Origin of the sequence: Winogradskyella sp., assembly GCF_013213835.1 — a bacterium.
Taxonomy (GTDB): domain Bacteria; phylum Bacteroidota; class Bacteroidia; order Flavobacteriales; family Flavobacteriaceae; genus Winogradskyella.
The window spans coordinates 1-51,523 of the sequence record NZ_JABSSU010000014.1; the positions used below are offsets into that span (position 1 = coordinate 1).

Below are 51,523 nucleotides of genomic sequence, written 5' to 3' on the forward strand. Positions count from 1 at the left end.
ACTGGCAATTTAGATAGTGCTAATGGTAATGAAGTTATGGATTTGCTTATAGATCTTAACGAAGCTGGCACTACAATAATTATGGTAACACACAGTGAACACGATGCTAAGTATAGTCATAGAATTATTAGAATGTTAGATGGTCAAAAAGTTACCGAAAACATTTTAGCATAAATAATATCATCAATCAAAATCAATCTGGTTAAAACACTTCAGATTTAATGCCAACCATGTCAATCAATCAACTTATCTGAAGTGTTGATAACCAAACAACTCACCTTCGATCAAGCTATGGTGAATCAATCAAAAAACGAACAGTCTATCTTTTAAAAATAGATAGGTTATAATCAAGAATATCATGCTTAAAAATTATTTCAAAATAGCTTTTAGAAATCTACTTAAAAATAAGGTGTATTCACTTATTAATATTTCTGGTTTAGCTATTGGTATGGCAGCTACTATACTTATAGGGTTATGGATTTATGATGAATTAAATTTTAATAGCCATTTTAAAAATAAAAATACTATAGCTCAGATTTATCAACACCAAACATGGAATGGTGTTACTGGCACTGGGCCGGCAATTCCTCGACCTTTAGAGTTTGCTTTGCGAGAAGAGTATAATGACAATTTTAAGCATATAATAATGGCGTCATGGGAGCAACCACGTTATTTAAAGTATGGTGAAACCAATATTTATATTACCGGAAACGCTATGCAAAAAGGTGCCCCTGAGATGTTAGAATTGGAAATGATTTCTGGTGTAAGAAATGGGTTAGAGGATATGAATTCTATTATGATATCAGAATCTACATCAGTTGCAATTTTTGGGTCTAAAAATCCCATTGGTAAAACTATAAAGGTAAATAATGCACATGATTTAATGATTTCAGGTGTTTACAAGGACATTCCAGAAGGTAATCATTTTGGTGATATGGAATATATCATGTCCTGGGATTTTTATGTCACCACTCAAGAATGGTTAGAGCAGACAAAGGATGTGTGGGATAATAATTCGTTTCAGTTATTCGTGCAGATCAATGAAAATACAACTATGGATGCAGTGACATCTAAAATTAAGAACATAAAAAAGACTAAAGCTCCTGATTTAGTAGAATACAATCCTGAGATGTTTTTATTTCCGATGGAAGATTGGTATCTGCGAAATGATTTTGAAAACGGAATCCAATCTGGTGGACGAATTGAAAATGTTTGGCTTTTTGGTATTATAGGTGCCTTCATTTTGATTTTAGCTTGTATTAATTTTATCAACTTAAGCACAGCACGTTCCGAAAAGCGGGCTACAGAAGTAGGTATTAGAAAGTCTATAGGTTCACAAAGAGGGCAACTTATTTTCCAATTTCTAACGGAGTCATTTTTAATAGTGGTTTTAGCTTATGTTTTTGCCACAGGTATAGTATTGTTGAGTCTAAATTCGTTTAATAACCTTGCTAGTAAATCAATCGTATTTCCATGGACAAATATTGGTTTTTGGTTGGGTTCTGTTGCTTTTATTTTTATCACTGCGTTTTTATCGGGTAGTTACCCTGCATTATATTTATCATCATTTAATCCGGTTGCGGTCTTAAAAGGCACATTTAAGGCAGGACGTTTTGCCTCTTTGCCGCGAAAAGTACTTGTAGTAACTCAGTTTACTGTTTCTATCGCATTAATTATTGGAACCTTGGTGGTTATGAATCAGATTCAGTTTAGCAAAGACCGACCAACAGGTTACGATAAAGAAGGACTTATTCAAATTCCAGTAATGAGTGCTGAATTTGAAGGCAAACAAGAAGTTATGCGAAATCAATTTTTAGCTTCTGGCGGAGCTATTCATATGACAACAACAAGTAGTCCTACCACAAGTGTTTGGTCTAATCGTAGTGGTTATACATGGGAAGGAAAACCCGAAGGACTTCAGGAGGATTTAGCTTACACTTCTGTTAATTATGATTTTGTAGAAACCTTGGGTCTTAAGATTATCGATGGTCGAGGATTTTCTAGAGAGTTTGCTTCAGACTCTAATGCGGTAATTCTCAATAAAACAGCTTTAAAGCACATGGGCTTGCAAGATCCTGTTGGTAAGATAATCAGGTCTTCTAATGGTGAAGGTGAATTTTTAGATTTGAAAATAATAGGTGTTATAGATGATATGGTAGTACAATCGCCATATGAACCAGTGAAACAAGCCATGTACGATTTTGATAGATGGGGAAACATTGCCTTTTATAATTTAAGACTAAATCCTAAAAAAAGTACTAGTGAAAACTTATCATTAATTGAAAGTGCCTTTAAACAAAATTTCCCAGGGACACCATTTGATTATCAATTTGTAGATGAAGAATATGGAATGAAATTTAGAGCAGAAGAGCGCCTTGCAAGTTTAGCAAGAGTATTTACCGCATTGGCCATTTTTATAAGCTGTTTAGGGTTGTTTGGTTTAGCATCGTTTGTGGCTGAGCAACGTACCAAAGAAATTGGAGTGCGCAAAGTATTGGGTGCTTCGGTAAGTCAACTATGGCTGTTATTGTCTAAAGATTTTATAACCTTAGTTACAATAGCTTTAGCAATTGCATCACCCTTAGCATATTATGTTATGAGCGGATGGCTTCAAAAGTTCACCTATCGTTCACCCTTAGGTTGGGATGTTTTTGTGATAGCATGTTTTGGTGCAATAGTAATTACATTAATTACAGTGAGTTTTCAAGCTATTAAGGCTGCAACCACAAATCCTGTTAAGTCATTAAGAACAGAGTAGCCAATCATCAATATGTTCTGAATGTATTTCAGAGCTAAAATCAAGTGTTATGTTTAAAAATTATTTAAAAATAGCGTTTAGAAACCTTATAAAAAACAACGTATATTCATTTATAAACATTTCTGGTCTAGCAATTGGAATGGCAGCAGCTATGTTAATAGCTTTATGGATTTATGACGAATTAAGCTATGATAGTTATTCTAGAGATAAAGCATATATAGCTCAAGTTTACCAGAGTGAAACCTATAACGGTATTGTAGATACTGGAGCTGCCATACCACGACCTTTAGAGTTTGCCTTGCGTGAGGATTATGCTGATAATTTTGAGCATATCATAATGTCTTCATGGAATGAAGCACTTAATCTAAGCTATGAAGATATTAATCTTACTTTCTCTGGTAATTTTATGCAATCTGGCGCTCCAGATTTATTGGAGCTAGAGTTTCTTGATGGTGATGAAAATAGCCTTGAAAAATTAAATGCGATAATGATTGCACAGTCTACAGCCAAAGCTTTGTTTGGAGACGAACCAGCGATCGGAAAGACAATTAGTATTAATAACTACTTTAATCTTAATGTCTCTGCAGTTTATAAAGATTTACCGAATAATTCATCTTTTAGTAGTGTAGAATTTATAATTCCATGGGAAGCACTAATTGCTGCAAGTGATTGGCATAAGCGTGTAAGAGATAATTGGGGCAATAATTCCTTTCAATTATATGTAAAAATTAATCCCAATACAACGATGGAAGCCGTTACTCAAAAGATCCTTAACGTCAAGAAAGATCGTTCTAAGGACGAAGCAGAATTTAATCCACAAATATTCTTATTCCCTATGGAAGATTGGTATTTAAGGAATAATTGGGATAACGGTGTGCAAACTGGCGGACGCATTGAGAACCTATGGATGTTTGGAATAATCGGTGTATTTATTTTATTATTAGCCTGTATTAATTTTGTGAATTTAAGTACAGCGCGATCTGCAAAAAGAGCAATTGAAGTTGGTATCCGTAAGTCTATAGGTTCTCAAAGAAGGCAACTTATTTTTCAGTTTTTATCTGAGTCTTTTGCAATTGTTGTTCTTTCCTTTGTCCTTGCTATTGGGATTGTGTTATTATTCTTGAATGGGTTTAATGCATTGGCAAGTAAAAGCATTGTATTTCCATGGAGTAATTTAACGTTTTGGTTAAGTGCCCTAGTTTTTATTGTAATTATGACAATACTGTCTGGTAGTTATCCAGCTATGTATTTGTCCTCTTTTAACCCAGTAAAAGTATTAAAAGGAGCTTTTAAAGTAGGGAAAAATTCTTCCTTACCTCGAAAAATTCTAGTGGTTACTCAGTTCAGTATTTCGGTGGCGTTAATCATTGGAACTTTAGTAGTAATTGATCAGATTCAATTTAGTAAAGATCGGCCAGTTGGGTATGACAAAGAAGGTCTCATAGAGGTATTCACTTTAAGTGACGAATTTGATGGTAAGCAAGATTTAATGCGAGAACAGTTTATAAACTCTGGAGGTGTCGTAAGTATGACCACTATGAGTAGTCCTACTACTGATGTTTTTTCCAATATTAGTGGTTATAATTGGGAAGGAAAACCAGAGGGCTTTCAGGAAGATTTTGCATTTATCTCTGTCCATTATGATTTCGTTAAAACCCTTGGCCTTAATGTAATTGATGGCAGGGCTTTTTCAAGAGGATTTGCTACAGATTCTTCTGGTGTGATACTTAATAAAACAGCAGTGGATTATATGAAAATACAAGATCCTATTGGTAAATACATTCGCCATAATAATCCTAGTACTAATGTAAAGCCCTACAAGATCATTGGTGTAATTGAAGATATGGTTGTAACCTCACCATATAGCAAGGTTAAGCAAGCCATGTATGTTTTTGATACCCAAAGTAGCATGAATTTCTATAGTCTCCGCTTAAATCCAAAAAATAGCATTTCGGAAAACCTTTTACTTATTGAAAGTACGTTTAAAAAGAATTTTCCTAATACACCTTTTAATTATCAATTTGCTGATGAGGAGTATGGAAAAAAATTCAGGGCTGAGGAGCGTATTGCAAGTTTAGCACAAGTATTTTCTGCATTAGCCATTTTTATTAGCTGTTTAGGGTTGTTTGGTTTAGCATCGTTTGTGGCTGAGCAACGTACCAAAGAAATTGGAGTGCGCAAAGTATTGGGTGCTTCCGTTGGTCAACTATGGCTCTTATTGTCTAAAGATTTTATAACCTTAGTAACCATAGCTTTAGCAATTGCATCACCCTTAGCATATTATGTTATGAGCAGATGGCTTCAAAAGTTCACCTATCGTTCACCCTTAGGTTGGGATGTTTTTGTTATAGCATGTTTTGGTGCAATAATAATTACATTAATTACAGTGAGTTTTCAAGCCATTAAAGCTGCAACCACAAATCCTGTTAAATCATTAAGAACAGAATAAATATTAATAATCAAAAATCATTATAAAAAGTAAACAATTATGCTTAGAAATTATTTCAAAATAGCTTGGAGAAATATCATGAAGCACAAGATGTTTTCCTTAATTAATATTATAGGTTTAACAATTGGTTTATGCACATCATTCATTATTGGGTTAATGATTTACTATGATTTTACTTTTGACAATTTTCATAAAGATACTGATAGAATATATAGAATAGTCACTGACTTTGATAGCTCAGAAGGTGAGTTTTATAATCCTGGTGTGTCAACAGCATTAGAAACCGCAATTGAGGATAATTCAAGTTTTGAAATCGTCAATGGGTTTTATATTCTGCGTCCTTTTAAGGTAGAAAACAAGGTTAATCAAACCGAATTTAAATGGCCGAGTTTTGTAATCTATGCTAATGCATCTTATTTTGACATGTTTAAATATAAGTTCTTAGCCGGCAATGAGAATACGATTCTATCAAATCCAAATGAGGTCATTCTAACTGAAAATAGAGCTAAGGAATATTTTCCAAACCTAAAACCTTCCGAAATAATTGGTAAAACATTGGTTTACAATGACTCTTTAAATATTAATGTTACTGGCGTTGTAGAGAATTTTAAAAGTAGAACAGATTTTGTTTTTGAGGAATTTATTTCTCATCCAACAATATTACAGACAAGACTTAGAGAAACTTTTATTGAAAGAAATTGGAACAGCACTAATTCTAACTCCCAATTGTTTGTGAAGGTTAAAGAAAATGATGATTTAAATAAAGTTAAAAAAGAACTACACGAATTAGCTGAAGCAAATACAGACGAAGATTCTAAAAAATATGGACAAACAAGAGAGTTTGTTCTGCAACCTTTACGCGACATTCATTTCAATGAGGATTATGGTATATATGATTGGGAAAAAGGAATGGCGAGTAAAGTACTATTAAGGAACTTAGTATTAGTTGCAATTTTTCTTTTATTACTTGGTTGTATCAACTTTATTAATCTAAATACAGCTCAAGCAACGCAACGTGCTAAGGAAATTGGTATTAGAAAAACATTGGGGAGTTCTAGAAAACAATTGATTTGGCAATTTATGGGTGAGACCTTTATTCTCGTGTTAATTTCAGCCATATTATCCGTAGTAATGACTAAATGGTTGATAAAAGTATTTTCAGATTTTGTACCGTCAGATTTAGAATTCAGTTTATTAGCAGAACCCCTAATTTTACTAGGTATTATTTTACTCTTAGTACTTGTTACGTTTTTATCTGGCTTTTATCCTGCATTAGTTTTGTCAAAATTTAATACTGTTTCAGTTCTTAAAAACCATTTAGGTATTGGAGATAAGAAAGTAGGTTTACGTAAGTTTTTAACTGTATTTCAGTTTACAATCGCTCAGATATTTATCATAGGCACCTTATTGGTAGGTAAGCAGATTAATTTTTTACTGAGTAAGGATATGGGTTTTAAAACAGAGGCTATAGTATCTGTTTTTAGTCCGAGGAGTGAGGGCGAACTATCAAAAAAGGAAATTTATGCTCAAAAACTCAAGTCCATACCTCAAATAAAAAGCATTAGTTTAGGTGGAATGCCACCTGCATCTTTTAATACCAATTCTTCAACGACCACATTAAACAATGGCAATTCAGAAGTACAGTCAGATTTACAATTTATTTTTGGAGACACGCAGTATCAAAAACTTTTTGAGCTTGAACTTTTAGCTGGAAGAGTATATAGAAATGACACTATTCAAGAATTAGTAATTAATGAGGCTGCTCTTAAAGCTTATGGTTTTAGTCAACCAAAAGAGGCTCTTGGCTCTATGGTAGATTTTGGTGATAGAAAGGTTCCAATTGTTGGTGTCATGGCAGATTTCCATCAACGTTCACTTCGTTCAGACATTAAACCAATGGCCTTGGTAGGAGATTGGTATCGTAAGGATTTTACTCAATTTAGAGCCGTGCATATTGCGTTTAATAATTCTAGTTCGGAAGAGCTAAAATCTACCTTAAATACAATTGAATCTTTATATAAACAAGTTTATACAGAAGTTGAGGATTATCGTATAGAATTCATGGACGAATCAATCGCAAAGTTTTATGATCGTGAGAAGAAGGTTTCTAAGTTGCTAAATTGGGCAACAGGTCTTTCTATTCTTATTAGTTGTCTTGGTTTATTAGGTTTAGTTATTTATACGACCAACAGACGTATCAAGGAAATTGGTGTTAGAAAAGTGCTTGGTGCTTCGATACTTCAAATAAACACGTTGTTGTGCAAAGAGTTTTTAGTACTTGTGGCTATAGCTTTTGTTATTGCAGCACCATTAGCATGGTATGGTATTAATGAATGGCTTCAAGATTTTGCCTTTAAAACAACTATGAGTTTCTGGGTTTTTCTTATAAGTGGTTTATCAATGATTGTCTTTGCCTTACTAGTAATTAGTATAAAAACCCTACGGGCAGCAAGTGTCAATCCTGTAAGTTCATTAAGATCTGAATAGTCCTTTTTGTCAATAATTCAATCAAATTTGACCGACTAAACTTTGGTCTTAAAAACGAATTTTATGTTTAAAAATTATTTAAAAATTGCATTTAGAAATTTCTTCAGAAACAAACTCAATAGTTTTATAAACCTGGTCGGTTTGTCTTTAGGTTTGGCAGCGTGTATTTTAATTACCATGTATGTTTCTCATGAGAAGAGTTATGATAAGTTTCATGAGGACTCAAATAAAATTTATACAACTGTTGGAGAATTTAAAGTAGGTGACGAAAAAATAAGAATGAAAAGAATGAGTCACGTTGTAGCAGGCCAGCTAAAAGAGAATGACTCAAATATTGATGAGGTATTAAGGTATTATAAGCATAATCAGGCTATGCGTGTTGCTACTATATTACCTAAGTCACAGCCAATCTCTGAAGACAATATTGCTGCAGTCGATGCAAATTTTTTCACGTTCTTCTCATTTAATTTATTGTACGGAAATGCTGAAAGTGTATTGAATCAACCATTTTCAATTGTATTAACTAAAACTGTATCTGAGAAATATTTTGGTTCGCAGAATCCAATAGGTAAACAACTTAGCTTAAATCAAGATAAGGCATATACATTTACTATAACTGGTATTATGGAAGACTTTCCATCAAACTCATCCATCACTTCAGATTTTTTGATTTCTATGAAAAGCTTATCGGCAATGGAAGAAACAAAAGAATTGATGAGTACTGATTATTTTCAAGGAGGAAGTTTTACAACGTATTTAAAATTGAAGGATGTTAAAAAGGCAAATGAAGTAGAGGCAACAGCAATGCGATTAGACCGTTTGACCAATGAAGAAGCAGATACAACTTTTGTTCTAGAAAAGTTTACTGAAACACATGATTTAAATGCAGATAATGGTAGATTTAATTATTTAAGTGTGTTTCCAATTGTAGCTTTGTTGATTTTAATACTTGCGCTAACAAATTATATGAGTCTTACGACAGCGCGGGCTGGCACACGAGCAAAAGAAGTTGGTGTTAGAAAGATAAGCGGTGCAGGTAGAAAGAGCATTGCGCTTCAGTTTTATATTGAGTCAGCAATTTTTGTTTGTATTTCATTCGTAGTAGGGCTTCTAATAAGTATTCTTTTTAAAGATCTTTTTTTAGAGTTGTTAAACATCAATGTTGATAATTCCTTCTATTTTAATGGTCTGTTTATCATGGTGTTAACTGGAGTGTTCCTTTTTGCTGTTGTAACTTCAGGAATTTATCCTGCTTTGGTCTTATCGTCTTTAAACCCAATTAAGAATTTCAAAAATAAACTTACAAAGCATACAGGTAGTGTTTCTGTAAGAAAGGTCTTTACAATATTTCAGTTTGCTATTGCCGTTTTACTCATTATATGTGGTATTGTTATGAGCGCACAATTGGACTTTATGCGAAATAAGGACACTGGTTTAATCAGAAGTAATATTATTATGATTCCTGTTGAAACTTCAATGATGACAAATGCGACTGCATTTAGAAATGAAGTTGATAAATTACCTGAAGTTGAACAAACAACTTTAGCTATGAATCAGATATATGGTGGTTATAGTGCCTATTTTGTTTCAAAAGAAAATAGCCAAGAAAGTTACACAGTATCTACATTTAATGTAGATGAACATTTTATAAAAACTTTAGGTGTTACATGGTATTTAAAACCTAAAGAAAGAACAGCTTTCTCAGAAAACAGTAAAGTGATTATTAATAAAAAAACAATCGAAGGTTTAGGGTTAAAACCAGATCCTAGAGGTGAGCAAATGAATTTTGGGAATAGATCTTTTGAGGTGGCGGGTGTTGTTAATGATTTTAATTATACATCGTTAGAAAACCCAATAAAACCTTTAGCATTCTTTGTGAGTTCAGAGACTAATGCCAATGAGAATATATTAGGTGTTTACAACTCTTATTTATACGTGAAGCTCGCCGACAAGGTTGAGATTCCTAGTTTACTAGATAAGTTAGAAGGCACTTACAAAGAATTTGATGAAACAGTATCTTTTTCTTATCAATTTATGGACGATGCCTTTGATACCCTATACAAAGCCGAAGAGCGATTATCTTTTGTTTTTTATGTATTTGTTGTTTTGGCCCTAATAATTGCAGGTTTAGGTTTACTAGGATTGGTTACGTTTATGGCAGAGAAACGCATGAAAGAAATTGGGATAAGAAAGGTTTTAGGTGCATCCATATCCGAAATAGTTGTTTTGCTTTCTAAAGACTTTATAAGATTAGTTCTGTTAGCAATTGCAGTTGCTACACCACTAGGTTGGTATTTATCAGATAGCTGGCTTAGTTATTTTGCATTTAAGATAAATGTACCATGGTGGTCTTTTGTGATTGCAGGTGCTATTGCGACACTTTTATCAGTTCTAACCTTATCAATCCAAGGACTTAGGGCCGCCACAAGTAATCCTATTAATTCACTTAGATCTGAATAAATGTTGGTTTTAAATATTGTTCGTTTATGAACAAAAAGTGTATCATTTTCGGACAATTTTGAGTAGTTGTAAAAATTTAAATTACAGATAATCAGAACCTTATGTTTTTGGCATCATCTTCACTATGTTATTATAAAGAGTTTTAAAATTCATCATGATAAAAAATCACATTACAACATCAGTACGAAATCTTTGGAAAAATAAAACACTATCCATCCTTAATTTACTTGGTTTAAGCATTGGTATTTCTAGTGTATTAACTTTGCTTTTTTCAGTTTATGCCTATTATACAGCTGATAATAATATCCCTGAAAAGGAATCCATTTTTTATTTAAAAACTGTTTTGAAAAATGGGGATGAGTATCGCTCAGTTCCGTATCCTTTTTTAGATGTAATTAAGTCTAGTTCGCCAAAAGTCATAGCAGGTACACATTTACACGGTTGGGGAAATATATGGTTAGAAAAGGATAATAAGGATTTTCAGAATAGAACTGACTATGCAGACCCAGAGTTTTTTGAGGTTTTTGATCTTCCTTTTAAATATGGGAATTCTGATACAGCATTAAAGAATAAATATTCAATTGTATTAACCGATAAAGTAAGTCGTCAAATTTTTGGTGATTCTAATCCTGTAGGTAAAACACTTATTGGTGCAGATACATTAAATCTCCAAGTGACGGGAGTTTTAAAACCTATAAGTCCATATTCATCTTTTAGATTAGGTGTTATTTTGCCGAATACTATTTTAAAAGAAAATCCAAATTTTGTAGCACAAAACAATTGGGAAAATAGTTTTTCTCCAATTGATTTAAAGTTAAGTGCTGATACAAATATTGCGGGGTTTCAGGAACACATAACTCGACTTGTTGAAGAGCATTATACTGATTTAGAATCTATTTCAGAAGTAAAATTAATGCCTTATAAAGAAATGAGAACTGATTTAATGCCTATTGTAGATGTTATAATTACGAGTTCAATTGCCGCATCCTTTTTTATTTTATTGATTATACTTGTGAATCTATTGAATCTGAATACTTCGACAATGTTAGGTCGCACTAAGACATTGGCTGTGAGAAAGGTATTAGGAAGTTCTAAGAAAAGTTTAGTTTATCAGTACTGCATTGAAAATGGTATACTTGTTTTTGTGTCAATTGGATTATCAATTTTGTTATTCCTTACAGTGAATTTACCAAGGCTTAATGACGCTTTTGGTCCTGAATTTGGAGAAATATCATTTAATATTCTAAACGATTATCCTGTAATTGCTGGTATAGTTATAGTTGGTATTTTATCAACACTTATGGTATCTATAGTTCCGAGTTTACGTTTTGTAAAAATTCCTGTGACTATTGGTATAAAAGGTAAGATTGATCGAATTAAGAATAACTTTTTGTTAAGGAATTCATTTATTATTCTACAATTTAGTATCGCTATTTTGTGTATCTGTGTCTCTGTAATCCTTAATAGACAGATTAGTTTTATGAAAAGTGCAGATCTTGGTTTTGAGCGCAATAGTATTTTAGTCGGCAACCTAGATTTAGATTATAAGAATTTGGATGATGCTCAGTCTAAATTTAATGCGTTACTTAATGATTTAGAGTCTAATCCTTATGTTAAGAGTGTGTCAACCAGTGAGTCTATTCCGTCTGACTACTATTTTAATTACAGTTCGTATTATGATCCTACAATTAATAACGATGTCAGAATGCGAAGATCATACGCTGATGACTCCTATTTTAAAACATTAGAGGTTCCATTAGTAGAAGGACGACACTTTGACAGAAATATAGATCAGCCAGATGAAAGGCCAGTAATAATTAATGAAGCCGCAATGAGAGCATTCGGATGGACTTCAATAGAAGGAAAACGACTTAATTATAAAGATTCTAATAGTACTGGTTTACCAATTGTTGGTGTGGTTAAGGATTTTCATTATGAAGATTTACAGGAAGCGGTTGAACCTTTAGTACACATATATCGTAGTCATAAAGAACTGAGACTGCACAGGTTTTTGACAGTTAGTGTTCAAGAAGGTCATGAAATTAGTGTTGAGAATAAAATTACTGAAGCTTTTAATGACATTTCATCTCGAAAGACTTATGTACAATCACGACTTTCAGACATGGTGAGTGGACAGTATTTATTAATTGAAGGTATATTAAAATCAGTTAATATAACGGCATTGACAGCCATTTTTATTAGTTGTCTTGGGTTATTTGGTTTAATCTCATTTACAGCAAAGCGAAAAGTCAAAGAAATTGGAATTAGAAAAGTACTTGGTGCGAGTGTAACAAAAATTGTTCTCTTATTATCAAAAGATTATTTAATACTAGTTGCTGTTGCGGCCATAATTGCATTTCCACTGGCATGGTATATAATGAGCACTTGGTTAGATAAGTTTGCTTACAGCATATCAATTAAATGGTGGATGTTTGCTGTTGCCGGTTTAATTGCATTATGCATTACCGCCATAACATTAGGTCTTAGAGCAGTTAGAAGTGCTACTGCTAATCCTGTAGATAGTTTAAAAACAGAATAAGAATTAACAACAATCAAAAAATGAGCATATTATTAAGTTTAAATGAAGCGACAAGGTCTGTAAATTCAGGTAACAATAAGGTTACTTTATTGAACAACATCAACCTGCAAGTAAAGGAAGGAGAGTTTATTTCGTTAATGGGTCCGTCGGGTTCTGGTAAATCTACACTTCTTAATTGTATAGGAATGTTAGATAATTTTAATGGTGGTGGTTACACCTTTTTAGGACAACCTGTTCATAGTATGAAGGAAAAGAAAAGATCTATGCTTTACAAAGAATATATAGGTTTTGTATTTCAGGCTTATCATCTGATTGATGAGTTAACTGTATTTGAAAATATAGAAACTCCATTGTTATATAAAAATGTTAAATCATCAGAACGCAAAGCTTTAGTAGCTGATATGTTAGATCGCTTTAATATTGTTGGGAAAAAAGATTTATTCCCTGAGCAATTAAGTGGCGGACAGCAACAATTAGTTGGTATTGCAAGAGCTCTTATAGGTAATCCTAAACTCATTCTGGCTGATGAACCCACAGGAAACCTTAACTCTAAGCAAAGTACAGAAATAATGGAATTATTTTCAGAATTAAATAAAGAAGGAGTTACAATTATACAAGCAACACACTCGGAGAAGAATGCCTCATATGGTTCTAGAATTATTAATCTACTAGATGGGGAAATAGTCTCAGAATAACCACAAAATTATGAAACATTTTCAATTCTTATTTGCCATCATTTTTATGATGGGTTGGGGAGCATTTGCTCAAAGCGAAATCTATTCATTGGAAGATTGTATCAAAATTGCCCTTGAAAATAATATAGATTTAAGGTCCGCTAACCTAAGGGCTAATTCAGCTAAGATAAATCACCAACAATCAAAAGCTAATATTTTACCCACAATAAACGGAACTTTTAATCTTGGTAAAAATGATGGTCGTAGTATTGATCCATTCACAAATGACTTCATAAATCAAGAGTTAACATTTTCAAATATGGGATTGAGTTTAGATTTTACTGTGTTTAACGGTTTTAGATTATTAAATGCTGCAAAGCAAAACCGATTGAATAGAAAAGCCGCAGAACAAGAACTAGAGGCTGCTAAACAAGATTTGGTGTTAAACGTCACTTTAGCCTATTTACAAGTGCTTAATAATAAAGCTGTTTTAGGTTTAACCGAGCAACGTTATGACGCTACAAAACAGCAACTTAAAAATCAAGAGGATTTCTATAAAAATGAGTCTGGAAATCCAGCAGATTATGCTGATATTTTAGGACAGTTAGCGAATGATGAAACGAGTATTTTAACAACTCAATCCAATTTGAATAATTCAATTCAGACACTATTACGATTATTAAATTTACCTAGTAATTTTGAAATTGACCCTCAAAATCTAATGCTAGAAGTTGAAAGTTATAATTTAACTGCAGAAGAGGTGTATAAAGCTGCTATCGAGAATTTAGCAACATTTAAGGCGAATGAATTAAGGATAGAAGCTGCAAAAAAAGGTGTAAGCGTAGCGAAATCTCAATTTACACCAGAAATTTCCATTTTTGGTGGAGTTAATACAAACTATTCTAGTGCTGCACAACTCTTTAATTTAACAGGTAGTACAATTGTTGATACAGGTGCTTTTGTTACAGTTGAAGGACAAGAGATATCAGTTCAATCAGAACAACCAATTTTTGAAACTCAGACCATTAGTTATGAGGATCAATTAGATAATAATTTAAACACCGTAATTGGTGTTTCTGTAAATGTGCCCCTATTTAATGGATTTAGAGCAAAGAATAATGTAGCATTAGAAAAAATACGAGTACAAGAGTCTATATTAGAATTGGAGCGTACGCATTTAGATATTAAAAACAATATAGCACAAGTACATTTTGATATGGTGGCAGCTTATGGAAGATATCAAAGTTTACTTAAACAAGTAGAGGCTTATGAAGAATCTTATCGTATAAATGAAATAAGGTTTAATAATGGGGTGTCAAATTTTTTAAGTTACGTTACAAGTAAGAATAATTTAGATGCTTCTCGTGTAAATTTAGAAAACGCCAAATATGATTATTTGTTGAGAGTGAAAGTTTTAGATTACTATAGAGGAATCAATTTTTAGCCTAAGATTGTTTTATGTATAGCATCACCAACCCAATAGCCAAAACCTAATACTATAGGATAGGCAATAAAAAGCCAGATATAATCTATTATGCTTATCATTGTAAAGACTTGATTACCATTTTTACTCAACAAGTTTATAAAATGATACCAAGATGTAATCCCTAATTTAACAACAATTCCATTTGCCAAAATAGCAACAATAAGAATGGATAAGCCTATGACGTATATTCTAATCATGTGAAATTAATTCCACTCTAAGTTACTTCTTTCTTGCCAATAGAATTCTTTTGATACCATAAAAGTTTCTAATTTTCTAACTTCTAAATCATTAAGTTTAAAATTTAAAGCTTTATAGTTTTGTTCAAGTTGTTCAATGTTAGAAGCACCACTCAAAACAACCGTAGGTTTCAAATGGTCTATAATAAAGCGAATCGCGATAGCATCATATCCTACATTATATTTCTTTTCAAGTTGCTGTAAATAATCATAGGCAGGTATATATGTTTTTAAACTTGATTGATGAAGTAGTCGACCGTTTGCTAGTGCTTCTTTAATGATGACCGTTTTATGATTATGAATTAACGCTTTTAATATGTTATGAGTTGACTGTTCGAATATATTATAGGTTACTTGAAAACTGTCAAACAAATCTTCACCTTCAAAAGTAATTTCTTGAGCTGTTTTTATGATAGATTCTTGTGCAGTACCACTTGAAGATAATCCAATTTTTAGACCATATTCATTTTTGAGCTGATAGAGTCTTCTGAGTACTGCATTATTAGTTAAAACTCCACTTTCTAATGTAGCTGAATGTATTTGATAAATATTAAGATGAGGTAGAAAAGCTCTAGAAATATCCCATTGTTCATTTAATTTAGATAAAGAATGTTCTTTGACTTCATGCTTACCTTTAAAGCCAATTTCCCAATCTGCCATATAGGTATAACCAAACTTTGTAGAAAATGCCACATCCTTAAAGTGTTTGGTTTTATGCCAATCGAGTAGAAATTCTTCACCTAAACCATAAGAAGGTGCAACATCAAAGTCTCTAATTCCGAGAGCATAGGCTTTGTCTAAAACTTGAAATGCATTAGACCTAAATGCCTTTATAGATTTGTCTATGTTTTTATGCGTTCTTAGGTTAATGTAATCTGGTCGACCTAATGCCGCCATTCCTAAACCAATTCTTGTTTTTTTAGCCATTTCATTAAATCGTTATCACTTGGATTTCTAAGTTTTTTATTGCCGATTGTAATTGTCGGAAAGTTGAGTTTTCGGTTGTTATATAAACTCCGAAGTTCTTCAGCAAAAGCTTCATTCTCTTCTACATCTAAAAAGCTGTATTTTAACTGTAAATTATCTAAATACGATTGATAATATTTGGTTTTATGGCATCTTTGAGCACCGTATAATATGATGTTTGGCTGACTCATTATAGATTCAATTATTAATTTCCAAAGCTAGTAAAACCAGCTTTGGAAATTTTTAAAATTAGTTTTTCAATTTATCAGCATGAAGTTTTCTCAACTTCGCAAGCTTTGGGTCAATTACAAAATTGCAATATCCATAATCAGGATTGTTTTTGTAAAAATCTTGATGTTCTTGTTCTGCATCATAGAAAGTTTGTGCCTCTGAAATTTCAGTAACTATGGGGTCATCATAATATTTACCAAGTTCTTCAACAACAGCATTAGCCACTTCTTTTTGAGTATCGTTATGATAATAAATTACAGAGCGATATTGTGTACCACGATCTGCACCTTGTCTATTCAAGGTTGTAGGATCATGTGTCGTCATAAAAATCACCAAGATATCTGTATAACTTATCACGTTAGCATCAAAAGTAACTTGCACAACTTCAGCGTGTCCTGTTAATCCCGAACAAATTTCTCTATAAGTTGGCTTGCCTGGTACATTTCCACCAGAATATCCTGAAATCACTTTTTCTACACCTTTTACTTCTTGAAATACGGCTTCCGTACACCAAAAACAGCCACCACCAACTGTGGCAATTTGTAAATTCTTTGTAGTCATTAGGCGGTCTCCTTTTCTAAAGTCATAGATTCTGAGTTAATACAATAGCGCAGTCCACTTGGTTCTGGTCCATCAGGGAAAACATGTCCTAAATGTCCATCACAGGTATTACACATTACTTCAACGCGTACCATGCCATAAGAGGTGTCTTTCTCATATTTAATAGCATTTTCTTTAATGGGTTGGGTAAAACTTGGCCAACCAGTACCAGAACTAAATTTTATAGTAGAATCAAATAAAGGTGTACCACAACATACGCATTTATACTTACCTGCATCATAAGTACGACACAAAGCACCTGTATGTGCGCGCTCAGTACCTTTTTGTCTGGTGATTCTGTATTGCTCTGGTGTTAATTGAGATTTCCACTCAGCTTCAGATTTTTCTACTCTTCTGTCTGGTGTTGGGTTTCCGTTTACTGAAAAACTAATAACGTCTTTCCATGTTAACATACTATTTTCCTTTCTTTTTTAGTAATTCTTTGTTTTTGTCGCTAATCTCACGTTGTTCTTACAGTAGTTCACCGCGCTGATTTTACGAATTTAGCAAAATGAAAGCTGCTATTTTATGGATAACATAAAAGTTGTGAAATAAATAACAGATAATGGTTTTGTTTCAAATATATTCATACTTTTATCTAACGTAAACAAAACAATCAAAGTGATAGCACTTACAATCATATTTGTTTTAACAACAGTTGTTATTTTTAACAACCGTCCTAAGTTACGTCCAGTTTTTCGTCGCCCTTAGGGTGCGTTTCTATTTTTGGAACTATAGGTGAGTCCAGTTCCGCTTTCAAAACAAATAATTTCAATTAGAACATAAGTTAAAAGTTAAAGATTAGAAATAATGAAAATCATTATTGCTGATAAGTCACATACTAAATATGCAAATGCTATTTGTGATACAATAGCAGGTGCTGCTAAAGACAGAGGCACAGGAATTGCAAAACGAAAGCCTGAATATATTATTGACAAAATGGAAAAAGGCAATGCGGTTATTGCCTTAGAAAGCGATGATTTTGCAGGATTCTGCTATATAGAATCTTGGGGACACGGCAAATTTGTAGCAAATTCAGGACTTATAGTGCATCCAAATTATAGAGGACAAGGTTTAGCAAAAAAGATTAAGAAAGCCATTTTTGACCATAGTAGAACGAAGTTTCCAAACTCTAAAATCTTTAGTATCACAACAGGATTAGCTGTGATGAAAATGAATAGCGATTTAGGTTACAAACCTGTTACATTTTCTGAATTAACTGACGACCAAACCTTCTGGAATGGTTGTCAAACATGTAAAAATTATGATGTACTTCAAAGAACTGAACAGAAAATGTGTTTGTGTACAGGCATGTTGTACGATGCAAATTCTGAAGAAAATAAGTCAAAAAAAGAATTCAAAGGCAAAGCTTATAAAAGATTGAAGAGTATAAAACAAGCACTGTTTTTAAAAAAGGAACAGAAATGAAAAAGAAATTAGTCATAGCATATAGTGGTGGTTTAGACACATCTTATTGTGCTGTTAGCTTGACAAAAGCAGGTTATGATGTACATGCGGTAAGCGTAAATACAGGTGGTTTTTCTGAGGAAGAAATTAAAACTATAGAGTCTAATGCCTATAAAATGGGCGTTTCAACATATAAGAATATTGATGCTGTAGCTACATTTTACAATAAAGTTGTGAAGTATTTAATATTTGGAAACGTGTTAAAGAATAATACTTATCCGCTTTCAGTAAGTGCAGAGCGAATTGTACAGGCTATTGAAATTATTGAATATGCTAAGAATATCGATGCTAAATACATTGCTCACGGAAGCACTGGCGCAGGAAATGACCAAGTAAGATTTGATATGATTTTTCAAATACTTGCACCAGAAATTCAAATAATTACACCAATAAGAGATAATAAATTATCAAGACAAGAAGAAATCGCCTATTTAAAAGAAAATGGTATTGATTTAAACTGGGAAAAAGCGAAGTATTCCATTAATAAAGGACTTTGGGGAACTAGTGTTGGTGGCGATGAAACTTTAACTTCTGATAAACCTTTACCAGAAGAAGCTTATCCGTCAAAATTGCAAGAGACAACATCTCAAAAGGTAAAATTAACGTTTTCAAAAGGTGAGTTAGTAGCTTTGAATGGTAAAGAAAATGCACCAGAAAAGAATATAGAGTTACTTAATGACATTGCGTCTAAATATGCTATTGGTAGAGATATTCATGTTGGTGATACTATCGTTGGTATAAAAGGCAGAGTTGGTTTTGAAGCTTCTGCTGCTTTAATTACAATAAAAGCTCACCATTTATTAGAAAAGCACACCTTAACAAAGTGGCAATTACAACATAAAGATTATATGTCTAATTTTTACGGAATGCACCTTCACGAAGGTCAATATTTAGATCCAGTTATGAGGGATATTGAAGCATTTTTAGAAAGTAGCCAAGCATGTGTCTCGGGTGACATTATTATAACGCTTAAACCATATCATTTTTCATTAGATGGAATTATTTCAGAACATGACCTTATGAAGGCTAAGTATGGTAGCTATGGTGAAATGAATAAGGCTTGGACAGCTGATGAAGCCAAAGGATTTATTAAGATTCTCGGTAATCAGAACAAAATACATCAACAAGTAAATAATTAATTATGATACAAGCAGGAATCATAGGTGGTGCCGGTTATACCGCTGGCGAATTAATCAGACTATTGCTCAATCATGATGCTGTAGAAATCAATTTCGTGTATAGTACGTCTAACGCAGGTAATGCTTTAAGTGCTGTGCATCAGGATTTAATAGGAACAACGAATCTGAAATTTTCAGATACGATTAATTCAAATGTAGATGTGTTGTTTTTATGTTTAGGCCATGGCAATTCTCAATCATTTTTAGAAAAGTACTCATTTTCAAAGCATACTAAAATTATTGATTTAAGTAATGAATTTAGATTGAAGAATGAAAGTGTTTTTAAAAATAAAAACTTCATATATGGTTTGCCAGAATTACAAAAGGCGCATATAAAACAATCAAGTTATATAGCTAATCCAGGTTGCTTTGCAACAGCATTACAATTAGCAGTTTTACCATTAGCAGCGAATGGATTGTTAAAAGACGATGTGCACATTAATGCTGTAACTGGTGCAACTGGTGCTGGAACATCATTGTCTAAAACAACTCATTATTCTTGGAGAGACAATAATTTTTCGTATTACAAACCATTTACACATCAGCATTTGGGAGAAATTAATCAAACCGTGAATCAATTACAGAGTACATTCAATAATGAGATTCATTTTATGCCAAATAGAGGAAATTTTTCAAGAGGGATTTTTGCAACTGTTTATACCAAATTTGATGATGATTTAGACACAGCAAAAACGATTTACAGAACGTTTTATGAAGACGCACCATTTACAGTGCTTTCAGATGACGCCATTCATTTAAAACAAGTGGTTAATACAAACAAGTGCATTTTACATCTGCACAAACACAATAATACCTTGTTAATTACAGGCATTATAGATAATTTATTAAAAGGTGCTTCAGGACAAGCAGTACAGAATATGAATTTAATGTTTGGACTAAAAGAAACAACAGGATTACAACTTAAGGCAACATATTTTTAAAAAGGTTGTCGTTCCTGCGAAAGCAGGAATCTTACATAAGAATGATATAAAAGACGATAAAAAATGAAAATCGCAATAATAGGAACAGGAAATTTAGGGAAATCAATAGCAAAAGGATTAATAACTACTGATGCCATAACAAGTCTGTATTTAACGAAACGTAAACTTAGTTCACTTTCAGATTTTGAAGGTTATAACAATGTGTTTCCAACTTCAGATAATGTAGAAGCTGTTAAAAATTCAGATGTCATCATTTTTGCAGTTCAACCAGCTCATTTTGAAAATATCCTGAATGATATTAAGTCAGTATTGACCGAAAAGCATGTGTTGATTTCAACAATTACCGGTTATTCATTAGCTAAAATGGAAGCATCTGTTGGAGCCGACCAATTTATCATTAGAGCTATGCCAAATACTGCAATAGCAGTTGGTAAGTCTATGACTTGTATTTGCTGTAATCATAAAGGACAGGAACGCGTAAAGATTGCTGAGGCGATTTTCAATAGATTAGGAACTTCATTAGTTATACAAGAAAACCTTATGCAAGCAGCAACCGTAGTTTGTGCTAGTGGTGTTGCATTTTGGATGCGATTGATTAGAGCAACGACACAAGCAGCCATTCAGTTAGGGTTTGAAGCCAATGAAGCACAAGAATTAGCAATGCATACCTGTGAAGGAGCAGCCAATTTATTAATTACAACTGGCAATCATCCAGAGCAGGAAATAGACAAAGTAACAACACCAAAAGGTTGTACGATTGAAGGCTTAAATGAGATGGAACATAAAGGATTAAGTTCTTCTTTAATACAAGGGATGATTGTGTCTTTTCAAAAAATTAATACAATAAAAACTGACCAGCTTTAGCAAAAAAGGGAAATCAAGAATTAGGAGGCAAGACAGCTTTACGCTGTCATTCCTGCAAAGTTATAAGTCTCATCAAGCAAGTTTATAGCTTTAGATTAAAAGAATTATGAAACTATTCAACGTATATCCATTATTTGATGTTACACCTGTAAAGGCAAAAGACCTTTATGTATATGACGACAAAGGCACAGAATATCTAGACCTTTATGGTGGACATGCTGTGATTTCTATTGGGCATTCGCATCCAGAATATGTAAAAAGTGTCAGTGAGCAATTGAGACAGTTAGGATTCTATAGCAATTCTATTCAAAATCCTTTACAAGTTGAGTTGACTGAAAAATTAGGAGTGCTTTCAGGTTGTAAAGATTACCAATTATTTTTGTGTAATTCTGGTGCTGAGGCAAATGAGAATGCGTTAAAGTTAGCTTCGTTTCAAACAAAAAAACATAAAGTCTTAGCATTTAAAAATGGGTTTCATGGTCGTACTTCTGCTGCAGTAGCAACCACTGATAATCATAAAATCGTAGCACCAATTAATGCGCAGCAAGATGTTGTGTTTGTGGAATTTGGTGATATAAAAGCTACTAAAGAGGCTTTTAAAATACATGAGTTTTGTGCGGTAATTATTGAAACCATTCAAGGTATTGGTGGTTTAGATGAAACATCAGCCCAATTCTATAAAGAGTTAAAGACACTTTGTACTGAGCATAATACGCTTTATATCGCAGATGAAATTCAATGTGGATTTGGGAGAACAGGTGATTTTTTTGCTTTTCAAAAACATGGTATTGAGCCAGATATTATTTCAATGGCAAAAGGTATGGGCAATGGTTTTCCGGTTGGCGGTATTTTAATTCATCCTAATATTGAAGGGTCTTTCGGGTTGTTAGGAACCACATTTGGTGGTAATCATTTGGCGTGTGCTGCAACGCTTTCTGTGTTAAAAGTTATCGAAGAAGAACAATTATTGATTAATGCCAAAATAATGGCAACTTATTTTAAAGAGAAAGCAAAAGAGATTCCTGAAATTAAAACCATAAAAGGCAGAGGATTAATGCTTGGGTTAGAATTTGAAAATCCTATTGCTCAACTCAGGAAAAATTTAATTTTTAAACATCATGTTTTTACTGGTAGTTCTAAAAACCCAAACCTTTTAAGAATATTACCACCATTAACCATTCAAAAGAAACACATTGATGCCTTTTTTGAAGCACTAAAAACCGAATTAAAGAGCTAATGCAGTGTCACGTTGATCGAAGTCGAAACGTTTCAAATCTAAGAATAATGAAAAACTACACAGACATAAATGATTTATCTAATGTTGAAGATATTGTTCTTGAGGCTATCAATTTGAAACAAAGTCCATATCAATTTGCAACCTTAGGTAAGCATAAAACCTTGGTGATGTTGTTTTTTAATTCGAGTTTAAGAACACGATTAAGCACTGAAAAAGCTGCAAAGCAGCTTGGTATGGACGTCATGATTTTAAATATAAAAGATTCATGGAATTTAGAGTTTGAAGATGGTAGCGTAATGAATCTTAATACAACAGAGCATATAAAAGAAGCTGCTCAAGTCATATCGCAATATGCAGATATTATTGCAATAAGAGCATTTCCAACGTTAGCAGATAAACAAAAGGATGAGTCAGAATATATTTTAGGTAGTTTTAAAAAGTATGCTTCAGTTCCTGTGATAAGTATGGAAAGTGCCATGGCGCATCCGCTACAAGCTTTAGCAGATGCTATAACAATTGAAGAATTAAAGACTAAGGATAAACCAAAAGTTGTGTTGTCTTGGGCGCCACATCCAAAAGCATTGCCGCAAGCTGTAACCAATTCGTTTGTAAAAATGATGCAACGATACAATGTTAATTTAATAATTACGCATCCAAAAGGTTATGAATTAGATGATAAAATTACTGGTAAAACCAAGATTGAGTATAATCAAGAAGTAGCTTTAAAAGATGCTGATTTTGTTTATGTTAAAAACTGGAGTAGTTATTCAGAATATGGTAAAATATTGAGTCATGATACCAATTGGATGATGACAAAAGAGAAATTGGGCTTAGCGAAATTTATGCATTGCTTACCTGTAAGACGAAATGTTGTGGTTGAAGATAAAGTATTGGATAGTGATCAGTCTGTAGTGATACAGCAGGCTACTAACAGAACATTTGCAGCACAGGTAGTATTAAAAAAGATATTAGAGAATTTATAATGAAAACACTAAAGGTCATAAAAATAGGTGGAAATATCATTGACAATGATAGAGTGTTAAGTATGTTTCTTAAAGTCTTTACTGAGTTAAAAGGTCCGAAAATATTAGTTCATGGCGGCGGAAAATTTGCAACGAGATTAGCTGAAAAAATGAATATACCTATAAGCATGGTTGAAGGTAGACGTATAACAGACGCCGCTACTTTAGAGATTATAACTATGGTTTATGCAGGTAAGATTAATAAATCTATTGTAGCTCAACTTCAAAAGTATCAATGTAATGCTATTGGTTTTACTGGTGCAGACGGAAATACTATTGTCTCTCATAAACGCATTGTAAAAACGATTGATTATGGCTTTGTTGGTGATATTGATGCAGTAAATACCACAGTAATTTCTGCTTTAATTGAAGCCGAAGTAACACCAGTATTTTGTGCTATTACTCATAATGAAAAAGGACAATTACTTAATACAAATGCAGATACTATTGCTTCAGAACTTGCCATTGCATTATCGAATGATTATAATGTAGAGTTGTATTATTGTTTTGAAAAAAAAGGGGTTTTAAGAGATGTTGAAGATGATAACTCTGTCATTGAGTTAATTGATTCAGAATACTATGAAAAGCTTAAATTAGAACATATTATCTATGAAGGTATGATTCCGAAGTTAGATAATTGTTTTCATGCCATAAATGCTAACGTTAAGAAGGTGTGTATAGGAAAAGTAGAAATGCTATTTCAACAGAACTCTAGGTACACCACAATTCAAAAATGATGAAGAAAAAAGAACTAACAAATAAAGCATTAGAACTTCTCAAATCTCTCATTGAGACACCTTCATTTTCTTCAGAAGAAGGCAATACAGCATTGTTAATTGAGGATTGGTTTAAATTATTTAAGATTGATTATAAACGCACAAAAAATAACGTCTGGGCTATCAACAGATATTTTGAAGAAGGCAAACCAACGTTACTACTCAACTCGCATCACGATACGGTAAAACCGAACAAAGGTTATACTAAAGACCCATTTAAAGCAATTATTGAAGATGATAAATTATATGGTTTAGGTAGTAACGATGCAGGTGGATGTTTGGTTTCTTTATTAGCGACATTTGCCTATTTCTATGACAAGAAAAAGTTAGAATACAATCTTGTTATCGTCGCTTCTGCTGAAGAAGAGAGTAGTGGACCAAATGGTGTTAATAGTATGCTGTCTATAATTCCGAAAGTAGATGTAGCCATTGTTGGTGAACCAACGTTAATGAATTTAGCTATTGCCGAAAAAGGACTCGTGGTTTTTGATGCCAAAGTTAAAGGGACGCCAAGTCATGCAGCACATCCAAATAACGACAATGCCATTTACAATACAATTGAAGTGTTGCAGTGGTTTAATAGCTATCAGTTTGAAAAAAAGTCACCAGTATTAGGCGATGTAAAAATGACTGTAACTCAAATAAATGCCGGAAAGCAACACAACGCAGTTCCGGCTGAGGTAGATTTGGTGATTGATGTACGTGTAAATGATAAATACAGTAATGAAGAAATTGCACAAATCTTAGAAAAGAAGTCACCATGTACGAGTATAGAACCAAGAAGTCTTCATCTAAATTCGTCTTCTATTCCGATTAATCACGAATTAGTTCAAGCAGGCATTGAATTAGGTAGAGAAACATATGGGTCACCAACGTTGTCAGACCAAGCAGCTTTGTCTTGTCCATCATTAAAACTTGGACCTGGTGATAGCACAAGGTCTCATACCGCAGATGAGTTTATTTATGTTGCAGAGATTGAAGAAGGAATAGACATTTATATAGAATTGTTAAAGAAGATATTGTAATATGTTATTCCTGCGAAAGTTGGAATCTCAAAACACAAATGAAATAGTAAAAAGTAGATTTCTGTCTTTGCACAAATAACAAAATAATAGTAAGAAATGAAACTTTGGGATAAAGGGTTTTCGATAGATAAAAAAATTGAAGAATTTACAGTTGGTAACGACAGGCAAATTGATTTGCATATTGCTAAATATGATGTACAAGCATCTACGGCACATGCAAAAATGTTGCAAAGTATTGGTATTATTTCTGAGCAAGAATTAGAACTACTTCTTGAAGGGCTAAAACAATTAGAAACTCAGATTAAAACTGGAAGCTTTGTTATTGATGCTCAGTTTGAAGATGTCCATTCCAAGATTGAGTATGAACTCACAAAGAATTATGGCGAAATTGGTAAAAAGATTCACACAGCGCGTAGCAGAAATGACCAAGTTTTAGTGGCTTTACAACTCTATTATAAGCAGAATTTAATAGAGGTAAAATCAAAGGTTCAAACTTTATTCAATACCCTTTTAACTTTAGCAGAGAATCATAAAGAAGTTTTAATGCCGGGCTATACGCATCTGCAAGTAGCGATGCCTTCATCTTTTGGATTGTGGTTTTCGGCATATGCTGAGGTGTTGATTGACGATGTTTATGTTCTAAATGCTGTGCAAAAAATTGTAGACCAAAATCCGTTAGGTTCTGCTGCAGGTTATGGCAGTTCATTTCCTATTGATAGAGAGTTTACAACTAGAGAATTAGATTTTCAAACTTTAAAATATAATGTTGTTGCAGCACAATTAAGTAGAGGGAAAAGTGAAAGAGCAGTCTCAAGTGCATTGGGTAGTTTGGCAAATACAATATCGAGATTTGCTATGGATATCTGTCTGTATAACAGTCAAAATTTCGCTTTTATTTCGTTTCCAGACCAATTAACAACTGGCAGTAGTATAATGCCGCATAAGAAGAATCCTGATGTCTTTGAACTCATTAGAGGAAAATGTAATAAGATTCAATCATTACATTCTGAGATGTTATTACTCACTAATAATTTACCAAGTGGTTACCATAGAGATTTTCAATTATTAAAAGAAAACGTGATTAATGCTTTTGAAAGCATCAAGGATGTTTTAGATATTTTTGATTATGCTATTCAGAAAATAAAGGTGAAACAGTTTGACATTAAGGATAAGAAATATCAATATCTTTTTACAGTTGATAACATCAATAATCTTGTTGTTGAGGGCAAATCGTTTAGAGAAGCTTATCAAGATATTGGTGCTAAAGTAAACGATGGTTCATACGAACCCGATACATCAAAAAAACATACACATACTGGAAGTATCCATAATCTTGCCTTAGAAAGTATCAGAGCTAAGTTTCCAAAGTAACTGTTTATTCAGAATATAGTAATTTTGTAATATGCTTTCAAAAAAGACAAAATATGGTATTAAAGCCTTGACTTATCTTGCTAAACAAGATTGTAAAACACCTGTGCGTATTTCTACCATTTCTGAAAGTGAAAATATATCATTAAAGTTTTTAGAAAGTATCTTACTAACACTGCGGAAGAATGGATTTTTAGGATCTAAGAAAGGTCATGGAGGTGGCTACTATTTGCTTAGAGAGCCACATGATATTAAGATGACTGAAATTATGCGAATCCTTGAAGGTCCTATAGCAATGGTTCCTTGTGTAAGTCTTAATTTTTATGAGCCATGTAGTGATTGCCCAGATGAGGATCTTTGCGCTGTACATAATCTCATGATTAAAGTAAGAGATAATACTCTCGAAATCTTCAGAAATACAACATTGGCCGATTTAGCTGGAAATAAGTCATAACAAGATCAATTTCACGAATAGTTGCATAAGAAAATTAATATGTTTATGTTTGTTACCCTATAAAGTCGATAGGATAAAAGGAATATATCAAAAAACGAACAATTTGACTCATATCACATCCCAAAATTTAGAAGAGATTAATGATAGTTTGAAAAGTGCTTCACCACACGAAATTATAGCATGGGCATTAGCTCGAGCGAAGAAACCTATAATCACCACCAATTTTGGTCCATACTCGGCGAGTTTGCTTCATGCGTTAGTACAGCAAGCACCCAATGTTGAAGTTTTATGGGTAGATACAGGCTACAATACACCACAAACCTATCGTTATGCTTTCAATTTAATAGAGCAGCTGCAATTGAATATACATACCTATGTACCTCTACAATCTGTTGCATATAGAAATATTACACTTGGAGTTCCTTCAGTAGATGATCCAAAGCACAAAATTTTCACTGAACAAGTAAAGCTTGAACCATTTAGACGTGCCATGAAAATACATGAACCAGATGTGTGGTTTACTAACTTAAGAAAAGGTCAAACGACGCATAGAGATAGTATTGATGTGGTCTCTATAAACAAAGATGGTATTTTAAAGGTTTGCCCATTTTATAACTATTCAGATGAAGATATTGAAGCTTATCTTACTGCGTATAGTTTACCAAATGAGACGAAGTATTACGATCCTACCAAGCAGTTAGCAAATAGAGAATGCGGGATACATTTGTAGATGGTATTTTACAAAAACACGCGCTCAATAAACCAAAACAATCCAAAGAGAGCTATGATTATAGAAGCTGGAATTTGTATATAACTGCGATACCATGTTTTCTTTCTAAAAAACCAAACAAGCGCTAATGCGATAATTAGGACTAGCAGTTGGCCAAGTTCAACACCAATATTAAAAGCAATTAGTGATGGTATAAAACTGCCTTGCGGTAAACCATAATCGCTCAATACCGAAGCAAAGCCTAATCCATGTAGCAATCCAAAGCCAAATACAACCAATGGTCGCCATTTATTGGTTTTCTTGAAGACGCAATTTTCTACAGCAATCCATACTATAGATAATGCAATGAGTGGTTCTACAATCTGTCCTGGTATTTGCATAATATCCAAGGCAGCTAAAGCCAATGTAAGGGTATGCGCAAGAGTGAAAGCTGTAACTTGCTTAAGTAAAGACATGAAAACGAGACTGGAAAAAAATAAACCTAAAACGAATAAAATGTGATCTAAACCCTTAGGTATAATATGTTCTATTCCAGCTTTTACGAACAAAAAGAATTGTTTCGATCCAGACATGGCATTCAACTTACGTAAACGTTGACGCTTTAATGCTGCTTCATATTCAGCAGTCATTTGGTCGTCTTGAAACGACAATTGCCCTTCTTCAATTTCCCTTATGATGAGTTCATCTTCAGGATGTGCAAAAATCTGAGCACTAGACAAAAAAAAGAAAAGTAGAAAAATGATCTTTATAGATCTCATGAAGATTCTTTTGAAACAATCTTAAACGAAAGCGGCTCGGAATTCCGTGCCGCTCTTATTTATCTATTTTTTTAATATTATTCAGCTGAGCCGTCTAGACCCCTTACTTTAAGAAGTGCATCAATTTTTGGTTGACGACCACGGAATTGCGTATACAAATCCATAGCTTCTTCAGTTGAACCTTTCTCGTAAACATGAGTTCTTAGTTTAGCTGCAAGTTCTGGATTAAACACATCGCCAGTTTCTTTAAATGCTTCAAAGCCATCAGAGTCTAATACTGCAGAGTGAACGTAACTATAATATCCTGAGGCATAACCACCAGCAAAAATATGTGAGAAGTACGTACTTCTGTAACGTGGTGCAATCTCTTCAATAAGACCTATTTTTTCCATAGAAGACTTTTCAAATGCGTCTGCATCTTTTATGTCGTCTTCAGCAGAAAGTGTGTGCCAATCCATGTCGAGTAGTGATGCTGCTAAATATTCAGTATTTGCAAATCCTTGATTGAATTTAGATGCTTTTAATAGTTTTTCTATCAATTCATCTGGCATGGTTTCACCAGTTTTATAATGCTTCGCAAAAGATTTTAAAATGGCCGGTTCACTTGCCCAATGCTCAAGGATTTGTGCAGGAAACTCAGTAAAATCTCTTGGTCCAGAAGTACCAGACATACTACTATATGTTACATTTGTTAGTATGCCATGCATAGCGTGTCCAAACTCATGGAATAAAGTCGTTACATTCTCAAAACTAAGTAGTGCCGGATCATCACCAACTGGTGCTGGGAAATTACAAACGTTAACAACGACAGGTCTTTCTTTTCCTTCTAAATTAGACTGACTTTTAAAACTACTCATCCATGCTCCACCACGTTTGTTAGAACGTGAGAAATAATCACCAATAAAAATACCTAAATGACTACCATCTTTATCTTTTACTTCCCAAACGCGGGCGTCTGGATGATAAGTATTAATATCAAATAATTCGGTGTAGGTTACTCCCCATAATTTGTTAGTTGTTTCAAATACACCATTAAGAACATTGTCTAAAGATAGATATGGTTTCAAAGCAGCTTCATCTAAATTATACCTTGCTTTACGTACTTTTTCTGAATATTGCCACCAATCCCAAGCTGCAATTTTAAAGTCATGTCCTTCAGCATCAACAATAGCTTGCATATCTGCAACTTCTACTTTTGCTCTTTCTAGTGCAGGTTTCCATAATTGCATCAGAAGATTATAAACTTCTTCTGGTGTTTTAAGCATGCGCTCTTCCAATACAAAATGTGCGTGAGTTTCATAACCCATAAGTTGAGCACGTTCGGCACGCAGTTTGGCTATTTTAGCCGCCACTTCTTTATTGTCAGTTTTATTGCCATTATCACCGCGCATTACATAAGATTTATAAAGCTTTTCTCTTAAATCTCTGCGGTTAGATTCTGTTAGGAAAGGATACATGCTACTTCTGTGAGGCGTAAACACGTACTTATCTTTATACTTGGCTTTGTCTTCATCTGATTCTGCAGCTTCCATTTTTTGTGCTGCTGTTTCTGCTGCTGCAGCAATAATTCCATCCGAAAGACCATCTAAATCAGCTTTATCCAAAATAAGTTCAAATCCGTTGGTTTCGGCGAGTAGATTTTGTCCGAATGCTGTGGTTAACTCAGAAATTTCAGAGTTTATTTTGGTAATTTGTGCTTTTTGTTCTGCATTTAACAAAGCACCACTACGTACAAATCCCTTACGAGTGTCACTCAAAAGCTTTAATTGTTCTTCTGTTAGACTTAAACCTTCTCTTTCTTGATATATGGTTTCTATACGCTTAAATAATCCTTCATTTAATGATATTTTATCACTGTGTGCAGACAACAACGGACTTAAATCGCGTTGAAGTTCTTGTAATTTTGGATTTGTATTAGAACCAGTAAGATTGTAAAACACGCTTTGTACTTTATTGAGAAGTTTGCCGCTTTTTTCTAATGCCTCTAAGGTGTTTTTAAAAGTTGGTGCTTCCGTATTGTTAACGATGGCATCAATCTCAGAAAGATGTTCTTCCATACCCTTTTCAAAGGCAGGCATGTAATGCTCGTCTTTAATATCTTCAAATGGTGGCACTTCGAAAGGTGTATTCCATTCTTGAAAAAACGGATTTTCAGATGTTTGCATTTCTGGTTGTTTTGTTTCGTTTTTACATGAGCTAATAACTACAAGTGTAGCTAAAAAAAGAAGTTTTTTCATGTGTTGAAAATTAGTGATTAGTTAGATTGTAATTCAGTCTTTAATGACTTCATTTTTCCTAGTAAATATAAGTGGATTCTAGGTTAAAAGCTAAAAAAATTTAGGACTGTTTTAAGCGGGTTTAACTAAAATTTAAATTTTTGAATGTTTATCTCAGAAGAATAACTGATACAATCTTATGAGTTTTAATTCAGGATGAAATCAATAAAATCAATATGTTAGAGGTTTTGCATTTAATTAGATAATGTTTTCTATAATTAATACTTATAGATATTGTGTGGTGAATGTGCTGAGGTTTCGGAATTTTGGCAACACAACAGATTAGTATCTAAGCACAATGATAAATAAATCTACAAAGTCTAATGTAATATCAGGTTTTCTGGTATTTCTAATCGCTTTGCCACTATGTTTAGGAATAGCTAAAGCCAGTGGTTTTCCGCCAATTGCCGGTATCTATACAGCGATTATCGGTGGTTTAATGGTTACTTTTTTAACTAAAGCACCTTTGACGATTAAAGGTCCAGCAGCCGGATTAATTGCCATAGCCATTAGTTCGGTTGAAGAATTAGGTGGTGGCGATCCTATTTTAGGTTACAAACTAACTTTAGCGGTTATTGTTGTTTCAGGTATTATCCAAGTGCTTATGGGTTTTATCAAATTCGGAAAGTTAGGTGATATGTTTCCGATTTCTGTGATTCGAGGGATGCTTGCGGCCATAGGAATCATTATCATTAGTAAACAAATCCATCTTGTTTTTGGTGTAGCGCCTGAATCTAAAGGTTCTATGGCACTACTTGCAGAAATTCCTCAGAGTATCATGCATTTAAATCCAAAGGTAACTGTAATTGGATTATTAAGTTTACTCTTATTGTTTGGACATCCGTATGTAAAAAATGCGACGATAAAGAAATTACCGGCACCATTGCTCATTCTTCTTGTAGCCATTCCACTAGGTTTTATTTTTAATTTATCTCAGGCTCATAGTTACACAGTTGGTTCTTTAAATTTTGATGTAGAACCATCTCAATATTTGGTGGTGTTACCAGAAAGTTTTTTAAGCGGAATAACATTTCCGGATTTTTCACAATTATTGAGTTACACATCAATAAAGTATATCATTATGTTTGCTTTGGTAGGTAGCATAGAATCTGTGTTGAGTGCTAAGGCAGTGGATGCGTTAGACCCAAAAGATAGAGAGACTAATCTTAACCAAGATTTGGTTGCCGTTGGTGTGGGAAATACAGTTGCTGGACTTATTGGAGGATTGCCAATGATTTCAGAAATAGTAAGAAGTTCTGCAAATATTAATGCAGGAGGAAAAGGTAGAATGAGTAACTTTTATCATGGCTTGTTTCTGTTTTTATTTGTCCTTTTAGCTGCTGCTGTAATTAAAACAATACCCAATGCGGCATTAGCAGCTATGCTTGTGTATACAGGCTATAAATTGGCTTCGCCGCAAGAATTTAAAAAGATTAATACTGTCGGAATAGATCAATTGCTTCAATTTTTGGTGACATTAGTTGTCACCTTGTTTACAGATTTACTTTTAGGCGTTGCTGCTGGTATTGCTTTAAAAGTTGTTATAGAACTTGTACAAGGTGTAAAGGTTGGGGAAATGTTTGGTCTTAAGACTGAGATTTCAGACAATGAAGATGGCATGGTCATTAAATTTACAGGTGTTGCGTCTTTTATTAATTATTTGAAGTTTAAAGCATTGATAGACAAGCAACCTAAAAACAAAAGGATTTTATTAGACTTTAGTGAAGCGCATTTTATTGATCATACCTTCTTGAATAACATTCACAACATTCAAAATAAGTTTACGAAAGAAGGTGGTGAGTTGATTAAAACCGGTTTTGAAAATCATCATTTTCAATCCCAACATCATTTATCATCACGCAAACTGATAACCAATCCTTATCATAAATTTTCAGAGTATACGGATTTAACGAAGCGTGCAAGTAGTATCAAAGAAATAGCAATGGCTAAAGCCCTAGATTTTGAGGCTAATTTAAGTCCATCTTTTGTGCGACCACATTTAAGTGCGTTCTCTATATTATCTAAATTACGTAGAGCGCAAAATTTTGTAGTTGGTACACGCGAATATTACAGTTTTATGATTTGTGACCTTACTTATGTAAGTGTTGATGATTTCTCTGCTGAAACCAGTAAAGCAACGGTTGCACTAATTTTTAATATTGCTAAAGGAGGTATTCCTGAGTTTTATACACAAGGTAAAAATGAATTGTTCAATTTTTATCAGAAATATGATTTTGATTTAATGTCAAAGTCTAACGGGATGCCTTTTAATGTTTATGGTGATAATGAGGAATTGATAGATGCCTTTTTTACACCAGAAATCACCAATATAGTTGATGAACATCCATATCATATTGAATGTAAACGACGTGAGTTATTAATTCATAACGATTGGGATTTAATTGCGGAAGGAAAGACCTATGAAGATCTTATTGCATACGTAGATAAAATTGCTTCAGAGATGGTTAAAAAAAGGTTTCAAGAAGCGAAAGCTTAAGTTATTTATAAATGCCATTATTGCACAAATGTGATACCTTTATTCGTTGCTTAGTAATCATCCTAGAAACCCACTATTAATTCTAGTATTTACCTTTATTGGTAATCTACTACGTTATTTGTTTTTTGCCATTATTTCTTTTCTTGTTGGTAGAGAGTTGCCCAAATTTTGGTCTTTTTCAAATGGTTTTATTCAAATTGTTTATAATTTGATATTGACCTTTTTTGTGTTCGTTTCTATTATTTTATATACGATTTATTTAAACTTTCCAGTTACTAATTAAGCACTCATTCCTACTGCAAAAAATCAATGCCGTAATAGATGATTTCATAAATGACAATACAGCGTAACCAATGGTATTCATAATCATCAGGTGCTTTACAGAGTTGTATCATTTCATTAATTGAAACAGGATTTTGTTCAAACACATCAACTTCTAAAGGATTTGAGGGTCGAGCATCATGAAACGGATTTTTTAACAATGTTCTACGTTCAGTGTTTTTGAGAACGTAAGCAATTCTCTGATCGTTTAAAACAACTTCATAATAGGGTTTACCACTAGTCATTCTATTATGCGTACCTATGAGTTCTTGCTTACTATTAAAAATTTTACCTGGTGAAATTTTACCAAAAAATGCTTCATTGACATAAACAGAAATTTCTTCTTGCGTCTGAGAATAGAATATTTCAAAATTGGAGGCAATAGCTATAATTTTAGAAGTGGTCTTAAATTGTCCTCTGTCTAACCTTCTGAAGTAAAGTAATGATTCACCATTAAGTGATTTAATATAACCATTAAACCGGCGTGTAAAGCCTTTAACGTAATTGAAATTAAGATCGTTAGAGATTTCTTCAATAGATTGTTTTTGCCATTGCGAAAGTTTATGTTTTTTAGATCTAGCTTTTGCTAGCATATCATGTTGTTCTTTCTCTAAAACATGTTTGGGTTGGTCTGCTTTAGACTTTTTTATGACATACCTAATAAGCAGGACAATACCAATTGTTGGTAGCACCACAAATAAAATGGTAAGGATTGTAAAAAATGCGCCTATGATATCCAATGTAATATGTATTATTTAGTAAACAGTTTCTATTAGTTCAATTTCTTCATTAATCTGATCAATTAATTTTTCCGCTAGAAGTCGCTGAGAATTGTATCGGTCTAATTGTTTATTAATTAAAAGTAATCTATAATCAATATAGTTTTTTAATACCTGAGTATAATTTTCATCGTTTATGTTTTCTGGTATAAATTTTAAGAATAAATCGTTAGTGATTTCTGTGTTGTTTATTGTAATTGCGGAATCAATACCAGATTTAATTTGGTCTGTTTGTCTGTAATAAGCCAGAATCCTTTCGACTAATAAGTTACTTCGCAACAAATCTATTTTACCAGATGAAATGAGGTTGTCTATCACAGTTTTATTAGCACTAAATTTATATCGCTTTATGAGAAGGTCGAGATCTTCAATTGGTTTTTTAATATTCTTAATATAGGATGTTAAATTCGTTTTAATTTTATTTAGATCATTAATTAAAAGACTATCCTTAGCCATAATAGCTTCATACAATCTAACGTCAGAACCTAAATTAGTGGTGAGTCTTGTGAGATAAAGTATTTCCTTTTCCTCGTTTTGATATTCAATATTAACATTATTAATTTTGACAGCTATTAGGATACCAATAACCACTAAAATAATTTCACCAACGCCATATTTTATATACTTACCAAACTTTCCTTCACTTAGCAAGTTTTGTCTAATTCGTCTGAAAAACCTTAACATCTATAATTATAAGTTTAATTGAGATTGAGTTGCCATGAGATCCCATATTGGTCTATAACCCATCCAAATCTCTCACTAAAACCATAATTGTTTAAAGGCATGGTAATAGTTCCATTTTCCGATAGTTTTGTAAAAAGATTGTCCTGTTGAGATTCGCTTTTACATTCAATAAAATTTGAAACTGCAGGTGTGAAATCCCAATCATGAATTGGAGGGCTATCACTACACATAAAAAGATTTCCATTAAGACTAAACGTGGCCTGCATAATTTTACCTTCTTCAACAGGTGCTTCTTTTTGCCATCGCTTAACATCAATTATTTCAGAGTTTTCAAATATTTCAATATAAAAGTTCATAGCATTTTCAGCATTATTATCTTGAAAAGTGAGAAATCTATACATTTGATTTTCTGTCATCTTTTTATGTTCTGTTAGTATATTGGTAAGGCTATCTCTCTCAGCTTTTAAGTTTTCGATCTCAGAAATTTGAGCTTGTTCTTTTTCGTGATTAGCGCAACTAAGAACAATTAAACTAAATATTGTTATAAGAGTTATGTGTCTCATAATATGCGATGTTTACAATTCATTTCAAGTTAAAATAGTCTAGGTGTGTTGTATAAAAAAACAAGCAACTTTGCTTTCAGGTTCAAAGAATATATACAAATCACCATCTCCCCAAAAATTCATTCTCTCATAATAGAGTTTTGACCAATCGTCTTTTGGGGTTACGGTTGTCGTTTTTGTTTTTACGTTGAGAGCATCTGTAAGCTGGCATAAAAATTTCATGGTTTTTTTTGATTTTGGACATGTAGGGATTTCAGGATTTTGTATCCAATTTGGTACACCTGAAAAAGCCATGTTATCAAAGTCAAATGTTTTTTCCATGGTTATAAATACCTTCTCATAAATTATTTCAGAATTAGGGTTTATTTCATCATAGGAGGATTCTGTGTCTTCTAACTCTTCTTTGTTCAAAATTTTTGGATTTAATGGGTCCGAATAGTCAACAAAAACTTTATCAATATCTAAATAAAGTGGTGCAATTAAATGAATATCAGATGGAAGCCAATTAAATGTCTCTTCAGTGTTTGAGAGTTTTCCTAAATATTGAAAAGGTGCTTTTAACTCTAAATCCGGCATTTTAAATTCATCTGGAATATCACCACCAAGATAACTTTTAGATGTATCTACCTCTACAAAACGAAAAATCTGATTTGGTTTTAGGGTTTGAAATTCTAAGCCAATTTCTTTCTCATTTAATTCGCGCACTGTCCGTTTACCTTCTTCATTATCAAAAGCCTTAACAAGTTTTCCGTTCTTAAATACAAGATCTATTGAAGCCCATACATTATTAGCAGTTTTTTTATCTACAACCTGTGTTTTAAGAAATTTTTGACATTGTTCATCTCCATTAAATTCTACTTCCCAACCGGCTAAATAAATATGTTCTTCGGTCTGACCAAATAATGAAGAAAAAAAACTCATAAAGAAAAGAATAGAAAGTTTAGTAAATATTTTCATGTGTCATTTAACTTTAATTCACGATGGAATTATCTAATGGTATAAGTTAATGATATTTTATGAATTAAGTATTCTGATATTTTGCTTACAGTGTTTATTTATTTTGGGATTTGTCATTTCTCAATACAGATTGATGCCGTCCTTAAAAATTGGGGTTTCTAATTCAGGACTTTTACCGTAAGCTTTGTTGAAAGCATTTAAAAATATCGAGAAGAAGGCTTCATGGTTTTGCGTACTTTTTTCTGGGATTAGTCCAGCTTTGTATTCAAAGGCATTTACAAAGTTTTCGTTTTTAGAAATGATATGAATAGGTGTGTCTTTATTAGAATTATTGTTGGTTATAAATGGTGGTTGATGATCACCGAATAACACAATAATAGTATCATCTAAATCAATATTAAGAATAAATTTTTCTAAATAATCAAAATGATAATTAATAGCTGTGGTATAATTTTTAATTGCATTTTTCTTGAGGCCATCAGTGAGTTGAAAATCTTCAGAATTATAAGCGTTCCAATCTTCTAACGCTTTTGTTGGAGAGTAAAAGCTGTAATGTGAGTTTGTTGTATTTACAAATAGAAAAAAGGGTGACTGACCAAGGTGTTTTTGATAGGCATAATTTAAGGTGTATTCATCTGGTAATGTGTCTCTATTACCGAAAATTGGTACGGTCTTTCCTTTGTAATCAAAGTCTTCTATGAGCATTAGTTCATCAAAAGGATATAGATTATTAACTTTTTCCCAGTTGACTTCATTCTGATTATAGGACAAGGTTGCTGTAGAAGTCGTTTTATAACCATGGTTTTTAAAGAACTTTGGTAATGACTCTAACTGAGACACAAAATCTGTTTTGGTATAAATAAGATCATGCGCAGCATTATCTTTAACTTTTGCGCCGTAAAAAAGACAAGAATGACTAATCCAAGAACCTCCAGAACTGATGGGTGATTTGCTTAAAGTACTTGCACTTAACCAACCTTTTTTTTGTAATACCTTGTCTAATTGTTTCAATTTGTCAATAACACAATGTTTTACTTTTTCGTCTTGTAGAGCAATTTCACCATAAGATTCAAGTGAAAGAAAAATAATATTAGGATGTTTCAAAGGTTTAATCTCGTTAACGTATGAATAAGGTTTTTGATAGTTAAGAGATTTTAAAGAATTTTTAAGTTGGTTACTTCTATTTAAGTTTAAAATGAAGTGCCTAATAATTGAAAAATTTATGGCACTCATATAGAAATCATAACGCATTTTTTTTATTGAGTAAGCCGATAACGCTAAACTCATTACAATAAAGCATAGTATAACACCTTTATAGTGAAACTTTAAGGATGTTGAAATTAAAAGATCCGTTAAAAAATAAAAACATACAGATACTATTACTGTCACTAAAATAGCACTGAATAAAGCTAACTTTGCTTTATTTCTGTACGCCATAAATCCTGTTTTGGCAAATTCTATATCATTAGTTAATACTGGGTCTTTTTTAAAAACCGAAATAATAGAAGAGATGTAGGTAACGTAGACAAATCCAAAAGTTGCCATAAGCGTTATGGCCATTTTAAAAAAGTCAGGCAAGACGTTACTGATTAAAAAGAGTATAATCAGCACTTGAATTTCTGCAGAGAATCGGAAGAAATCGTTGGTAAATCTTTTATAGATTATTGTTTTGGTAATATGAGTAAATCCTTGTTCTTTTTCAGCCTTATTCTTTGGGTTATTATTAAGAAATAACCCAATAATCCAATGGGGAAGAAATACCAAGAAGTTAATGCCAAGAAGGCAAAGAAAAAATAGTAGTGCTTCTTTCATTGATTTGGTTTTTTAAAATCAATGATGTAATATTTCATAACACCTTCATTAAATAATTTTTCTAGATACAAGCCACCTCGCATAATTGTAGCTACTGAATTTATTTGTTTTAATACATTCAGTAAAATAATACTAAAATTTACTTTAAGATTGGATTTTGTTTGAACGAAATCTGTAAGGTCCTTTTTAAGACGAAATGGTGGTAAAACATCTGAAGCCGATAATAGCTCTGCAAGTTGCCAATCCTTTTGATAGCTTTTAATTGAATTAGAGTAAGTTTCATTTGTCAAAAAATCATCCACGATAATTAAAGTACCGTTTGGTTTTAAGGCATTCCTTAAGGACTTAAGGGTTTTCTCTAAATTTAAACTGTGCTTAACGGATTCTGTCGCGATTATAAAATCAAAACTTTTTGGTTCTAGCTTATCATAAGATGTCACGTTAAAGGTGACAAGATGCTCTAAATTCTTTTCCTTAGAAAATTGTGTCGCTTGCAGAATTTCTGCATCACTTAAGCTTATGCCTTTAACTTGGCAATGTTTTGTTTCTGCAATTAATAGACTTCCATAACCAACACCACAACCAGCATCCAAAACTTTACTGTCAGCATTAAATTGGTAGTTGTCTAAAATCCATTTATAAATATCATCATATCCAAAGGCAACGGTATTCAATTTTTTATGAATAGGATATGGTGCTTTAGCACTTTTTCCCTCCCATTTAAAAAGTCTGTTATAAATAGATGTTATTGCGGCTTCGGTCATTTTTTTTCTAATATGAATAAAAATTCATTCGCTTTTTCAATTGGTGTTTTGCTTGTTACGACAGATTTATAATCAATGGTTTTTAACCAAAAACTTCTTCTTTTAAGACGTTTCATTAAAGGATATTGATCTGGGTAAACATTGGAAATGTTGAATCCAGCCTTTGTAAACAATTGAGACCACGAATTGTAATCCATGGCGTCTTGATGGCCAGCTTTGTTTTTTAGCCCTAGAAATTTTTTAAAAAACATCCAGTTTGTAGATTGAGAATTTCGTACTAAAAAGCAATATCTACATTCCTTTTTTCCAACTCTAAGAAACTCATTAAGTACTTTGTCCTTATCAATCATTCGTTCTAAAGATCCAATACAAGTCAGTAGGTCAAAACTGTTATCCTCAAATGGTAGTTCTTCTGCATTTGCAACGCTTACATCTAGTTGTGGAAATTTTGCTTTTACTTTTGCTATCGCTACATCAGAAATGTCTATACCACTAGGCACTACATTATATTCTAAAGAAGCCTCTAAAAGTCTACCAAGTCCACAAGCTATGTCTAACAACTTTTGGTTAGCTTTTGCATTAAGTACTTCTAAATATATGTAATACGCGTGCTTTGGTCTCAAATACCATTCACCACGTTTGGTATAGGTGTTATTAAACCAATCTACGATTTGTTTTTGTTCTGTTGAATGTTTAATCATAGATAGCGTCTTATTTTCTTTTTATAGCTGAGGTATTTATCACCATGTAAGTTCGTTAAATAATCTTCTTCTAGAAGTATTTTAAAATGCATATGAATGATATAGATAACAAAACATATGCTGTACAAGATAGATGGTTTTATCATGAAAAAACCTAAAAAGCTAATGTACAAACCTATTAAACCAGGATTACGACTATATTTAAAAATACCAGTAGAAATAAAATCTGTGAGCATATTTGCCCTCATAGCATTAATTTTTGAAAGGTATTTATGGCTGAAAATCCTTCCGAATATTACTAACAATATTCCCGCTATTGCCATGAGATTTGATGTTATTGAGACATTATTAAAACTCAATTCATAGAGTAAAAAAGCTGGTAAAAGATGTAAAAGGTATATGAAGACTAAAGGAATTACAAATACAGCCAATTTGGTACCAAAAGACCATCTAAAAATCCGTGCTTTATGTTGTGAAAATCCAGACACATCTTCCTCTTTAGGCCTAAGTATACGCTTTGTAACCACAATGCTAGGCACGCTATAATAGAACAACTCTAAAATTAAGGATACATAAAACGCTATGATGGTGTATTGAATTATGAGATTCATACCTTAACTATATTAGACGTTAAAAAATCATGAAACTCATTAGTGACCATTTCCCAAGATCTCTGAGTACTATTTGATGCATTACAAAATTTTGAATAGTCCTCAGGTTTTGAATGCCAGTTTAATAAAGCACTCGTAAAATGCTTTACATTGTAGTTTTCAATAGGTAAGTAGTTTTTAAATGTTTCAAAAAACATATAATCGCCTGTCTTGTAACTTATGGTTGGTATATTAAGTGTTAAAGCCTCAAAAATGGCCATGCCAAAGGATTCGGATTTTGATAAGCTTAAAAAAATATCTGCATTAATGAATTCAAGATAAAGGTCATTTCTGTCAATTTTATCTAATATGACAACATTAGCATTCGTTTGTTTTAATCGTTCAATGATGTGTTCAGCATAACTTGGATTTAAATCATTATTACCAACAATACGAAACTCAAACTCTTCTCTTTCTAGTGTTTCTATAAGTGTAATGAGCATCTCATAACCTTTATTTTCAATAAAGTTGGCAACAAGTAATATGCGCTTTGGGATATCCTTGAAAGTCGTTTTTCCGTTCCATGTAAGTTCAATTCCAGGTCTAATTACTGTAACATTCTTTGGGTTAAGATGCCATGTGTCAATAAGTTCAGTTTTTGTTGGATTGCCAGTAACAATACATTTGGCACGATCTCTTAAAAATTCAATCTTGTGTGCTTCAATTTTTGGAATTTGATGTATTAAGGCAAAAATAGGTGTGTTATTATGAAACTTAGAGTAGTCGATGGAGTTTAAAACTAAACTGTCTAGAATGCATAAATCATAGTGGTTATGTTTAGATTCCACATGGTAGTCAACCGTATGACCTTTGTTAATTAATCCTTCGATAATATTCTGGTTGTATCGATTTCCACCAGAGATGATATTTAAGGATATATTATTTAAGAATTCAATATACATTTGATGAGACTATTTATGATATTGAATAAATCCTATAGCAAAGGAGATGACTATATTCATTGAACCAATGGCCAAGATGACCGTTTGAAAACGATCTTTCGTTATTAAACCCAAAAGCAGAATCACAAAGAAACTTGCTGCTATGATAGTTCCGTAATTGGTTTTTGATTCGCTTTTGCTTTTTCTTGGAATACAGAACGTATAAATCCTATAGATGTATCTTAATAATCCCGGGATTAAAATCCACCATGAAATGTCCTGGAAAAAGTAATAATAAAAGCACATTAACAGCACAAAAAATGCGTCAATTTCCATGTCAAAATACTGACCAAAAAAAGATGATTCGTTAAAATACCGCGCTGCTTTACCGTCAAAAAAATCTAATATTACTGCAGTTGTAAGACCATAGATTAGAAAAGTTTCTTGTGAGTTTATCAATTGAAAACTAAGAATGATAAGTATATATCTAATGAGTGTAATGGTATTAGCAACACCAAAAAATCGTTTCGATTGAAATAAAGATGCTCTGTTGATGACAACTAATGCGATAATTGATACGGTAAATACAACAATAAGCGGTTCAGTTTTTTTTAAGAAAAATGCGATTGCAAAGGCAATGACCATTGCAAATGCATTGTAAATACTCCAAGTTTCAATATGTCTTTTTTTGAGAATGCTCATAAATTTACTCACCTGAATAACTCGCCCAAGCGTCGTGAGTTTCACCAAGGCAAACACTTATTTTACCATTAAAGAATGCGTTAACCTGATCTTTGACACGATCATGAATATGTTTAGCTACAAATTCGGTAGTTGTAAGTTTTCCTTTGAATTCCGGAAGTTCATCTAGGTTTTTATAATTCAACGTTTTTAAAACTTCAGCAGTAACAGATTTTGCTTTACCAATATCGATCACCACATTGTGCTCATCTAAATTTTTAGATTTAAATGTTACATCTACCACATAGGTTGCCCCATGCATGTGTTGCGCAGGACCAAAAAATGGATTTGGTAAAGAATGCGCAATCATTATTGAATTTCTAACTTTTACAGTATACATTGCATTAGTATTTTATTAAATAGATTAAACCGTCACCATGCGTGTTGCGTCTTACGGCATTAAAAAAATCAGGTGCCTTTTCAAAAGGAATAATATTAGTGATTAAGGCATCAAAAGCATCGTTTTTCAAAATATTTACAGCTAAGATTTTCCTTTTGTGATAATCAAATTCAGACCTTTTATCTAAAGGTATTTTTGACACTTGAGTTGAAATAATCTTGAGCCTATTCTTATGAAAATTTCCACCAAGCTTTATTGTAGTTTCATCATCACCATACCAACTCATTTCAATAATAGTACCTTCCTCATTGGCATGATCTATACAAACCTGAAGCGCATTTTCATTGGCAGCGGTATTAAAAGTAATATCGAAAGTATCTCCAGTTTTAAAAAGTTCAAAACCTAAATCCTTTGCTTTTTGCTGTCTCCATGTATTGGATTCAAGAATTTTGGGTGAGATTTTATAATGATATTTCAAGGTTGTGGCAAGTAAAGACCCTAAGTTTCCAAAACCAGTTATAAGTATAGATTGTTCTTTGCTGAGTTTACTGTCCCAAATAGCATTTATAACCGTTTCCATATTACTTATTAATGGAATTCTTCGGCTTGGTAAATCTTCACAATCTGTAAATATAGATTCAGGTTTTACAACACATTTATCTTGATGTGGATGCATAACATGTACTTTGGTACCATCTTTAAGCTTGCCTGCTACCGCATAACCATAAGCAATTGGTAACGAAAAATCCCCCTGCATATACGGTACTTTCATATAATTCACAACAGATTCTGGTACCTTTTTTTGAATGACTAAACGCTCAGTGCCGAGGCTAATCATTGAATATTGGCTCATGACTTCAATCTCATTCTTTTTGACTTGAGGCAAAATCATTTCTTTGATTTCACTAATTGTTGAGCTATGCCAAAGTACTTTTGTCATTGAAGTCCTGCAGTTATCATAAATGAATTGCCAACTGGTGTCACAAACATATCAGAAAGTTCATAGGCTTCATTAACTGTTGAAACTTCAGGAAGTTTTACAGCTTTTATACCATTGCCGAATAATAGTGGGGAAATATGAAACTGAATAATATTAGCATATTTAGTCTCAATGAACGCGCTTAATGTGTCTCCGCCACCTTCAATTAAGATTGAAGACATATTTTCATCCTTGCACTTTTTAAGAATGTCTCGAATTTTTTCTTCTTTGTTTTCACCGGAGTAAAAAATAAATTTATCAAAGCTGTTTGCAACATCGTCATAGCCAAACTTTTCATTCCTAATTAAATAGGTTTCGCAATCCGCAATCTCCTTAAGTGCCGACAAATCATCACATTTATTAGATAGGATAAGGCGTTTTGGGTTTGAACCTTCTACATGTCTAACGTTAAGAGAAGGTTTGTCATTTAATACCGTTTTTCCACCTACCAAAACAGCATCAAATAAGGCTCTAAGTCTATGAGAATGTACTAGGTTTTCATTATTCCCAATCCAATGCGAATGCCCAGAACATGTTGCTAAATAACCATCTAAAGATGTTGCTGAATGAATAAAAACATAAGGCAAATCATCATTAAAATGTGATAAAATCGCTAGTGGCCAATAGTTTTGTAAAATACATTTGTCAGTATGAGACAACGTATGTTTTGTAATAAGATAAAGTGACTTAAAAGGCAATTTGGTAATATCAAAACCCGATACGTCAATTTGATTAAGAAGTTGCGACGGAATTAGAATGGCGTCGAAATCTGTGTCTATTTTTTGTGTAGATAAAATTTCAGAAAACGCACCATTTACATAACGCCAGCCCAATATTTTTCCTTCTGGAATAGCGTTTTTAAGGTTCAAGATTTTGGACCAAAGTAAATTATCTACAGTCATAGTATGGTTAGGGATAGATCGAAAAAGATCTACTTAGAATTTTTCAGTCTCATAGTTATGCGAAAAATTACAAAAAAAATTGATAACCTTTAATTTAAGTTAAGTGAATTCAACAAATAGATATTATAAACCAAATATATATGACTTAATAGAGTAGGATGGAGTCGGTTGTACTGTGATTGTGCTTTATATTGTTAATTACTTGCTTTTTATATTTTTAAGAGCTTATAATCATTAGTTAGAGTAACTACAGCACCAATTTCAGTATTTTTTATTTGGCATAAATAATTTTTAATTATTTTTTTTGCTCTTCTCTTCTTTAAAAAACCTAGAGTCTTTTGTTTTTCAGTTTTTTGAAGTACTTCATTCACTGACAAATTAACCCCTGTATAAACTATTTTACCAGATTTATATGTGTTTCCAGTTTCAAGCCCAATCATTTTAGGATTGGCATTGAATATATCTGGAATAATGAATTCACTTTTACATTTCGCTCCATTTACTTCTTTTGAAGTATGAATAAACTTTTTTGTCATGTGTAATTATAATAAATGACTTAATTGAAGAATAGTGCAAAGGGTTATCCCATTTTAATTAATAATAATTATTGTATTGTGAGGCCTTATTTTGATTTCTGTTCAAGATAACTTTTTATGTCAGCTCTTAGTTGTCCAATTTTCTCTTTTCCAGACATAGCTGCTAAATATCTGTCTCTTTTACCAACTGCTATTTTCCATAAATAGCTTTTTAGTAAGCTTCTTTCTTTTTCTTCTAGTTCTATTGGAAGTCTTATGCCTTGAATATGGTTTATGGAGTCATATTCAAAATGTGGTGCAATGGCGTCATTAATTTTATGAAAATAGTTTTGCATAAACTTGTATTCACTATGTTCTTCATTAAATTTTCTAGCCAGTTCATAATCCACTTCGTAGAGATCAATAATCTTACTTCGTAAAGTGTCGTTTTTAATGGTTTCTAACCCTCTTGACTTTAAAGATTCATATCCAGATTTATTTTGTACCACTATACTTTCTCTAGAGAATAAGAAGTAGAACGTGGCTAAAGAGTCGTTTTCTACTTTTTTTCCGTCTATGACATCATTAAAATATTGAATACCTCTAAACGCTATCTTAAAGTACTGTTCATCATTTGCAATATCCAAGCTGTCGCGCTCAAGTCCATTATAAATTTCTTCAAGTATTTTATTTTCGGCAATGCTGTCTTTTCTATCATCGTTCCATCTGTCTAAAATGAAGGCAAGGGAAACTGCAAGAAATATTGAAATAAATTCAAAGAGGTATTTCTTCCAATATTTAATTTTTAATCTGTTTTTCACTGTTAAAGTAATATGTATTTAGATGGTTCACCTTGGTTTTTTTAGCATGGATGTTATGCTAGTAAAAGTTATAACAGCAAGATAGGAATTTTCGATAGAAAATTATGGTGAAATGTACTTTAGCCAGTGTCGACTAAAGTATTTTTTCTTCAATATAGTTTTTGTTGGTTAGAAAATTTTCCAAATCAGATTTATAAGAGTTAAAGTCGAATCTTTTAAGTCTTGATAATCGAGTAAGACAATCAGATTCAGATAGTAGTTCTAAACAAACTCTCTCAATTAATTTTTTCTTATTTAAGCCGGAAACTTGGCTAAAAGTAATTTTACAATCAATTTCTGTACAGTTATTTGACTTAGTCTCAATTCCGTCAACTTGAGAGGTTCTTTCTCCTGGTCGATATCTTGGTCTTTTCTTTTTAAAGAATTGGTCAAATTCTGGTTTGACAGTTATTAGTCCGAAATAGAGTTCGTGAAGGTCTTGTCCATAATTGCGGGTTTCAAAAAACGCTTTTAATTCTACAGATAAATCATTTATCCAATTATTCTGTTCTTGAGTCAAGTTTGTGTATTGTGTAATTCCAAATTTCAATTTATGATCTGATTTTAAATTGTAAACAACGGTCTCGGCTATAATTTCGCTACATTGAAAATTTTAGATCAAAGAAATCAGGTCACTTAAAGTGAAGCTAATTTTTGATTAGATTAAAAGCATTAAGTAACAACCAGTCTGAGTATTTTTTATTAATTATAATGTCTGAAATTCACAAATGAGTTATTTTCATCACTTTTACTTTCTTCCGTAAATCTTATTTCAATGTATTGTTTTTTTCTAAATTCAGGATATTTTGCATTAAGTCTTTCTGATACTTTTTTTGATAATTTTTTTAAGGTTTGGTAGTTATTTGATGAGACATCGTATTCATAAAAAAATACTTTGGCATTATTGTCTTCAGCTTCTGTGCCAAATCCAATAACCAGATTCACATTATCATGCTCAAAATGTTGCTCTAAATCATCAGTTATTCTTTGCAATCGCTCTAGTTTCTCATGCAAGTTGCAAGAATTTAAAAGTAGACTTAGTAACAGAAGTAATCCTATTTTTTTAATTTTCATAATTATTGCCAAACAGCTTTATTTTTAATTAATTTCTGCTCTCAAACCTTGCTGAGATGAGCATATTGGTTTTGTGTTATTAGGTATAGTTTCCTTTAGAATTATGATACCAAGTCATATTTGTTATGGCAACAGAAATGACCAATACTAATGGTGTGATTGACATATTCAAATTTCCAATAAACACTAACCATAAAATTGAGATTAACACTGGACCATATATTAGTACATATTTTAATGTTCTGTTCTGCACCGCATCTGATAGAAATAAAAGTATAGAATTTAACAAGCAAAATGGTCCTGCCTTTATCCAATCCATTACAAATACCATTACGGTTGTATTAAAATCTTTAAAAAGAAGCATGCCTATTAAGAACGTCAATACGGTCACAAGGCCTGCTTGGTACATTAAGTATTTTAAATCTTTAATTATCGCCAATTTCAATTATACATGTTGTTAGCTACAGTCTTTTAATTAGTCCAATTTTCAATTGTCCCATCATCATTGAACCAAATTTCAATATATATCTTTTCGTAAATCGGTTTTCCATTCCGTTTCAGAATATCAAATTGCAATTTAGAAAGCGCTTTTTTCATAGATCTAATGCAATAATTATATTCTCTTTTACCGTCCCAATAATATTCAATTTCATCAGCAGTGAGAGAATCGGTCATTATTACATCTGTTATTTTGCCGTTTCTTCCAATTTCAACTATATACCTTTCTCCACAGTCAAATTTATCGAATTTAGTCCATTTGTATTCTTTAATTGAGTTGAATAGTACATCGTTAATTGTATCTCTTTTTAATCTATCGATTCCATTTTTTAAGTGAATGTAATTCTGTTCTTTACTGATTTGGATAATTTTTCCTTTCTCAATTTTTATAGCTGTTTCATAAATAAAAGTTCTTTTAAACACTCCATCCCAACGAATTTCCTTATTGTCATCTCTTTTTGTAGGAAAGGAGATGTTTCCACTATGCCAATCAACAAATACTTTTCCGTTTTTAACTTTATCACCAAATACTTTACTAATGTGATTTTTTGGAACTTCTTCTTTGTATTCGAGAGCGTGACAGTCTATAATTGCATTCACAAACAAACTATCATTTTCTATTATGTATATTGCTTGATAACCACGCCAGCAATTTAATGATGTTCCTTCTGTTCCGTCAATTGAGTTTCGGAAACTCAAATCAAACAATTTGCCTTTGTCATCTGTTCTTGTTTGTAAATAATTTTCAACAAGTAGATTATATGTTGCAATAGTATCATTTTTATAAATGAGAAAGTCAGGAACTTGTGGACTTGAAGCAAATGAATTTGATAGACATATGCAAAAAAGTACTATTGTTAAAATTCTATTCATTTTTTTGATGTGCATGTAAATTGTGGTTAACGGTCTCAGACGTATGTATTGTTTAAGTGTTCATATTAGCTCTACAGCCAATGTTGTGGTTTGTTTTTATTCCACCTTTGTTAATGAGATATTTGTTGGTAATTGAAATTCCAAGTTTGTAGGTGGATTATTAGGGTCAATTACCTTAATACCTTTGATTGGTTCATTTAAAGTTAATGTAGCAGTTTCATCGTCATTTAAACTAAATTCACCTACTTTGTACTTTTTACTGCTTACATCAGATATTGAAATCCAAATAATATTTTGGGCTTTATAATGTGCTATAACTCTTGGTAATGGTCTGTCATTTGTGTTAAAGATGTCTGTCGTTTCGGAAATAACTATTCCGTTTTCTATGTATTTATATTTCCCAAATATTGCATCACGATATTGAGTTGAATTTTCAGGATATGAGTATTGTTCAAATTCTTCCAATGTCAACTTAAATGAATCATTTCCCTTCTCCCATATCCAAGTGCCAACAAAATTGTCGTTTGTATTTTGTGTGTCTTTGATGTAATAATTGTCGCCTTCTATATTTTCGGGCATAGTTCCTTGAGGATAAATAGTTTTTGCTTTGCAGTTGTAAAGACTAATAAACGATAGTATTATTAAAGTTATATTTTTCATCGCTTGTGTTGCTAGCAGTTTATTGTTTAATGTTATTAATTCAAAATTATATAAGATTGTTTTGATACCAAATCAATAATTAGTGAACTATGCTTTTTACTTAGTTTAATTGCCTTATAAGTGGGTTAAAATAACCACAACGGTCTCTGCTAAGGTTTCGTCGTGTTGCGAATTTCAACCATTTAAAGGTAAACTAATTTTGGGTTTTGCCATGGTGAAGTAATTACTTATAACCATTAACCATTGTTAGCCATTGTATTTTAAAGTTCTTTTTTCATTGCAATAAATTCGAAATTTTCTTTACCAATTTGAAAATCGTGATCACCAATTTTTTCAAAACCGTTTTTTTTGTAAAAATTTATGGCTCTCGCGTTGCTGTTTAGCACGGAAAGCCAGACTTTATTAAAATTTAATTCCTTGGCTTTTTTTAAGAGAAGATCTTGTAATTCAAATCCAATTTTCATTGACAGAAAGTCTTTTAAAACGTAGATTTTCTGAAGTTGGCAAACGTCATTTGATTCAATAAATTCTGAATTGGAATTTAGTTTAAGTTTTGCATATCCTACTGGTAATCGGTTTGCAAAAGCTATCCAGAAAATGTTGTTTGGTTTTTTAATTCCATCTTCAATTTTTTGAACTGAAAATGTGAAATTGTAGTAATCGATTAAATCTTTTTGATCTCTAAAAAAATGTCCAAATGTTTCCGTAAATGTTATTCTCCCGAGTAGAGCAATAAATTGTGCATCTTCTTTTTTCGCTAATCTGATTTCAATAGTATTCATCAATCGTTGAAGCTTATGATTTATTGTGGTTAACGGTCTTGGCTATGATTTCGTTGCGTTGAAAATTCCGCTGGAATTTTCGGCCGTATAAATCAAGCCTTTTAAAGTTAAACTAATTTTGGGTTTTGTGCCATATCTGAGCCTTGAATTATGGCCATTGTTGTGCTTTGGTTTATTTATTCTGGTTTTGAATATTCGATCAATTCCTCCACATAGTGAAAATCGCCTTGATTTTGAGTAAGCTTTATGAAATTTTTTACAGCAGGCGCATATAACCAAACTTCAGTTTCATTTGCGCTATATCCTCTAGAATTGGTTGTTTTACCTGTATATTGTATTGTGTAGGCCATAAATGTTCCCGCTTCTACTGTTTCTTCTTGGTATGATAGTACTTCGGCATTCTGACTTTGGTTTCCAGTAGTTCCGTCTTGACTTGTCCAACTGTTCTCATATTTCCATTTTTTACCTACTTCAAGAGGCCAGTCGTACTTTGGTGTTTCGCTTACATCTGGTTTAACGATTTCGGTAACGGGAATAGTATCTTTACCAATAGTCATACCCAAGGTTCCGTCAAAACTTACTATTTCTCTTGTATCTGTTCCATCAGAGCGTACTTCTCCCTCAGTAGTTACACCTTTATATTTCCAGACCCATTTCTCACCAAGCTGATAATCAGTTAAAGTTGGCTGTTTGGTTGTATTGGGTTTAGTTGAGTTGTTACAGGCACTAAATAATACTAATGCAAATAATAGTAGAATTTGATTTTTCATTTATGTTGTTTAGAACAATTGGACGTGTAAGATCAAATTTTGTTACAATTACTAAAGGTGAATGCCAAACAAAGAATTATATACGTCTGAAGTTAGCTTTAGTCATTCTTTTGCATTGATTGGTATTCAATATCTATTAGCTTGATTAATCCTGTAATGTTCTTTTTTAATAAAACTGATTGCCTTGTGTAATAATTTAGTTCTCTCGATGAAATATAAATATCAGCTAATATTCGTTTATCAGTAATTTTTATAGGTGAGCCAAAATCACCATATCTTATTTCGTATGCATATTTATTTTTTAATTCTGTAGAACGATTCAACACATCTTCACCAATAGCTATAATATTTTGAACTTCTAATTCATAGATGTTTTGCATAGTATTAAATAGCTCACGATTGCTTATAATGTTTGATTTTCCTTCAGATATCATTGAATTATAAGTTCCAATTTTTGGTCTAAATTTTCTATCTGTAAAGAAAATATATTCTAATTCAGATACACCTTCCACTTTAGGAAGCTTACCAATAATTTCCTCGTTTATAAATTCTATAGTTGAGTCTTGAGACATTAATTGAGCAATTCGCCATTTATGATCTTGAATGACTTGTGACAACAATAATGTGTCTTGTATTAAATCACTCTTTATTTCTTTTAGATAGACTTTCTCTGCATCTCGAGTTTTTTTTAGTTCATTCGAGTTATTGATACTTAGCGCAATTAAAATTCCAATAACGACGAGAATAATTTCTCCAATAGCATAAAGAAGATAATTAATGACCTTTTTATCCTTAATCATATTTTGTCTTATTTTTCTAAAGATTTTTGCCATTGATTAATGTTTGATTTAAAAGAAGCACAACTCAAGGGTTAAACGTAGTACTGATTAGAGAATGAAAAGATAATAAATTCCATAGCAATAATTAGAGAAAATTAC

Annotated in this window: 49 protein-coding genes and 1 pseudogene; 20 read left to right on the forward strand and 30 right to left on the reverse strand. The window is 32.4% G+C overall.

Translation table 11 applies throughout. The features are described 5' to 3' along the window. The 8 genes and pseudogenes from HRU50_RS15290 to HRU50_RS15325 all read left to right on the forward strand — a co-directional run. A pseudogene (locus HRU50_RS15290) lies at window positions 1-174 on the forward strand (ABC transporter ATP-binding protein); the annotation flags it as partial. A 184-nt stretch (window positions 175-358) separates the two neighbouring features. Further along, entirely contained in the window at window positions 359-2,758 is a 2,400-nt protein-coding gene (locus HRU50_RS15295) for an ABC transporter permease (protein ID WP_296352063.1), read from the forward strand. 49 nt (window positions 2,759-2,807) lie between these two features. Then, window positions 2,808-5,207 carry an ABC transporter permease gene (locus tag HRU50_RS15300; protein ID WP_296352065.1) on the forward strand — a complete coding sequence of 800 codons (2,400 nt, stop codon included), beginning with the start codon at window positions 2,808-2,810 and terminating at the stop codon, window positions 5,205-5,207. A 39-nt stretch (window positions 5,208-5,246) separates the two neighbouring features. Then, window positions 5,247-7,694, forward strand: a complete 2,448-nt coding sequence (locus HRU50_RS15305) for an ABC transporter permease (RefSeq protein ID WP_296352067.1) — start codon at window positions 5,247-5,249, stop codon at window positions 7,692-7,694. A gap of 63 nt (window positions 7,695-7,757) precedes the next feature. Beyond that, window positions 7,758-10,154 carry an ABC transporter permease gene (locus HRU50_RS15310; protein WP_296352068.1) on the forward strand — a complete coding sequence of 799 codons (2,397 nt, stop codon included), beginning with the start codon at window positions 7,758-7,760 and terminating at the stop codon, window positions 10,152-10,154. Between the two features lie 154 nt (window positions 10,155-10,308). Continuing rightward, window positions 10,309-12,693: an ABC transporter permease gene (locus HRU50_RS15315; protein ID WP_296352070.1), complete on the forward strand. Its 2,385-nt coding sequence runs from the start codon at window positions 10,309-10,311 to the stop codon at window positions 12,691-12,693. A 20-nt stretch (window positions 12,694-12,713) separates the two neighbouring features. Beyond that, entirely contained in the window at window positions 12,714-13,388 is a 675-nt protein-coding gene (locus HRU50_RS15320) for an ABC transporter ATP-binding protein (RefSeq protein WP_296352073.1), read from the forward strand. A gap of 10 nt (window positions 13,389-13,398) precedes the next feature. Next, window positions 13,399-14,811 (forward strand): TolC family protein, encoded by a 1,413-nt coding sequence (locus HRU50_RS15325; protein ID WP_296352075.1) that lies wholly within the window; start codon window positions 13,399-13,401, stop codon window positions 14,809-14,811. Here HRU50_RS15325 and HRU50_RS15330 read toward each other — a convergent pair. Genes HRU50_RS15330 through msrB form a run of 5 tightly spaced genes read right to left on the reverse strand, consistent with a single transcriptional unit; the run spans window position 14,808 to window position 17,299 of the window. Continuing rightward, window positions 14,808-15,050 carry a hypothetical protein gene (locus HRU50_RS15330; RefSeq protein ID WP_296352077.1) on the reverse strand — a complete coding sequence of 81 codons (243 nt, stop codon included), beginning with the start codon at window positions 15,048-15,050 and terminating at the stop codon, window positions 14,808-14,810. The genes HRU50_RS15325 and HRU50_RS15330 overlap by 4 nt on opposite strands. A gap of 6 nt (window positions 15,051-15,056) precedes the next feature. Beyond that, window positions 15,057-16,016 (reverse strand): aldo/keto reductase, encoded by a 960-nt coding sequence (locus HRU50_RS15335; protein ID WP_296352078.1) that lies wholly within the window; start codon window positions 16,014-16,016, stop codon window positions 15,057-15,059. Then, window positions 15,989-16,246 carry a glutaredoxin domain-containing protein gene (locus HRU50_RS15340; RefSeq protein WP_296352079.1) on the reverse strand — a complete coding sequence of 86 codons (258 nt, stop codon included), beginning with the start codon at window positions 16,244-16,246 and terminating at the stop codon, window positions 15,989-15,991. Before HRU50_RS15340 ends, HRU50_RS15335 begins: the two co-directional genes overlap by 28 nt. Before the next feature lie 58 nt (window positions 16,247-16,304). Then, window positions 16,305-16,847: a peptide-methionine (S)-S-oxide reductase MsrA gene (msrA, locus tag HRU50_RS15345; RefSeq protein ID WP_296352081.1), complete on the reverse strand. Its 543-nt coding sequence runs from the start codon at window positions 16,845-16,847 to the stop codon at window positions 16,305-16,307. Then, complete coding sequence (msrB, locus tag HRU50_RS15350; protein WP_296352083.1) at window positions 16,847-17,299, reverse strand: peptide-methionine (R)-S-oxide reductase MsrB; 453 nt, start codon at window positions 17,297-17,299, stop codon at window positions 16,847-16,849. Before msrB ends, msrA begins: the two co-directional genes overlap by 1 nt. A 397-nt stretch (window positions 17,300-17,696) precedes the next feature. Between msrB and HRU50_RS15355 the strand changes: the two genes are divergently transcribed. From HRU50_RS15355 to HRU50_RS15405, 11 genes are all read left to right on the forward strand, one after another. Continuing rightward, a complete protein-coding gene (locus HRU50_RS15355; RefSeq protein ID WP_296352084.1) occupies window positions 17,697-18,314 on the forward strand; it encodes a GNAT family N-acetyltransferase in 618 nt (205 codons plus the stop codon). After that, window positions 18,311-19,492, forward strand: a complete 1,182-nt coding sequence (locus HRU50_RS15360; protein WP_296352085.1) for an argininosuccinate synthase domain-containing protein — start codon at window positions 18,311-18,313, stop codon at window positions 19,490-19,492. Before HRU50_RS15355 ends, HRU50_RS15360 begins: the two co-directional genes overlap by 4 nt. Before the next feature lie 2 nt (window positions 19,493-19,494). After that, entirely contained in the window at window positions 19,495-20,472 is a 978-nt protein-coding gene (gene argC, locus HRU50_RS15365) for an N-acetyl-gamma-glutamyl-phosphate reductase (protein ID WP_296352087.1), read from the forward strand. Window positions 20,473-20,535: 63 nt separating this feature from the next. Then, window positions 20,536-21,336: a pyrroline-5-carboxylate reductase gene (gene proC / locus HRU50_RS15370; protein WP_296352089.1), complete on the forward strand. Its 801-nt coding sequence runs from the start codon at window positions 20,536-20,538 to the stop codon at window positions 21,334-21,336. A gap of 106 nt (window positions 21,337-21,442) precedes the next feature. Further along, window positions 21,443-22,573, forward strand: coding sequence for an aminotransferase class III-fold pyridoxal phosphate-dependent enzyme (locus HRU50_RS15375; RefSeq protein ID WP_296352091.1), 1,131 nt, complete (start codon window positions 21,443-21,445; stop codon window positions 22,571-22,573). A gap of 47 nt (window positions 22,574-22,620) precedes the next feature. Next, window positions 22,621-23,556: an acetylornithine carbamoyltransferase gene (locus HRU50_RS15380; RefSeq protein ID WP_296352093.1), complete on the forward strand. Its 936-nt coding sequence runs from the start codon at window positions 22,621-22,623 to the stop codon at window positions 23,554-23,556. Next, on the forward strand, window positions 23,556-24,332 hold the full coding sequence (gene argB, locus HRU50_RS15385) for an acetylglutamate kinase (protein ID WP_296352096.1): 777 nt from the start codon (window positions 23,556-23,558) through the stop codon (window positions 24,330-24,332). The genes HRU50_RS15380 and argB overlap by 1 nt, the downstream gene beginning before the upstream one ends. Continuing rightward, the gene (locus tag HRU50_RS15390; protein WP_296352097.1) at window positions 24,329-25,396 is read left to right on the forward strand and encodes a M20 family metallo-hydrolase; all 1,068 of its coding nucleotides are present in this window, start codon (window positions 24,329-24,331) and stop codon (window positions 25,394-25,396) included. The genes argB and HRU50_RS15390 overlap by 4 nt, the downstream gene beginning before the upstream one ends. A gap of 96 nt (window positions 25,397-25,492) precedes the next feature. Next, window positions 25,493-26,767, forward strand: a complete 1,275-nt coding sequence (argH, locus tag HRU50_RS15395; protein WP_296352099.1) for an argininosuccinate lyase — start codon at window positions 25,493-25,495, stop codon at window positions 26,765-26,767. A 31-nt stretch (window positions 26,768-26,798) separates the two neighbouring features. Beyond that, the gene (locus HRU50_RS15400) at window positions 26,799-27,218 is read left to right on the forward strand and encodes an Rrf2 family transcriptional regulator (RefSeq protein WP_296352101.1); all 420 of its coding nucleotides are present in this window, start codon (window positions 26,799-26,801) and stop codon (window positions 27,216-27,218) included. A 103-nt stretch (window positions 27,219-27,321) separates the two neighbouring features. Then, complete coding sequence (locus tag HRU50_RS15405; protein ID WP_296352102.1) at window positions 27,322-27,948, forward strand: phosphoadenosine phosphosulfate reductase family protein; 627 nt, start codon at window positions 27,322-27,324, stop codon at window positions 27,946-27,948. Window positions 27,949-27,956: 8 nt separating this feature from the next. Here HRU50_RS15405 and HRU50_RS15410 read toward each other — a convergent pair whose 3' ends face one another. Both HRU50_RS15410 and HRU50_RS15415 read right to left on the reverse strand, forming a co-directional pair. Further along, window positions 27,957-28,706, reverse strand: a complete 750-nt coding sequence (locus tag HRU50_RS15410) for a HupE/UreJ family protein (protein ID WP_296352104.1) — start codon at window positions 28,704-28,706, stop codon at window positions 27,957-27,959. A gap of 77 nt (window positions 28,707-28,783) precedes the next feature. After that, complete coding sequence (locus HRU50_RS15415) at window positions 28,784-30,943, reverse strand: M3 family metallopeptidase (RefSeq protein WP_296352106.1); 2,160 nt, start codon at window positions 30,941-30,943, stop codon at window positions 28,784-28,786. Window positions 30,944-31,280: 337 nt separating this feature from the next. Between HRU50_RS15415 and HRU50_RS15420 the strand changes: the two genes are divergently transcribed. Beyond that, on the forward strand, window positions 31,281-33,479 hold the full coding sequence (locus tag HRU50_RS15420) for a SulP family inorganic anion transporter (protein ID WP_296352107.1): 2,199 nt from the start codon (window positions 31,281-31,283) through the stop codon (window positions 33,477-33,479). Window positions 33,480-33,772: 293 nt separating this feature from the next. On the opposite strand, the gene HRU50_RS15425 is transcribed toward HRU50_RS15420, so the two are convergent. The 23 genes from HRU50_RS15425 to HRU50_RS15535 form a co-directional block, all read right to left on the reverse strand. Further along, the gene (locus tag HRU50_RS15425) at window positions 33,773-34,540 is read right to left on the reverse strand and encodes a hypothetical protein (protein ID WP_296352109.1); all 768 of its coding nucleotides are present in this window, start codon (window positions 34,538-34,540) and stop codon (window positions 33,773-33,775) included. Between the two features lie 15 nt (window positions 34,541-34,555). Then, window positions 34,556-35,263, reverse strand: coding sequence for a DUF6090 family protein (locus tag HRU50_RS15430; protein ID WP_296352112.1), 708 nt, complete (start codon window positions 35,261-35,263; stop codon window positions 34,556-34,558). Between the two features lie 14 nt (window positions 35,264-35,277). After that, complete coding sequence (locus HRU50_RS15435) at window positions 35,278-35,826, reverse strand: VOC family protein (protein WP_296352113.1); 549 nt, start codon at window positions 35,824-35,826, stop codon at window positions 35,278-35,280. A gap of 39 nt (window positions 35,827-35,865) precedes the next feature. Continuing rightward, window positions 35,866-36,783 (reverse strand): hypothetical protein, encoded by a 918-nt coding sequence (locus HRU50_RS15440; protein WP_296352115.1) that lies wholly within the window; start codon window positions 36,781-36,783, stop codon window positions 35,866-35,868. 120 nt (window positions 36,784-36,903) lie between these two features. Further along, window positions 36,904-38,595 carry a sulfatase-like hydrolase/transferase gene (locus tag HRU50_RS15445; protein WP_296352117.1) on the reverse strand — a complete coding sequence of 564 codons (1,692 nt, stop codon included), beginning with the start codon at window positions 38,593-38,595 and terminating at the stop codon, window positions 36,904-36,906. Next, window positions 38,592-39,359 carry a cyclopropane-fatty-acyl-phospholipid synthase family protein gene (locus HRU50_RS15450; RefSeq protein WP_296352119.1) on the reverse strand — a complete coding sequence of 256 codons (768 nt, stop codon included), beginning with the start codon at window positions 39,357-39,359 and terminating at the stop codon, window positions 38,592-38,594. The genes HRU50_RS15445 and HRU50_RS15450 overlap by 4 nt, the downstream gene beginning before the upstream one ends. Then, entirely contained in the window at window positions 39,356-40,060 is a 705-nt protein-coding gene (locus HRU50_RS15455) for a methyltransferase domain-containing protein (protein WP_296352121.1), read from the reverse strand. Before HRU50_RS15455 ends, HRU50_RS15450 begins: the two co-directional genes overlap by 4 nt. Continuing rightward, entirely contained in the window at window positions 40,057-40,671 is a 615-nt protein-coding gene (locus tag HRU50_RS15460; RefSeq protein ID WP_296352123.1) for a methyltransferase, read from the reverse strand. Before HRU50_RS15460 ends, HRU50_RS15455 begins: the two co-directional genes overlap by 4 nt. After that, entirely contained in the window at window positions 40,668-41,612 is a 945-nt protein-coding gene (locus HRU50_RS15465) for a glycosyltransferase family 4 protein (protein ID WP_296352125.1), read from the reverse strand. Before HRU50_RS15465 ends, HRU50_RS15460 begins: the two co-directional genes overlap by 4 nt. 9 nt (window positions 41,613-41,621) lie before the next feature. Continuing rightward, the gene (locus HRU50_RS15470; RefSeq protein ID WP_296352128.1) at window positions 41,622-42,293 is read right to left on the reverse strand and encodes a CDP-alcohol phosphatidyltransferase family protein; all 672 of its coding nucleotides are present in this window, start codon (window positions 42,291-42,293) and stop codon (window positions 41,622-41,624) included. A gap of 4 nt (window positions 42,294-42,297) precedes the next feature. Then, window positions 42,298-42,672 (reverse strand): 6-carboxytetrahydropterin synthase, encoded by a 375-nt coding sequence (locus HRU50_RS15475; protein ID WP_296352129.1) that lies wholly within the window; start codon window positions 42,670-42,672, stop codon window positions 42,298-42,300. Between the two features lie 4 nt (window positions 42,673-42,676). Continuing rightward, window positions 42,677-43,612 (reverse strand): hypothetical protein, encoded by a 936-nt coding sequence (locus HRU50_RS15480; RefSeq protein WP_296352132.1) that lies wholly within the window; start codon window positions 43,610-43,612, stop codon window positions 42,677-42,679. After that, window positions 43,609-44,553 carry a RibD family protein gene (locus HRU50_RS15485; protein WP_296352134.1) on the reverse strand — a complete coding sequence of 315 codons (945 nt, stop codon included), beginning with the start codon at window positions 44,551-44,553 and terminating at the stop codon, window positions 43,609-43,611. The genes HRU50_RS15480 and HRU50_RS15485 overlap by 4 nt, the downstream gene beginning before the upstream one ends. Before the next feature lie 209 nt (window positions 44,554-44,762). After that, window positions 44,763-45,089, reverse strand: a complete 327-nt coding sequence (locus tag HRU50_RS15490) for a hypothetical protein (protein WP_296352136.1) — start codon at window positions 45,087-45,089, stop codon at window positions 44,763-44,765. 86 nt (window positions 45,090-45,175) lie between these two features. Continuing rightward, window positions 45,176-45,889, reverse strand: a complete 714-nt coding sequence (locus HRU50_RS15495) for a hypothetical protein (protein WP_296352139.1) — start codon at window positions 45,887-45,889, stop codon at window positions 45,176-45,178. A 133-nt stretch (window positions 45,890-46,022) separates the two neighbouring features. After that, window positions 46,023-46,478 (reverse strand): hypothetical protein, encoded by a 456-nt coding sequence (locus HRU50_RS15500; RefSeq protein WP_296352141.1) that lies wholly within the window; start codon window positions 46,476-46,478, stop codon window positions 46,023-46,025. A gap of 152 nt (window positions 46,479-46,630) precedes the next feature. Beyond that, the gene (locus HRU50_RS15505; protein ID WP_296352143.1) at window positions 46,631-46,921 is read right to left on the reverse strand and encodes a hypothetical protein; all 291 of its coding nucleotides are present in this window, start codon (window positions 46,919-46,921) and stop codon (window positions 46,631-46,633) included. 160 nt (window positions 46,922-47,081) lie between these two features. After that, complete coding sequence (locus HRU50_RS15510; RefSeq protein WP_296352145.1) at window positions 47,082-47,447, reverse strand: hypothetical protein; 366 nt, start codon at window positions 47,445-47,447, stop codon at window positions 47,082-47,084. A gap of 26 nt (window positions 47,448-47,473) precedes the next feature. Further along, the gene (locus HRU50_RS15515; RefSeq protein WP_296352147.1) at window positions 47,474-48,373 is read right to left on the reverse strand and encodes a hypothetical protein; all 900 of its coding nucleotides are present in this window, start codon (window positions 48,371-48,373) and stop codon (window positions 47,474-47,476) included. 96 nt (window positions 48,374-48,469) lie between these two features. After that, on the reverse strand, window positions 48,470-49,033 hold the full coding sequence (locus HRU50_RS15520; protein WP_296352149.1) for a DUF6705 family protein: 564 nt from the start codon (window positions 49,031-49,033) through the stop codon (window positions 48,470-48,472). A 260-nt stretch (window positions 49,034-49,293) separates the two neighbouring features. Further along, a complete protein-coding gene (locus tag HRU50_RS15525) occupies window positions 49,294-49,815 on the reverse strand; it encodes a GNAT family N-acetyltransferase (protein WP_296352151.1) in 522 nt (173 codons plus the stop codon). 176 nt (window positions 49,816-49,991) lie between these two features. Continuing rightward, window positions 49,992-50,585, reverse strand: a complete 594-nt coding sequence (locus tag HRU50_RS15530; protein WP_296352153.1) for a hypothetical protein — start codon at window positions 50,583-50,585, stop codon at window positions 49,992-49,994. 98 nt (window positions 50,586-50,683) lie between these two features. Next, on the reverse strand, window positions 50,684-51,418 hold the full coding sequence (locus HRU50_RS15535) for a DUF6090 family protein (protein WP_296352155.1): 735 nt from the start codon (window positions 51,416-51,418) through the stop codon (window positions 50,684-50,686). Window positions 51,419-51,523: the final 105 nt, after the last annotated feature.

Excerpts from the sequence above, each read along its gene's own strand:
- HRU50_RS15295 (WP_296352063.1), top strand. The coding sequence starts at position 359 with ATGCTTAAAAATTATTTCAAAATAGCTTTTAGAAATCTACTTAAAAAT.
- HRU50_RS15300 (WP_296352065.1), top strand. The coding sequence starts at position 2,808 with ATGTTTAAAAATTATTTAAAAATAGCGTTTAGAAACCTTATAAAAAAC.
- HRU50_RS15305 (WP_296352067.1), top strand. The coding sequence starts at position 5,247 with ATGCTTAGAAATTATTTCAAAATAGCTTGGAGAAATATCATGAAGCAC.
- HRU50_RS15310 (WP_296352068.1), top strand. The coding sequence starts at position 7,758 with ATGTTTAAAAATTATTTAAAAATTGCATTTAGAAATTTCTTCAGAAAC.
- HRU50_RS15315 (WP_296352070.1), top strand. The coding sequence starts at position 10,309 with ATGATAAAAAATCACATTACAACATCAGTACGAAATCTTTGGAAAAAT.
- HRU50_RS15320 (WP_296352073.1), top strand. The coding sequence starts at position 12,714 with ATGAGCATATTATTAAGTTTAAATGAAGCGACAAGGTCTGTAAATTCA.
- HRU50_RS15325 (WP_296352075.1), top strand. The coding sequence starts at position 13,399 with ATGAAACATTTTCAATTCTTATTTGCCATCATTTTTATGATGGGTTGG.
- HRU50_RS15330 (WP_296352077.1), bottom strand. The coding sequence starts at position 15,050 with ATGATTAGAATATACGTCATAGGCTTATCCATTCTTATTGTTGCTATT.
- HRU50_RS15335 (WP_296352078.1), bottom strand. The coding sequence starts at position 16,016 with ATGGCTAAAAAAACAAGAATTGGTTTAGGAATGGCGGCATTAGGTCGA.
- HRU50_RS15340 (WP_296352079.1), bottom strand. The coding sequence starts at position 16,246 with ATGAGTCAGCCAAACATCATATTATACGGTGCTCAAAGATGCCATAAA.
- msrA (WP_296352081.1), bottom strand. The coding sequence starts at position 16,847 with ATGACTACAAAGAATTTACAAATTGCCACAGTTGGTGGTGGCTGTTTT.
- msrB (WP_296352083.1), bottom strand. The coding sequence starts at position 17,299 with ATGTTAACATGGAAAGACGTTATTAGTTTTTCAGTAAACGGAAACCCA.
- HRU50_RS15355 (WP_296352084.1), top strand. The coding sequence starts at position 17,697 with ATGAAAATCATTATTGCTGATAAGTCACATACTAAATATGCAAATGCT.
- HRU50_RS15360 (WP_296352085.1), top strand. The coding sequence starts at position 18,311 with ATGAAAAAGAAATTAGTCATAGCATATAGTGGTGGTTTAGACACATCT.
- argC (WP_296352087.1), top strand. The coding sequence starts at position 19,495 with ATGATACAAGCAGGAATCATAGGTGGTGCCGGTTATACCGCTGGCGAA.
- proC (WP_296352089.1), top strand. The coding sequence starts at position 20,536 with ATGAAAATCGCAATAATAGGAACAGGAAATTTAGGGAAATCAATAGCA.
- HRU50_RS15375 (WP_296352091.1), top strand. The coding sequence starts at position 21,443 with ATGAAACTATTCAACGTATATCCATTATTTGATGTTACACCTGTAAAG.
- HRU50_RS15380 (WP_296352093.1), top strand. The coding sequence starts at position 22,621 with ATGAAAAACTACACAGACATAAATGATTTATCTAATGTTGAAGATATT.
- argB (WP_296352096.1), top strand. The coding sequence starts at position 23,556 with ATGAAAACACTAAAGGTCATAAAAATAGGTGGAAATATCATTGACAAT.
- HRU50_RS15390 (WP_296352097.1), top strand. The coding sequence starts at position 24,329 with ATGATGAAGAAAAAAGAACTAACAAATAAAGCATTAGAACTTCTCAAA.
- argH (WP_296352099.1), top strand. The coding sequence starts at position 25,493 with ATGAAACTTTGGGATAAAGGGTTTTCGATAGATAAAAAAATTGAAGAA.
- HRU50_RS15400 (WP_296352101.1), top strand. The coding sequence starts at position 26,799 with ATGCTTTCAAAAAAGACAAAATATGGTATTAAAGCCTTGACTTATCTT.
- HRU50_RS15410 (WP_296352104.1), bottom strand. The coding sequence starts at position 28,706 with ATGAGATCTATAAAGATCATTTTTCTACTTTTCTTTTTTTTGTCTAGT.
- HRU50_RS15415 (WP_296352106.1), bottom strand. The coding sequence starts at position 30,943 with ATGAAAAAACTTCTTTTTTTAGCTACACTTGTAGTTATTAGCTCATGT.
- HRU50_RS15420 (WP_296352107.1), top strand. The coding sequence starts at position 31,281 with ATGATAAATAAATCTACAAAGTCTAATGTAATATCAGGTTTTCTGGTA.
- HRU50_RS15430 (WP_296352112.1), bottom strand. The coding sequence starts at position 35,263 with ATGTTAAGGTTTTTCAGACGAATTAGACAAAACTTGCTAAGTGAAGGA.
- HRU50_RS15435 (WP_296352113.1), bottom strand. The coding sequence starts at position 35,826 with ATGAGACACATAACTCTTATAACAATATTTAGTTTAATTGTTCTTAGT.
- HRU50_RS15440 (WP_296352115.1), bottom strand. The coding sequence starts at position 36,783 with ATGAAAATATTTACTAAACTTTCTATTCTTTTCTTTATGAGTTTTTTT.
- HRU50_RS15445 (WP_296352117.1), bottom strand. The coding sequence starts at position 38,595 with ATGAAAGAAGCACTACTATTTTTTCTTTGCCTTCTTGGCATTAACTTC.
- HRU50_RS15450 (WP_296352119.1), bottom strand. The coding sequence starts at position 39,359 with ATGACCGAAGCCGCAATAACATCTATTTATAACAGACTTTTTAAATGG.
- HRU50_RS15455 (WP_296352121.1), bottom strand. The coding sequence starts at position 40,060 with ATGATTAAACATTCAACAGAACAAAAACAAATCGTAGATTGGTTTAAT.
- HRU50_RS15460 (WP_296352123.1), bottom strand. The coding sequence starts at position 40,671 with ATGAATCTCATAATTCAATACACCATCATAGCGTTTTATGTATCCTTA.
- HRU50_RS15465 (WP_296352125.1), bottom strand. The coding sequence starts at position 41,612 with ATGTATATTGAATTCTTAAATAATATATCCTTAAATATCATCTCTGGT.
- HRU50_RS15470 (WP_296352128.1), bottom strand. The coding sequence starts at position 42,293 with ATGAGCATTCTCAAAAAAAGACATATTGAAACTTGGAGTATTTACAAT.
- HRU50_RS15475 (WP_296352129.1), bottom strand. The coding sequence starts at position 42,672 with ATGTATACTGTAAAAGTTAGAAATTCAATAATGATTGCGCATTCTTTA.
- HRU50_RS15480 (WP_296352132.1), bottom strand. The coding sequence starts at position 43,612 with ATGACAAAAGTACTTTGGCATAGCTCAACAATTAGTGAAATCAAAGAA.
- HRU50_RS15485 (WP_296352134.1), bottom strand. The coding sequence starts at position 44,553 with ATGACTGTAGATAATTTACTTTGGTCCAAAATCTTGAACCTTAAAAAC.
- HRU50_RS15490 (WP_296352136.1), bottom strand. The coding sequence starts at position 45,089 with ATGACAAAAAAGTTTATTCATACTTCAAAAGAAGTAAATGGAGCGAAA.
- HRU50_RS15515 (WP_296352147.1), bottom strand. The coding sequence starts at position 48,373 with ATGAATAGAATTTTAACAATAGTACTTTTTTGCATATGTCTATCAAAT.
- HRU50_RS15520 (WP_296352149.1), bottom strand. The coding sequence starts at position 49,033 with ATGAAAAATATAACTTTAATAATACTATCGTTTATTAGTCTTTACAAC.
- HRU50_RS15525 (WP_296352151.1), bottom strand. The coding sequence starts at position 49,815 with ATGAATACTATTGAAATCAGATTAGCGAAAAAAGAAGATGCACAATTT.
- HRU50_RS15530 (WP_296352153.1), bottom strand. The coding sequence starts at position 50,585 with ATGAAAAATCAAATTCTACTATTATTTGCATTAGTATTATTTAGTGCC.
- HRU50_RS15535 (WP_296352155.1), bottom strand. The coding sequence starts at position 51,418 with ATGGCAAAAATCTTTAGAAAAATAAGACAAAATATGATTAAGGATAAA.